The 44407-nt window shown below is 64.9% G+C and carries 41 protein-coding genes (1 of these 41 running past the window's edge); 19 read left to right on the forward strand and 22 right to left on the reverse strand.

Going from position 1 to position 44407, the window contains the following annotated elements; genetic code table 11:
- The 4 genes from F1735_RS06380 to F1735_RS06395 form a co-directional block, all read left to right on the forward strand.
- Positions 1-1278 carry the 3' portion of a bifunctional metallophosphatase/5'-nucleotidase gene (locus F1735_RS06380; protein ID WP_167236151.1) on the forward strand. Its footprint begins 411 nt before the window's first position, so the window shows 1278 of its 1689 coding nt (coding positions 412-1689); its start codon lies off the left edge, out of view; its stop codon occupies positions 1276-1278.
- Complete coding sequence (locus F1735_RS06385; RefSeq protein ID WP_167236152.1) at positions 1275-2501, forward strand: phospholipase D-like domain-containing protein; 1227 nt, start codon at positions 1275-1277, stop codon at positions 2499-2501. Before F1735_RS06380 ends, F1735_RS06385 begins: the two co-directional genes overlap by 4 nt.
- A complete protein-coding gene (locus tag F1735_RS06390; RefSeq protein WP_167236187.1) occupies positions 2501-3553 on the forward strand; it encodes a S1/P1 nuclease in 1053 nt (350 codons plus the stop codon). The genes F1735_RS06385 and F1735_RS06390 overlap by 1 nt, the downstream gene beginning before the upstream one ends.
- A gap of 98 nt (positions 3554-3651) precedes the next feature.
- Complete coding sequence (locus F1735_RS06395) at positions 3652-4482, forward strand: MipA/OmpV family protein (protein ID WP_167236153.1); 831 nt, start codon at positions 3652-3654, stop codon at positions 4480-4482.
- Here F1735_RS06395 and F1735_RS06400 read toward each other — a convergent pair.
- From F1735_RS06400 to tal, 6 genes are all read right to left on the reverse strand, one after another.
- Positions 4459-5340 carry an alpha/beta hydrolase gene (locus tag F1735_RS06400; RefSeq protein WP_167236154.1) on the reverse strand — a complete coding sequence of 294 codons (882 nt, stop codon included), beginning with the start codon at positions 5338-5340 and terminating at the stop codon, positions 4459-4461. The two genes, F1735_RS06395 and F1735_RS06400, sit on opposite strands and share 24 nt — an antisense overlap.
- A 16-nt stretch (positions 5341-5356) precedes the next feature.
- Positions 5357-6325 carry an ABC transporter permease gene (locus F1735_RS06405; protein WP_167236155.1) on the reverse strand — a complete coding sequence of 323 codons (969 nt, stop codon included), beginning with the start codon at positions 6323-6325 and terminating at the stop codon, positions 5357-5359.
- Between the two features lie 3 nt (positions 6326-6328).
- Positions 6329-7411 (reverse strand): ABC transporter permease, encoded by a 1083-nt coding sequence (locus tag F1735_RS06410; protein ID WP_167236156.1) that lies wholly within the window; start codon positions 7409-7411, stop codon positions 6329-6331.
- Positions 7408-8937 (reverse strand): ABC transporter ATP-binding protein, encoded by a 1530-nt coding sequence (locus F1735_RS06415; protein WP_167236157.1) that lies wholly within the window; start codon positions 8935-8937, stop codon positions 7408-7410. The genes F1735_RS06410 and F1735_RS06415 overlap by 4 nt, the downstream gene beginning before the upstream one ends.
- Positions 8938-9034: 97 nt before the next feature.
- A complete protein-coding gene (locus F1735_RS06420) occupies positions 9035-10030 on the reverse strand; it encodes a BMP family lipoprotein (protein ID WP_167229191.1) in 996 nt (331 codons plus the stop codon).
- A 79-nt stretch (positions 10031-10109) separates the two neighbouring features.
- Positions 10110-11189, reverse strand: coding sequence for a transaldolase (tal, locus tag F1735_RS06425; protein ID WP_167236158.1), 1080 nt, complete (start codon positions 11187-11189; stop codon positions 10110-10112).
- 474 nt (positions 11190-11663) lie between these two features.
- Here tal and F1735_RS06430 point away from each other — a divergent pair, with 474 nt between their 5' ends.
- The 5 genes from F1735_RS06430 (at position 11664) to pcp (ending at position 16851) form a co-directional block, all read left to right on the forward strand.
- Positions 11664-13955 carry a TonB-dependent receptor gene (locus F1735_RS06430; RefSeq protein ID WP_229505651.1) on the forward strand — a complete coding sequence of 764 codons (2292 nt, stop codon included), beginning with the start codon at positions 11664-11666 and terminating at the stop codon, positions 13953-13955.
- Positions 13956-14024: 69 nt separating this feature from the next.
- Positions 14025-14501, forward strand: a complete 477-nt coding sequence (locus F1735_RS06435) for a hypothetical protein (RefSeq protein WP_167236159.1) — start codon at positions 14025-14027, stop codon at positions 14499-14501.
- A 60-nt stretch (positions 14502-14561) separates the two neighbouring features.
- Entirely contained in the window at positions 14562-15254 is a 693-nt protein-coding gene (locus F1735_RS06440) for a DUF969 domain-containing protein (RefSeq protein ID WP_167236160.1), read from the forward strand.
- Positions 15251-16210: a DUF979 domain-containing protein gene (locus tag F1735_RS06445; RefSeq protein WP_167236161.1), complete on the forward strand. Its 960-nt coding sequence runs from the start codon at positions 15251-15253 to the stop codon at positions 16208-16210. Before F1735_RS06440 ends, F1735_RS06445 begins: the two co-directional genes overlap by 4 nt.
- Positions 16207-16851 (forward strand): pyroglutamyl-peptidase I, encoded by a 645-nt coding sequence (gene pcp / locus F1735_RS06450; RefSeq protein ID WP_167236162.1) that lies wholly within the window; start codon positions 16207-16209, stop codon positions 16849-16851. Before F1735_RS06445 ends, pcp begins: the two co-directional genes overlap by 4 nt.
- Here the strand turns inward: pcp and F1735_RS06455 are convergent.
- The 3 genes from F1735_RS06455 to F1735_RS06465 are packed head-to-tail and all read right to left on the reverse strand — an operon-like array spanning position 16848 to position 19844.
- On the reverse strand, positions 16848-17747 hold the full coding sequence (locus F1735_RS06455; RefSeq protein WP_167236163.1) for a LysR family transcriptional regulator: 900 nt from the start codon (positions 17745-17747) through the stop codon (positions 16848-16850). The genes pcp and F1735_RS06455 overlap by 4 nt on opposite strands.
- A gap of 19 nt (positions 17748-17766) precedes the next feature.
- Positions 17767-18696 (reverse strand): pseudouridine-5'-phosphate glycosidase, encoded by a 930-nt coding sequence (locus F1735_RS06460; RefSeq protein ID WP_167236164.1) that lies wholly within the window; start codon positions 18694-18696, stop codon positions 17767-17769.
- 2 nt (positions 18697-18698) lie between these two features.
- Positions 18699-19844, reverse strand: coding sequence for a carbohydrate kinase (locus F1735_RS06465; RefSeq protein ID WP_167236165.1), 1146 nt, complete (start codon positions 19842-19844; stop codon positions 18699-18701).
- Positions 19845-20130: 286 nt separating this feature from the next.
- On the opposite strand from F1735_RS06465, the gene xapA reads away from it, so the two are divergent.
- The 7 genes from xapA (at position 20131) to F1735_RS06500 (ending at position 28869) form a co-directional block, all read left to right on the forward strand.
- Positions 20131-20973 (forward strand): xanthosine phosphorylase, encoded by an 843-nt coding sequence (gene xapA, locus F1735_RS06470; protein ID WP_167236166.1) that lies wholly within the window; start codon positions 20131-20133, stop codon positions 20971-20973.
- 172 nt (positions 20974-21145) lie between these two features.
- The gene (locus tag F1735_RS06475) at positions 21146-22339 is read left to right on the forward strand and encodes a phosphopentomutase (protein WP_167236167.1); all 1194 of its coding nucleotides are present in this window, start codon (positions 21146-21148) and stop codon (positions 22337-22339) included.
- Positions 22336-23292, forward strand: coding sequence for a deoxyribose-phosphate aldolase (gene deoC / locus F1735_RS06480; RefSeq protein ID WP_167236168.1), 957 nt, complete (start codon positions 22336-22338; stop codon positions 23290-23292). The genes F1735_RS06475 and deoC overlap by 4 nt, the downstream gene beginning before the upstream one ends.
- A gap of 17 nt (positions 23293-23309) precedes the next feature.
- Complete coding sequence (locus F1735_RS06485) at positions 23310-25688, forward strand: aldehyde dehydrogenase family protein (RefSeq protein ID WP_373888481.1); 2379 nt, start codon at positions 23310-23312, stop codon at positions 25686-25688.
- Between the two features lie 41 nt (positions 25689-25729).
- On the forward strand, positions 25730-27052 hold the full coding sequence (gene deoA / locus F1735_RS06490; RefSeq protein WP_167236170.1) for a thymidine phosphorylase: 1323 nt from the start codon (positions 25730-25732) through the stop codon (positions 27050-27052).
- Between the two features lie 164 nt (positions 27053-27216).
- Positions 27217-27621: a cytidine deaminase gene (locus F1735_RS06495; RefSeq protein WP_166892939.1), complete on the forward strand. Its 405-nt coding sequence runs from the start codon at positions 27217-27219 to the stop codon at positions 27619-27621.
- Between the two features lie 3 nt (positions 27622-27624).
- The gene (locus F1735_RS06500; RefSeq protein ID WP_167236171.1) at positions 27625-28869 is read left to right on the forward strand and encodes a nucleoside deaminase; all 1245 of its coding nucleotides are present in this window, start codon (positions 27625-27627) and stop codon (positions 28867-28869) included.
- Here the strand turns inward: F1735_RS06500 and F1735_RS06505 are convergent.
- The 7 genes from F1735_RS06505 to F1735_RS06535 form a co-directional block, all read right to left on the reverse strand.
- Complete coding sequence (locus tag F1735_RS06505; protein ID WP_167236172.1) at positions 28856-29248, reverse strand: VOC family protein; 393 nt, start codon at positions 29246-29248, stop codon at positions 28856-28858. The two genes, F1735_RS06500 and F1735_RS06505, sit on opposite strands and share 14 nt — an antisense overlap.
- Before the next feature lie 48 nt (positions 29249-29296).
- Positions 29297-29728 carry a VOC family protein gene (locus F1735_RS06510; protein ID WP_167236173.1) on the reverse strand — a complete coding sequence of 144 codons (432 nt, stop codon included), beginning with the start codon at positions 29726-29728 and terminating at the stop codon, positions 29297-29299.
- An 82-nt stretch (positions 29729-29810) separates the two neighbouring features.
- Complete coding sequence (locus F1735_RS06515; protein ID WP_167236174.1) at positions 29811-30569, reverse strand: LytR/AlgR family response regulator transcription factor; 759 nt, start codon at positions 30567-30569, stop codon at positions 29811-29813.
- Between the two features lies 1 nt (position 30570).
- Positions 30571-31461, reverse strand: coding sequence for a sensor histidine kinase (locus F1735_RS06520; protein ID WP_167236175.1), 891 nt, complete (start codon positions 31459-31461; stop codon positions 30571-30573).
- A gap of 4 nt (positions 31462-31465) precedes the next feature.
- A complete protein-coding gene (locus F1735_RS35485; protein WP_187364170.1) occupies positions 31466-31747 on the reverse strand; it encodes a hypothetical protein in 282 nt (93 codons plus the stop codon).
- Between the two features lie 131 nt (positions 31748-31878).
- A complete protein-coding gene (locus F1735_RS06530) occupies positions 31879-32619 on the reverse strand; it encodes a carbon-nitrogen hydrolase family protein (protein WP_187364171.1) in 741 nt (246 codons plus the stop codon).
- Entirely contained in the window at positions 32619-33173 is a 555-nt protein-coding gene (locus tag F1735_RS06535; protein ID WP_167236176.1) for a GNAT family N-acetyltransferase, read from the reverse strand. Before F1735_RS06535 ends, F1735_RS06530 begins: the two co-directional genes overlap by 1 nt.
- Positions 33174-33378: 205 nt before the next feature.
- On the opposite strand from F1735_RS06535, the gene F1735_RS06540 reads away from it, so the two are divergent.
- On the forward strand, positions 33379-33915 hold the full coding sequence (locus F1735_RS06540) for a hypothetical protein (RefSeq protein ID WP_167236177.1): 537 nt from the start codon (positions 33379-33381) through the stop codon (positions 33913-33915).
- Between the two features lie 69 nt (positions 33916-33984).
- Here F1735_RS06540 and F1735_RS06545 read toward each other — a convergent pair whose 3' ends face one another.
- The 6 genes from F1735_RS06545 to F1735_RS06570 form a co-directional block, all read right to left on the reverse strand.
- Positions 33985-34677: a hypothetical protein gene (locus F1735_RS06545; RefSeq protein ID WP_167236178.1), complete on the reverse strand. Its 693-nt coding sequence runs from the start codon at positions 34675-34677 to the stop codon at positions 33985-33987.
- Positions 34674-35372, reverse strand: coding sequence for an SIMPL domain-containing protein (locus F1735_RS06550; RefSeq protein WP_167236179.1), 699 nt, complete (start codon positions 35370-35372; stop codon positions 34674-34676). Before F1735_RS06550 ends, F1735_RS06545 begins: the two co-directional genes overlap by 4 nt.
- Positions 35373-35497: 125 nt before the next feature.
- Complete coding sequence (locus tag F1735_RS06555; protein WP_167236180.1) at positions 35498-36787, reverse strand: hypothetical protein; 1290 nt, start codon at positions 36785-36787, stop codon at positions 35498-35500.
- Complete coding sequence (locus F1735_RS06560; protein ID WP_167236181.1) at positions 36784-38970, reverse strand: zinc dependent phospholipase C family protein; 2187 nt, start codon at positions 38968-38970, stop codon at positions 36784-36786. The genes F1735_RS06555 and F1735_RS06560 overlap by 4 nt, the downstream gene beginning before the upstream one ends.
- Before the next feature lie 212 nt (positions 38971-39182).
- Entirely contained in the window at positions 39183-39836 is a 654-nt protein-coding gene (locus F1735_RS06565; RefSeq protein ID WP_167236182.1) for a TetR/AcrR family transcriptional regulator, read from the reverse strand.
- 8 nt (positions 39837-39844) lie between these two features.
- Complete coding sequence (locus F1735_RS06570) at positions 39845-41311, reverse strand: aminotransferase-like domain-containing protein (protein WP_167236183.1); 1467 nt, start codon at positions 41309-41311, stop codon at positions 39845-39847.
- A gap of 173 nt (positions 41312-41484) precedes the next feature.
- Here F1735_RS06570 and F1735_RS06575 point away from each other — a divergent pair, with 173 nt between their 5' ends.
- Positions 41485-42801, forward strand: coding sequence for an aspartate aminotransferase family protein (locus F1735_RS06575; RefSeq protein ID WP_167236184.1), 1317 nt, complete (start codon positions 41485-41487; stop codon positions 42799-42801).
- Positions 42802-42805: 4 nt separating this feature from the next.
- On the forward strand, positions 42806-44320 hold the full coding sequence (locus F1735_RS06580; RefSeq protein ID WP_167236185.1) for a CoA-acylating methylmalonate-semialdehyde dehydrogenase: 1515 nt from the start codon (positions 42806-42808) through the stop codon (positions 44318-44320).
- The last annotated feature ends 87 nt before the right edge of the window (positions 44321-44407 follow it).

Consider the following 44407-nt stretch of genomic DNA (forward strand, 5'->3'; position numbering starts at 1 on the left):
CGCGGCGGCTGCGAGTCGGTGCGCCCCGAAAAAGCCTGCCAGTTCACCAAGGACTTCCGTGGCGCCGGCTTTAGCTACCTGGCCGCCAACGTGATCGACGACGCCACCGGCAAGCCGTTCCTGCCGGCCTACCGGATCGAAGACGTCAAGGGCGTCAAGGTCGGCCTGATCGGCGCCGTGTTGCGCAACACCGCCTCCGTGGTGCTGGCCTCGGGCATCGTCGGCCTGACATTCGAAGATGAAGCGACTGCGATCAACCGCGTCATCCCCGCCATGCGCGCGCAGGGAGCGCAGGTGTTCGTGGTGCTCATTCACGAAGGCGGGACCACGCCGGAACCGTTCGACAAGCCCGATTGCAGCGGGCTTAAAGGTCCGGTGGTCGACATCGTCAAGAAGCTCGATCCAGCCATTCGCGTGATCGTCAGCGGCCACTCGCACACGGGCTTCCAGTGCAAGGTCGACGGGCGCGTGGTGACCCAGGGCGAGATGGGCGGCCATGTCCTCTCGCGCATCAAGATGATGGTCGATCCGGCCAGCGGCGCGGTGGGCGACATCGCGGTGCGCAACGTGATCATGAAACCGGGCCAGTATCCACCGGATGAACGCGTGTCGGCCTTCCTCAAGCAAGCGAAGGAACGCAGCGAGCAGGCCCTTGGGCGGCCAGTCGCGCGCGTGGCTGTGCGCTCGATCCACCGCAAGGAAAGCGCGGGCGGCGAAACCGTGCTGGGTGGCTTGATCGCCGACGCCGTGCTGTCCGCCACCGAATCGCAGGGCGTGCAGGTCGGCTTCATGAACATGGGCGGCATGCGCCAGGATCTCGACGTCGAAGCCAATCTCACCGCCACTTACGGCGACGTGCAGATCGTGCTCCCGTTCGGGAACACCATCGTGGTCATGGACATGAGCGGCGCTCAACTGCGCGCGCTGCTCGAACAGCAATGGGCGCGCCCGGGCGCGAGCAGCGTCTCGGTGCTGCAGGTGTCGGATGGCTTGAGCTATCGCTGGAACAAGGCCGCGCCGAAAGGACAGCGCGTCGTGCGCGACAGCGTCACCCTGAACGGCAAGCCGATCGACGACGCCGCCATCTATCGCGTGGCCGCGAACAACTTCCTGGCCGAAGGCGGCGACAGCTTCCCCGCCTTTGCCGCCGCCACCAACAAGCGCGATACGCAGATCCGCGATATCGACGCCGTGGTGCAGTTCCTGATCAAGCAAGACAAGGCCGGCAAGCCGGCGGGCAGCGACACGCCGCCGGGTCGCATCGGGACGGTCCAATGACGCCCCTCCGGCGCGGCCTGGCCGCACTGCTTGCGCTGGTCCTGGGACCGCACGCGCAGGCCGGGTTTTCCATCCCCGGCTATGAACTGGTGCAGACCGCGCCGGTCGAAACGACGCTCGTCAACGCCGACCTGCGTAGCAGCGCCGCGGTCTGGACGCAGCTGTTCGACGAGGCGCGCAGCGAGATCGTGATCGGCCAGTTCTACGCCATCAGCAAGACCGGCACGCCGTTCGAGAAGGTGCTCGAACGCCTGGAAGCGGCCGGCGCGCGCGGCGTGAAGATCCGCTTTTTGCTCGACAAGAAGGGCGTCGTGCTGTCCGATCCGGCCACCCTGGAGCGGCTGCGCAAGATCCCCAACCTTGAGATGCGCGTGCTCGACTACGCGCAGCTGACCGGCACCGGCATCATCCATGCCAAGTACCTTGCGGTGGACAAGAAGGCAGCCTTCATCGGCAGCCAGAACTTCGACTGGCGCGCCTTTACCCACATCCACGAAACGGGCCTGTTGATTACCGACGCGGCCATGGTGGCGCAGGTACACGCCGTCTTCGAGCGTGACTGGCAGGCGCAATCGCTGCTGGCGGCCAAGCTGGCGGTGCCGCGCGCCGCAGTTGCGACGACAGCCGTTGCGGTATCGCCGCAAGCTGCGCAACTGGTCGCCAGCCCGGCGGCGTACAACCCGCCCGGCGTGGCCGATTCCGAAGTGGTGCTGCCGGCGCTGCTGGCGGACGCGCGCAGCGAGGTGCGCATCCAGCTGCTCGACTATGTGCCGCTCGGCTACGGACCTGACAACACGCGTCCGTACTATGGCGTGATCGACAATGCGGTGCGCGCGGCCGCTGCGCGCGGCGTGAAAATCAAGCTGATGGTATCGAACTGGAACACCGACCAACCCGGCATCGCCTACCTCAAAAGCCTGGCGCTGCTGCCGAACGTGGAGGTGCGCATCGTCACCTTGCCGGTGGCGTCGAGCGGGCCGATTCCGTTCGCGCGCGTCATCCACAGCAAGACCATGACGATAGACGGCAAGCTGGCCTGGGTCGGCACCAGCAACTGGGCTGGCGGCTACTTCGACAAGTCGCGCAATCTCGAAGTCGTGCTGCGCAACGAGAAAATGGCGCAGCGCCTCGGCGCGCTGCACGAGCAGGCGTGGAGTTCCTCATACGCGGCGCCAATCGAGATTGGCAAAGACTATCCAAAACCGAACAAGGGAAATGAATGATGAAGAAACTGGCTTGTGTACTGGCGCTGTCCGCCGCCTTCGTGTCGGCCGAGGCGCTGGCTTGGGGCGCCGAGGGGCACCGCGCGGTCGGCGCCATCGCCGAAAAACTGATCAAGGGCAGCAACGCCGAGAAGCAGGTAGCGGCCTTGCTGCTGCCGGGCGAGAGCCTCGAATCGATCACGGTATGGGCCGACAGCGCCAAGGGCGGCGTCGGCTACACGCCGCCGACCGCCGAGATGAACGCTTACACGGCGGTCAATCCGCGCCACAGCGAATATCACTACACCGACATCCCGTTCCAGAACGAGCACTATCATGACGGCGAGGTGGGCACGGCCGATGTCGACATCGTGCAAACGCTCAAGCAGGCCATCGCCGTCTTGCAGGGCAAGACCGATCCGGCGCTCAATCCCAACAAGCTGACCCGACGCCAGGCCTTGCTGCTGGTGGCGCACATGACCGGCGACATCCACCAGCCGCTGCATGTGGGCGCGGCGTTTGTCGGCAAGGATGGCAAGTTCGTGGTGCCGAAACAGCACGAGGAGGTCGACAGCCTGAATATCTACGATTCGCGCGGCGGCAACAGCCTGCTGCTCGACGACGACAAGCTCACGTCGCTCAGCGCGAAGCTGATCGAGGGCGAAGCCAAGCCCCTGCCGCCGGGTGCCCAGAAGTGGACCACGCGGCCGTTCCACTCGTACTGGGACAGCACCGTGGTCGATTACGCGATGCGCCGCATCAGCACCAAGACGCCGGAGCAGTTCGCGCAAAAGGTCATCGAAGGCAAACCGGTGGTGGCGATGAACACGGGCGACGCGACCAGTTGGCCGTACCAGTGGGCGGACGACGCGCTGGCCGCGTCCAAGCTGGCGTATTCGGATGTAACGCCGGGTGCGATCGGCAAGCAGACCAACCGCAAGGGCGAGACCTACTATACCTTTGGGCTGGAGATGGGATCGAACTACCCGGTGCCGAGTTCCGCGCTGGCCAGGACGCAGCTGGTCAAAGGCGGCTACCATCTGGCGTCGCTGCTGCAAACCATCTGGCCGTAAATCGTCCCTCCGGTGATTGAGTAATCGCCATTCCGCCGCCTTCGTCGTTCCCGCGAAGGCGGGAACCCAAGTTCGCTGATCCACCCGTGAGCATCCTCATGAAGCCAGCCCCAAAACTCGCCGTCATCATTTTGGCTCTCCCCATCGCCGCCTCCGCCGCACCCGCCAACAGCAAACCGCTACCCCTGTGGGAAGCCGGCGTCCTCGGCGGCGTCGCCTCCACCCCAGCCTACCCCGGTGCGGCCGACCGCTCCACGCGCGGCTTGCTGCTGCCGTTCTTGATCTACCGCGGCAAGGTATTTCGCGCCGACCAATCCGGCATCGGCGCACGCCTGGTCAAGCGCGAAGCGGTGGAACTCGACGTTGGCCTGGCCGCCTCGCTGCCGGCCCGCTCCGACGACGTGGCGGCGCGCTCCGGCATGCCCAACCTGGGCACCTTGCTCGAATTCGGGCCGCGCCTGAAAGTGCGCATCGCCGAGCCGAGCGCGTCGAGCCGGATCCGCCTCGACATCCCGCTGCGCGCCGTGATCGAAGCGCGCGCCGGCGTGCGCACGCAGGGCTTCACGTTCGAACCGAAGGTGGTGTACGAGATGCGCAGCGCCGATGGCCTGTGGACCTTCGATGCCAACGCGGGCGTCGTCATCGGCGACAAAAAAGTGAACCGCTACTTCTACGAAGTGCAGCCCCAATACGCCACGTCCGCGCGGCCGGCTTACCAGTCCGACGCGGGACTGATGCTCACGCGTGTGGGCGCAAGCGCCTCGCGCATGATCAACGAGGACGTGCGCGTGTTCGGCTTTATGCGCCTTGAAAGTTACGCCAGCGCTGCCAACGAAGACAGTCCGCTGATGAAGAAGAAGTCCGGCGCCTCGGCCGGGGTGGCGTTTGCCTGGACCCTGGGACGGTCAACGCGCCTGGCCGGCGACTGATCCGCTGCGTAAATAGACTTCCATGAATTGGCCGATGCGCGCCTCATACTCGTGCTTTGCCAGGCCATGAAAGTCGGTGTGCGCCGCGCCGGGTACGATCCACAACTGCTTCGGTTCCGGCACGGCGGCATAGATGCGGCGTGTCTCCGCTTCGCTGGTATGGCGGTCGAATTCCCCGCCCACCACCAGCGTAGGGCAGGCCAGCGCGCCGACCGCGTCGATCGGCCGCAGCTGCTCCAGGGTCAGGTCCAGCCGCAGCGGCACCTGCCATAGCAACAGTGGCGCCAGCTTGCCGCCCGCGCTGCCCAGATACAGGCGCAGGCGATTGTCGATGGCTTCTTCAATCGTCGGGTACATCGCCTCGATCACCAGCGCATCGATCTCGCGTCCGGGTTTCGACAGCACCAGCGCAGCGGCGCCGAGCGACATGCCGATCACGCCGATCCGTTCGCTGGGTTGTTCTCGCTTGAGGAACGCCAGCGCCGCGCGCACCCCGTCTGCCTCGCGCACGCCGAAACTGATGCGCTCACCGGCGCTTTCGCCGTGCGCCTGCTGGTCGATCAGCAGCACGCCGTAGCCCAGACGAGAGAGAAAGCGCGCCCGGTCCAGCATCTGCAGTCGGTTGCCGCGCACGCCGTGCAGCAGCAGGACCGTGCCGGCGCCGGCCGTACCGCGCATCATCCAGCCGCGCACAGGACCGGCGGCGCTGGGAATGGTAACTGAGGAAGCGGGGAAGTCGGGTGGCGCGGCGCCGATCTGGCGCCGCGCGGGAGAACTGAGGTATTCGCCAGCGCCTAACAGCGCCCCGAATCCCAGTGAGAGCAGACAGGCGAAGGCGACGAGGTTGCGCTTCGCCATGCGCCTTGTCAGCACGTTAACGCGATTTGACGAACGGTTTGCCGATCGCTTTCGGCGCCACCGACTTGGCCATCAGGCCGGCCAGCACGATCACGGTGACCACGTACGGCACCATCTGGATCAGCGAGCCCGGAATGCGGCCGATGCCCGGCAAGTCCACGCCTTCGATCTGGATCTGCACCGCGCTGAAGAAACCGAACATCATGCAGCCGAGCGCCGTGTGCATCGGACGCCAGTTACCGAACACCAGCGCCGTCAGCGCCAGGTAGCCGGCGCCGGCCGACATATCGCGCAGGAAGAAACCACTTTGCACAATCGCCAGGTAGGCACCCGAGAACGAGCACAGGATGCCGGCCACCAGCATCGCCATGTAGCGCGTGGTGGCGACACTGATGCCGGCCGCGTCGGCCGCGTGCGGGTTTTCTCCGCAGGCGCGCAGGCGCAGGCCAAAGCGGCTGTGATAGATCACCCAATGCACCAGCGGAATCAGCGCGAACGCCAGGTACACCAGCGCCGAATGGCCGCCGATCACGTGGCCGTAGAACCAGCCGATGAAAGGAATGCCTTCGAGCGCCTGGGTGCCCGGCAAGACAATGTCGAACAGGCGCGCCTGGCCCAGGTCCGGCGTGCGGCCACCCTGCTGGTAGAAGAACTGCGCCAGCACGAAAGTCAGGCCGCTCATGGCGATGTTGATCGCAATGCCGCCCACCAGCTGGTTGCCCTTCTGGGTAATGCTCACGTAACCCTGCAACAGCGCCAGTGCGGCCGATACGGCCACGCCGGCAGCCACGCCGTACCAGGCGTTCTGCGTGGTGAAGGCGACAGCGGCCGAGACGAACGCACTGGCGAGGATTTTTCCCTCTAACGCGATGTCGACCACGCCGCTGCGTTCGGCGAACAGGCCGGCCATGGCGGCGAAAATCAGGACGGGGGCATTGCGGATCGTGGAGACGACAATGCTGGCTAAATGGAGGTCTTCGAACATGGCTTATCCTTTGCGAATGTTAAGCAGCTTCAGGACAGCGGGCGCATACAGATTTTCCATCGCGCCGCAGAACAGGATGATCAGCCCCTGGATGAAGATGAAGGTCTCCTGCGGGATGTTCGGTTTTTCCAGCGACAGGTCGAAGCCGCCCTGGATCAGTGCACCGAACAAGACGCTCGACAGGAAAATGCCGACCGGGTGCTGGCGTCCCATCAGCGCGATCGCGATGCCGATAAAACCGGCGCCGGCCGGGAAGTTCAGGCTCAGGTAGTGGGTCGAGCCCATGACCGAATTGACTGCGGCCAGGCCGGCCAGCGCGCCCGAAATGAGCATCGCCACGATGATCATGCGGCTGATCGACACGCCCGCATAATGCGCCGCGCTTTGATTCAGACCGGTGGCGCGCAACTGGTAGCCCCACGAGGAGCGCCACACCATCACGCCGTAGATGACCAGGGCGGCAATGGCGATCAGGAAGCTGACGTTGAGCGGCGTGTCGCCCAGGACCGGGAACCATTCGTTCAGGCGCGGCATGGCGCCGGCGTCCGAGAACACGCGGCTGGCCGGGTTTTGCTGGCCTTCCGGGATCAGGTACTTGACGATGATGAAGTTCATCAGGCTGGCCGCAATGAAGTTGAACATGATGGTCGTGACCACCACATGGCTGCCGCGCCTGGCCTGCAGATAGCCGGGCAGCCAGGCCCAGGCCGCGCCGAACACCGCGCTGCCGAGCATGGCGGCGGGAATCAGGAGCCAGGCGGGCAGGGAGTGGTCGAGCGTGAGCATGACCACGGTCAGTCCCAGGCCGCCGACGTACATCTGGCCTTCGCTGCCGATGTTGAACAGGCCCGCCTTCATGGCGATCGATACCGACAGGCCGGTAAAGATGAAGGTACTGGCGTAGAACAGCGTGTAGCTCAGGCCCTCCGGGTTGATGACGGCGCTGTCGATCAGGATGCGCAGCGATTCGGTCGGGCTTTCGCCGAGCAGGTGGATCACCAGCGCGGCCACCAGCAAAGCCGACAGCAGGTTCAGTACAGGCAGGACAAACGCGCTTGCCCAGCGTGGGAGTTCGGTCGTTTTCATGTTTTGTGCATCCCGCCCATCAGCAGCCCGATGCGGGTAGTGTCGAATTCTTCAATCTTGAGTTCACCGGTAATGCGTCCGCCGGACATGACGATGATGCGGTCGGCCAGCGCCCGCACTTCTTCCAGTTCCACCGATACCAGCAGGATCGCCACGCCTTCGTCGCGCATCTTGAGCAACTCGGTGTGGATGCTCTCGATGGTGCCGATGTCGACCCCGCGGGTCGGCTGGCCGACCAGCATCAGCTTCGGCTTGGCCGACACTTCGCGCGCGATCACCACCTTTTGCTGGTTGCCGCCCGAGAGCAGGCCGATACGCAGGTCCGGATTGGCCGGACGCACGTCGAAGGCCTTGAGCAGGCCGGCGCAGCGCGCCGCGATGGCCTTGAAGTCGAACAGGCCCCAGCGGTTGCAGACCCGGTCCTGGTAGCCGAACACGGTGTTCTGCATGACCGAAAAATCCTTGATCACGCCGTCGCGCAGGCGGTCTTCCGGCACATGGCCGATCCCGAGCTTGCGGAACGTGGCCGGCAAGCCGTCGGCGTCGGAGCGCCTGGCGTAGGGCAGTTCGGCGCCGAGGAAGGCGACCTTGCCGCCGCTCGGCAGGCGCATGCCCGACAAAATCTGCATCAATTCGCTCTGGCCGTTGCCCGACACGCCGGCAATGGCCACGATTTCGCCCGCGCGCAGGGTGAAGCCGATATCGGCCAGCAGGCGCACCCCAGCGGCGTCCTGCAACTGCAGGCCGGCCACTTCCAGCACGGTGGCGCCGGGATTATAGGCTGCGCGCGGCAGTTCGCCCTGGATCGGGCGGCCCACCATCATGTTGGCCAGTTCTTCTTTCGAGGTCGTCGCGGTTTGTACCGCGCCCACCACGCGCCCGGCGCGCATCACGGTTACCTGGTCGGTAATGTCCATGATTTCGCCCAGCTTGTGGGTGATCAGCACGATGGTCTTGCCCTGTTCCTTGAACAGGCGCAGGATTTCGAACAGCGACGCGGTCTCCTGCGCGGTCAGCACGGCGGTCGGCTCGTCCAGGATCAGGATATTGGCGCTGCGGTAGATCTGCTTGAGGATCTCGACGCGCTGCTGCGCGCCGACCGACAGGTCTTCGATCTTGGCCAGCGGGTCGACGTCGAGACGGTAGCGGGTGCAGATCTCGCGCAGCTTCGCTTCGACGGCGGCGCGCTGCGAGGCCAGCTTGAAGCCGCCTTCGGCGCCCAGCATGACGTTGTCGAGCACCGTGAAATTCTCGACCAGCATGAAGTGCTGATGCACCATGCCGATACCGAGGGCGATCGCCTGTTGGCTGGTGCGGATATCCTGCGCCTGGCCGTCGATCAGCAGTTCGCCGCTGTCGGCATTGTAGTAGCCGTACAGGATGCTCATGAGGGTCGACTTGCCGGCGCCGTTCTCGCCGATCACGCCATGGATCGAGCCCTTGGCGATGGAGAAGCTGACGTCGGCGTTCGCCTGCACGGCCCCGAAGGCTTTGCAGATATTGCGAAATTCTACAGCTGGCTGCATAGCGGTCAGTGGTAAGAGATAAAGGTAAATGAGTTCAAAAGCGCGCCGGACCAGTCAAGACTGGTGCGGCGCGCTTTTCTGAGAAGCGGGGGAGAATCTAGACCGGGCAGCTGCTGCCAGCGCGGTAGTCGACCACTTTGACCTTGCCGCTGATGATATTGGCCTTGGCTTCGTTGACGCGCTTTTCGATTTCCGGCGTGACGACCGCACGGTTATCCTTGTCCAGCGCCCAATCGACGCCGCCTTCTTTCAGGCCTTTGTAGGTGACGCCGGCTTTCCAGGTATTGTTCTTCATCTGCATGAAAGAATCGTAGATCGCCAGGTCGACCCGCTTGACCATGGAGGTCAGCATGGTACCCGGATGCAGGTAGTTCTGGTTCGAGTCGACGCCGATGGCCAGCTTGCCTTTTTCCTTGGCTGTCTGCAGGGTGCCCATGCCGCTGCCGCCGGCAACGGCGAAGACAACGTCCACGCCGCGGTCGAACTGCGCGCGCGCCAGCTCACCGCCCTTGGCCGGGTCGTTCCAGGCCGCGCTGGTGGTGCCGACCATGTTTTGCATGACTTCGATTTTCGGATTGGTCGCTTTGGCGCCCTGGCTGTAGCCGCAGGCGAAAGTGCGGATCAGCGGAATGTCCATGCCGCCCACGAAACCGATTTTCTTCGACTTCGACGCGATGGCGCCGGCCACGCCGGCCAGGTACGAGCCTTCTTCTTCCTTGAACAGGATCGAGTTGACGTTCGCGCCCTTGGCGACGGCGTCGATCAGCACGAAGCGCACGTTCGGGAATTCCTGCGCGACCTTCTGCACGGCCTGCGTCTGCGAGAAGCCGACGGCGGCGATCAGGTCGAGCTTTTTGCGCGCCAGGCCGCGCAGCACTTGCTCGGCTTGCGTATCGCTGCTTGCCTGCGCCTCGATGTATTTGATGTTGGTCTCTTTCTTGAAGCGCTCGGCGCCTTCGAAAGCGGACTGGTTGAACGACTTGTCGAACTTGCCGCCGGCGTCGTACACGATCCCCAGTTTCGGGTCGGCAGCCGTGGCGCTGGCGGCGACGCACAGCGCCGCGATCGTGATACTAAGTTGCTTTAATTTCATGACTTAACTCCTGGAAAGCGATATTGTACCCGGCACACCGGCTGAGATGGGGCGAAAGGAATGCGTAAGCTTAACGACACTAAGCAAGCAAAGCCAGCAAATTGGCGTGTGCTTGCTCGAATTGTGTCAGGCCGGCGCGCAAGAGGTCGTTACCAATTGTATCGAGTGCGATGCCGTGCCGGCCCAGTTGCGTCAAGACGGCGCGCGCCTGGTCGACGTCCTCGATGAGCGACAGGCGCGCTTCGCCGTGCTCGCGAAAGGCCGCCAGGGTCGCATCGGGTACCGTATTGACGGTGTCCGCGCCGATCAATTCTTCAACGTAGGTCACGTCGCGCATGGCCGGATCCTTGACGCCGGTGCTGGCCCACAGCAGCCATTGCGGCGTGGCGCCGAAGGCGGTGAAGATGGCAAAGCCGGCGTCGTTCCTGAACGCGTGATACGCCACGCGCGCTGCGGCAATGGCCGCCTTGCCGCGCAGGGCCGCCGCGGCTGGCGGCAGCAGCGCGTCGACGGCGGCGTCGACCCGGCTGATAAACATGCTGGCCACGCTGGCGATGCGCTGCACCGACAGTTTGGCTTGCAGGCGGCGCGCCAGTCCGCGCCGGTGCGCCGCGCGCACGGCGGCCAGCTGGGTGGCGCTGAAAATCAGGGTGACGTTGACGTTGATGCCGGCATAGATCACTTCTTCGAGCGCCGCGATGCCCGCCTCGGTGGCGGGAATCTTGATCATCGCATTCGGCCGGCCGATCGCCGCCCACAGGCGCACCGCATCGGCCACGGTGGCGGCGCAATCGTGCGCCAGGCGCGGCGCGACTTCAAAGCTCACAAAACCGGCGCGGCCGCCGCTGGCGGTGTACAGGGGTGCAAACAGGTCGCACGCGGCCTGCACATCGGGCAGCACCAGCGCTTCGAAACGCGCTTCCGGTTCAGGGTAGGCCGCGCGCAGCGCCGGCAGCGCGGCCCGGTAGGCGGGGTCGTTGCGGATCGCGTTGCAAAAAATGGAGGGATTCGAGGTCACGCCCTTGATGCCGTCGTCGGCGATCGAGCGCGCCAGTTGGCCCGATGCGATCACATCGCGACTGAGGTTGTCGAGCCAGATTTGCTGGCCCAGCCCGGCCACGGCCTTCAAGCGGCTGGCGGATGCACTAAGTTGGTTCATGGCAATTTTCCTGGCGAACTATGTCGTATTGTTGCAACAACTCATGTGGCGAAAATCACGCGTCTTTTTGTGCAGAACCTTGCTCGCCAGGCCCCTCTGGCCGGTCCGGCGGTATCGCCATGTTCGCTATGCCCGGGATTGCGTATGGCTAGGGAATATTGCGCTGCGCCAAATGGCACAGGCACAGTTTTAGAACTATGCATCAGCACTAATATGTATGGCAAATACGATTTTGCTTCGTCATTTATATGATCGAAATATAAATGAAAACGCAATTACCATGATTTCGGGTCAATTCTTTTCATGCTACGATGCCCAAGCAGCAACAAAATACGGACGGGAGCGCAGTCGCAGCAGGGTGATCAGGGCCATTTTGTGCGCTGCAAGGCGCTTGAAAGCCAGGGTTGGCCCATGCCGATGCGAACCGGGACGCAGGTTTCATCAAATGGTTCATCGACCTAAGGAATTACCTACATGACAATCAAGAGCAAGCAGTTCGCCACCCGTTCGCTGATCGCCCTGGCCGTCGCCAGCGCCTTTCCGTTGCACGTTGCGATGGCACAGGACAAGCCAGCCGAACAAGCCAGGCCGCAAGCCGGCCAGCTGGAAACCGTCATCGTGACCGCGCAACGCCGTTCCGAGAACATCAAGGATGTGCCGATGGCGATCACCACGCTCAAAGGCGAAAAGCTCGACGTGCTGACCTCGGGCGGGCAGGACATCCGCTTCCTGTCGGGCCGCACGCCAAGCCTGAACATCGAATCCGACTACGGCCGTTCATTCCCGCGTTTTTACATCCGTGGCCAGGGCAATACCGACTTTGACCTGAACGCATCGCAGCCGGTCGGCCTGGTGGTCGACGACATCGTGCAGGAAAGCCCGATGTTGAAGGGCTTCCCGGTGTTCGACGTGGACCAGGTCGAAGTGCTGCGCGGTCCGCAGGGCACCCTGTTCGGCCGTAACTCCCCGGCCGGCGTGATCAAGTTCGACTCGGCCAAGCCGCAGATCGGCAAGTCCGACGGCTACGCCACCATCGGCATCGGCAACTACCGCGCACGCAACCTGGAAGGCGCGGTCAACCTGCCGATCAGCGACACTGTCGCCGCGCGCATCTCGGTGCAGTCGCAGAACCGCGACGACCGCGTTCACAACGGCCGTCCGGGCAACGGCACCAAGAATTTCGAAGGCTACCACGACGACGCGCTGCGCCTGCAAGTGCTGGTCAAGCCGACCAGCGCCTTCAGCGCCCTGTTCAACGTGCATGCGCGCGACATGGATGGCAGCGCCACCCTGTTCCGCTCGAACATCCTCAAAAAAGGCAGCAATGAACTGGTCGACGGCTTCGAATACAGCCGTTACGACACCGACGGCGTAAACGAGCAGCGCTTGAGCACCGAAGGCGCCAGCATGCGCCTGCGCCTGGACCTCTCCGGCGTGACGCTGCACTCGATCACCGGTTACGAGTCGGCCGATTTCTACAGTCGCGCCGACGTCGACGGCGGCTACGGCGCCGTGTACGCGCAGCCAATGGGACCGGGCTACGCCAACCAGGCCGCGTTCATCCCGTTTGTGGTCGAAACCGCGGACGTGCTGCCGAAGCACCGCCAGTTCACCCAGGAGTTCCGCGCGGAGTCGGTTAACAGCGGCCCGCTGCAGTGGATCGCCGGCCTGTTCTACTTCAACGAAGACATCCAGATCGACAGCATCAGCTTCGACTCGCTCGCGCCCGGCAACCCGCAGAACCCGTTCTTCGCGACCCAGACCCAGGACACCAAATCGTGGGCGGCTTTCGGTTCGCTGAACTACACCGTGTCCGACAAGTTCAAGGTGCGCAGCGGCCTGCGTTACACCAACGACAAGAAGAACTTCGCCGCCAAGCGGGTTGAGTTGACCACTGCCGGTCCTTTCGGCATCAGCAACGACTCGAAGAACGTCAGCTGGGATATCTCGGGCACCTACGCCCTCAGCGCCGATTCCAACCTGTTCGCCCGCATCGCCACCGGCTATCGCGCACCGAGCATGCAGGGCCGCCTGAACGGCCTGGCCGATCGTCCATCGTTCGCCGAAGCCGAAAAAGTGCTGTCGTACGAAGCCGGCATCAAGCAGGACCTGTTCAACCGCCGCGCGCGTTTGTCGGCCAGCGTGTTCCAGTACCGCGTCAAGGACAAGCAGCTGACCGCCGGTTCCGGCCAGATCAACATGAACCAGTTGATCAACGCCGACAAGGTGACCGGGCAGGGCGTGGAGCTGGATTTCCAGGCCAACCTGTCGGACGCACTGCGCATGACCCTGGGCGGCAGCTACAACAACACCGAGATCAAGGATTCGGACCTGTTCGTCCAGACCTGCGGCAACGAGCCGAACACCAAGGGTGTGAATGGTTGCACGCCGACCGGCGTGGCAGGCCCGTTTGCGTACACGCAGAAACTGAACGGCAATCCGCTGCCGCGCGCACCGAAGTGGCAAGGCAACTTCACCTTGCGCTACAGCGTGCCGGTGGCCGATGGCGAATTCTTTGCCTACACCGACTGGGCCTACCGCAGCACCTACAATATGTTCCTGTACGAAGCCAAGGAATACAAAGCCAAGTCGCTGGTTGAAGGCGGCCTGCGCATGGGCTACAAGTGGGATAACTACGAAGTGGCGGCCTTTGCGCGCAACATCACCGACAAGGTGCAGTCGGTCGGCGCGATCGACTTCGACAACCTGACCGGTATCGTCAACGAGCCACGCACCCTGGGCGTGCAGCTGAAAGCGACGTTCTAAGCATCGACCTGATGCCGCTACCTGCCCCGCATGTCGCAAGATGTGCGGGGCTGTTTTTTTGGGAAGAACATGAAATCAATTCCTGCCATGCTCGCCGGCGCAGCGCTGTGCGCCATCTGCCCGGTCGCCGTGGCGCAAACAACGCCAGACCCGATGTGCGCGGTGATCGACAGTTTTGCCGAAGGCATCGCAGTCGGCGAAAAGCGCTCGATGGAACTGGAGAAGCAGTATGGCGGCGTCAATACCGTGATGTCGAAGAGCTGCAAGCCCTCCGCCATGGATGCGAAAGGCCGCGCAATCTGCGAGTGGATGATGAAGAACACCTCGATGGAATTCATCGACCATAACATCTCGCGGGTCGTTGCGTGCGTCACCAAGGGCACGGAGTTGATCCGTAAAGACGTACGTGTCAAGTCGATGTCCGGAGAATTCACCGTCTATGGACGGCAGGCCGACATCCAGGTCGAGTACCAGTTCAATTCCCGCTACGACAAGCGCCATTTCGTCGCTATCCGCATCACCGGTGTGGAGCCCGAAGAAGAATAGGGCGCCGCCCCGGTATCGGGTAAGATTCCTCGCCCCCCTGACGGGTCTACCGGAGAAACCATGCAATCAGCAGTCAACCTGTGGCCGCTCATCGGCGTCGCCGTCATCATCGTCGGCTTCGTGCTGCGCGTGCATCCCGTGCTGGTGGTCGTCGCCGCCTGCGCGGCCACCGGACTGGCCGTGTCGATGCCGGTCGAAGCGCTGCTCGCCTCGCTCGGCACCGCCTTCATCAAAACGCGCAACCTGCCGATGATCCTGCTGCTGCCACTGGCGGCCATCGGCCTGCTCGAACGCTTCGGCCTCAAGGAACACGCGCAGGCCAGCATCGCCAAGATCAAGTCAGCCACCACCGGCCGTCTGCTGATCGTCTACCTGGCCGTGCGCGAAGTGTCGGCCGCGTTCGGGCTGACCAGCCTTGGCGGCCACCCGTCGATGGTGCGCCCGCTGGTCGCGCCCATGGCCGAAGCGGCGGCCGAAACGCGCAAGGGCACGATCAGCGACAAGCTGCGCTACCGCATCCGCGCCATGTCGGCCGCCACCGACAACGTTGGCCTGTTTTTCGGCGAAGACGTCTTTGTCGCCTTCGGGGCCATCGTCCTGATGCAAACCATCCTCGCGGCCGAAGGCATCCTGGTCAATCCGCTGCACATGGCGCTGTGGGGCATTCCGACCGCGATCACCGCCTTCATCATTCACGCCTGGCGCTTGCACCGTTTCGACGCCGAGATCGCGCGCGACGGAGGGGCCGCATGATCATCCTGCTCGACTACTTTTACCTCGCGCTCGGCGCCATGCTGGCCGCGTCGGCTGTCATGTCGCTGCGCGACAAGGACAATCCGCGCCGCTATTCGAGCGCCTTGTTCTGGGGCCTGTACGCCGCGGTCTACCTGGTTGGCGAACGGCTGCCGCCGGCGCTGGTGGGCGTGATCATGATCGCGATGGCGCTGATCGCCGGCTGCGGCGGCGTCACCCTCGGCAAATACGGCGTGCGCACGGGCGAAGAAAAGTCGACCAGCGCGCGCCGCCTCGGCCACCTGCTGTTCATTCCCGCGCTGATCATCCCGGTCGTGACCATGATCGGCTCGACCCTGCTCAAGGATGTTCACATCGGCGGACTGCTGCTGCTCGAAACCAGGCACATTACGCTGGTCAGCCTGGGTTGCGCCTCGGTGCTGGCGGTCGGCGCGGCGTGCTGGCTGACCCGTTCCACACCACTGCAGGGCATGCGCGAATGGCGCCGCCTGACCGATGCTGTCGGCTGGGCGGTGGTGCTGCCGCATATGCTGGCCGTGCTCGGGCTGCTGTTCGCCGAAGCGGGCGTGGGCAAGGCGGTCGCGCACATCACCACGTCCTACATCAACATGGATTCGCGGTTTGTCGCGGTGGTGGTGTTCTGCGTCGGCATGGCGCTGTTTACCATCATCATGGGCAATGGCTTCGCGGCCTTTCCGGTGATGGCGGGCGGCGTCGGCATTCCGGTCCTGGTCCAGCAGTACGGCGCCAACCCGGCGGTGATGGCGGCTATCGGCATGTTCAGCGCCTACTGCGGCACCCTGATGACGCCCATGGCCGCCAACTTCAACGTGGTGCCGGTGGTGCTGCTCGAACTGCCCGACAAGCACGCGGTGATCAAGGCGCAGATACCGACCGCGCTGCCGCTCTTGGTGGCGAATATCTTACTGCTGTATTTTTTGATGGGCCAGAAATGACGAGAACAGTGCTGCTGACGGGCTTTGAGCCGTTCAATAAAGAGACCATCAACCCGGCGTGGGAGGCGGTGCGCGCGCTGGCCGGCGCCGAGGGCGATGGCTACCGCGTCGAAGTACGCCAGTTGCCCTGCGTGTTCGGCGCCGCCGGCGAGGTGCTGCGCGCGGCCATCGACGAGGTGCGGCCGGCGGTGGTGATCGCGGTCGGGCAGGCCGGGGGCAGGGTGGACCTGTCGGTCGAACGCATCGCCATCAATATCGACGACGCGCCCATTCCCGACAACGCCCAGTGCCAGCTGGTCGACCAGCCGGTGGTCGACGGCGGACCGGCGGCGTACTTTTCGACCCTGCCGATCAAGGCCATCGTGGCGCGCTTGCGCGATGCCGGCTTGCCGGCCTCGGTGTCGCAGACGGCCGGCACTTTTGTATGCAACCACGTTTTCTATAGCCTGATGCACCAGACGGTGGGCCGCGATATCCGGGCCGGCTTCATTCACATTCCCTATTTGCCGCAGCAGGCCGCCGCCCATCCGGGTGCGCCCAGCATGGCGCTGGCCGAGGTGGTGCGGGGGTTGACGATGGCGCTGGAAGCGGCGCTGCTTGTCGGCGGCGACATCCGCGTCGCGGGCGGGGCAGTCGACTAGGCAGTCGGATTGAGGATGTTCAGGAACGCCCGCACCACCGGCGCATCATCCTGCGTGGTGTAGGTGATGTACAGATTGGCCGAAGGCGCGTTGGTCTTGATCGGCAAGAAGATCACGCCCGGCCAGCCGATGCGGCTGGTCGTCTCCGGCATCAAGGCCACGCCCAGGCCAGCGCCCACCATCGCCAGCAAGGTTTGCGGCTCGGACGCTTCCTGGAAAATCGTCGGCTGGAACCCGGCCTTGACGCAGCACTGGATCAGGTAGCGCGGAAAGGCCGACTTGTCGAGCGCCAGCGTCAGCATCGGCTGGTCCGCAATATCGGTCAGCTCGATCCACGGCTGCGTGGCCAGCGGATGATGCTCGTTGACCGCCACGCACACGTTCTCGCGAAAGCACAGCTCCTGGCGCAGGTTGTCGTGTTTGAGTTCATCTTCATCGAGCTTGGGCTCGCGCCAGAAACCCACGTCGATCTGCTTGGCGCGCAGCGCCTCGTACTGCACGTTCGGTCCCGACTCGTGCAAGGTCCAGGTCACGCGCGGGAACTTGGTCTGGAATTCTTCGAGCAGGCTCGGAATCGGCCCCCACATGGCCGAACCGACGATGCCCACCCGCAGGCGCCCGACTTCACCGCGATCGATCTGGCGGATGGTGTCGATCGTCATGCGCATCTTGGCCAGCAGGTCCGATGCTTCCCCCATCAGCGCCTTGCCCGCCACCGTCAGCTCGAAAGTGCGGGTGGTGCGCGCGAACAGGCGCACGCCCAATTCGCTCTCGAGCTTCATGATCTGCTGGCTCAAAGGCGGCTGCGAAATGTGCAGCCGCTCGGCGGCGCGGCTGAAGCTTTTTTCTTCAGCTACCGCGAGGAAGTACTTGAGCTGTTTCAGGTCGATGGACATGGCGTATGGGGTCGGGGAGTTAAATCGGCTGCAAACCTGGCAGGTCGCGCATGGCCACGGCCAGTTCGGCGCCCACCTGCGCGTTGTGCTTGACCAGCGCGATATTGGTCATCAGGCTGCGTCCTTCGGTCAAGGTCTTGATGCGGGCCAGCAGGAAGGGGGTGACGAGTTTGCCGGCCACGCCGCCATCGCGCGCTTCGCGCAATGCCTGTTCGGTGATGCTGTCGATTTCATCCTTTTGCATCGCAAACGCTTCCGGCACGGGATTGCTGATGACGATGCCGCCATTGAGGCCAAGCTGCCATTTGGTCTGGATGAAGGCGGCTTGCTCCAGCGCCGAATCGAGCTGGAAGTCGGCCTTGAAGCCGCTGTCGCGCGTGAAAAAGGCCGGGAAGGCCGGCTGGCCGACGCTGATCACCGGTACGCCGTGGGTTTCCAGGTATTCGAGCGTGAGGCCGATGTCGAGGATCGATTTCACGCCGGCGCATACCACCGCCACGTTGGTGCGGGCCAGTTCCTGCAGGTCGGACGAGATGTCGAAGCTCGTTTCGGCGCCCCGATGCACGCCGCCGATGCCGCCGGTCACAAAAACATGAATGCCGGCCAGCTGCGCGCAGATCATGGTGGCGGCCACGGTGGTGGCGCCCAAACGGCCTTGCGAGAGCACGTACGGCAGGTCGCGCCGCGAGACCTTCATCGCGTCGGGCGAGGTGGCCAGCAATTCGAGCTGCTCGGCCACCAGGCCGATGCAGATTTTGCCTTCGATGATGGCGATCGTGGCCGGCACCGCGCCGGCGGCGCGGATGACGTGCTCGACTTCCTGCGCCATCGTCACGTTTTGCGGGTACGGCATGCCGTGCGAGATGATGGTCGACTCGAGGGCGACAATCGGTTTGCCGGCCGTGCGGGCGGCGGCGACTTCGGGCGAGAACAAGAGGTATTGGTGCATGGTCAGTCCTGGTAAAGAGCGTTGAACGGTTGCTGGGCGCCGGGCAGGGCGTCGGGATTCGGAATCTCGGCGAGCACTTCCGCCGTCAGGTAAGGGCACACGGTTTCTTCGCAGGCGAGCGTCATGGCCGACAATTGCAGGCCGCGCCGGCAAGCCAAGGTCATGTCGTCGCTGCCCTGGAACAGGGACCAGCATACCGCAGCGGCAAAGGCGTCGCCCGCACCGGTGACGTCGACGATCTGCGCCGGTGGCGCGTCCAGCTGCGCGATGCCGCCGGCGCTGGTGTAGACCACGCCGGTGGCGCCGCGCGTGACGATGACGTCCTGCGCGCCTTGCGCCTGGATGGTGCGGCAGGCGGCCAGGAAGTCGGCGTCGCTCACGAGGCGCGCGCCGATGCGCGTTTCGAGTTCGCCCTGGTTCAGGATCAACAGGCGCAGGCCGCGCAGGTCGTCCGGCAGGTGCGCCATTTTCGGCTGCGATACGGCCACCAGCACCAGCGGCACCGAGCCGCGCGCGGCGTCGTCGAGCAGCGCGCGCAGGGTCTCGCGCGGCAGGTTCAGGTCGGCCACGATCAGGGCGCCGATGGCGCGCTGCGGCTGGCGCGTGTCCAGAAAGGCCGGCGTGAGGGCGTCGTACAAGGCCATGTCGGCCAGCGCCAGCAGCATTTCGCCATGGTCGTCCAGTACGGCGGTATAGGTGCCGCTGCATACGCCGGTCAGGTGCAGGGTGGCGCGGGTGTCGATGCCGGCCGCCTCGGCGTGCGCCAGCAGCGCCTTGCCGGATGAGTCGTCGCCGATGGCGGTGATCAGCGCAACCGGGGCCGACAGGCGCGCCAGGTTTTCCGCGATATTGCGCGCCACGCCGCCGAACGATTCGTCCTGGCGCGCCGGATTCGACGTGCCCATCTTGAGCGTGGCGATGGAGCGCAGCTTGCGATCGAGGTTGGCCGCGCCGAGGCAGACGATGGGCCGCTTATCGGGCAGCACGTAGGCGCGCCCGAGCAGGCGGCGGTCGCGGATCAGGCCCGCGATGTAGCCCGCCACGGCGGAGCGCGACAAGCCCAGCACGCTGGCCAAGTCCTGCTGCGAGATGAAGGGATTGGCACGGATCAGTTCGTACAACTGGTCTTTTTTGGAGAGTTCGGTCACAATAAGCAATCATTAAACAATTGTTTTCGATAGTAGACAAATGTTTTGGTGCTGTCAATCAATGATTGTGTCCTGCTCTCCTATAGTGCGCCCGAACGAATGGTGGGGTTCAACTGATTCTAGCGTGGATTTATATGTTGCGCGTATAAATGAGGAAGAAAAATGGTATTTGCCATACATATCACCGATCATGCATAGTTATAATAGTCAGCGAACTCATTCTCCGCGCCGCTTGCAGCATGCACGCCGCGCGGCAGCGCCCTCCCCGAACAGATAAGGAATCCACATGTCGAACAACACCCCCTTCGAAGCCGCCGATATCATCCGCGCCCGCAAACCTGGTTTTGAGCCGCGCGTGGCGATGATCCTCGGTTCCGGCCTTGGCGTGCTGGCCGAGCAGATGACCGATGCGGTCTCGATCGGTTTCGACGAACTGCCTGGCTTCCCGATCAGCACCGTACACGGTCACGCCGGTGAGCTGGTCCTGGGCACCCTGGCGGGTGTGAATGTGGTGTGCATGAAGGGCCGCGGCCACTTTTATGAAGGCTACGGCATGGGCGTGATGACCAGCGCCGTGCGCACCATGAAGCTGCTCGGTTGCGAGATGCTGTTCGTGACCAACGCCGCCGGTTCGCTGCGCACCGAAGTCGATGCGGGCAGCCTGGTGGCCCTGACCGACCATATCAACTGGCTGCCCGGCACGCCGATGGTCGGCCCGAACGACGACCGTTTCGGTCCGCGCTTTTTCAGCATGGCCAATGCGTACGACAGCGATATCCGCAACGTGGTCAAGGAGACTGCGGCGGCCAAGGGCATCACCTTGCACGAAGGCGTGTTCATCGCGTATCCGGGCCCGAACTTCGAAACCGCCGCCGAAATCCGCATGATGGCCAAGCTGGGTGCGGACGTGGTGGGCATGTCGGTGGTGCCGGAAGTGGTGTCGGCGCGTCATTGCGGTTTGAAGGTGGTTGGCGTGTCGGTCATCACCAACCTGGCCGAAGGGATGTCGCCGTTCCCGCTGTCGCACGAGCAGACCTTGAAGTACGCCGCCATCGGTGCCAAGGACCTGGTTGAGTTGATTCCGGCGTTCCTGGAGCGCGTTGCGCAACAAGCGCGCGCCGCTGCCTGATCGCTGACGTTCTCTCGATGCCACTACCCTCAATTCCGTCTCCCCCGCGAAGGCGGGGGCCCATAGCACCGTTGCTCACAGGTGCTATGGATCCCCGCCTGCGCGGGGACGACGGTGGTGGGCGGGGCCGCACCACTTAATCTACCTGAACCTTTCTGAAGCGAGCGATCCCATGTCACGCGCATTTATCCTCCTGCTTGATTCCTTCGGCCTCGGCGCCACGCCAGACGCCGACAAATTCGGCGACGTCGGCGCCAACACCTTCGGCCACATCGCCGCCTGGGCCGCCGAACAAGGCAAGCCCATGCAGCTGCCGAACCTCGAACGCCTCGGCCTCGCCGCCGCCGCCCACCTGGCCAGCGGCGAATGGGCTGCGGGCTTCAACCAGCGCGACGGCTTCACCGGCGCTTACGGCGCGGCGCGCGAGCGCTCCACCGGCAAGGACACCCAGAGCGGCCACTGGGAAATCGCCGGCGTTCCCGTCGAATTCGACTGGGGCTACTTCCCGCGCACCGTGCCGTCGTTCCCGGCCGAACTGACCGGCAAGCTGCAAGAACTGACCGGCGTGCCCGGCTACCTCGGCAACTGCCACGCATCCGGCACCGACATCATCAACAAGCACGGCGACGAACATGTCGCCACCGGCAAAATCATCGTCTACACCTCGGGCGACTCGGTGATGCAGATCGCCGCGCACGAAGAACACTTCGGCCTGGAGCGCCTGTACGCGGTTTGCGAAGCGGCGTTCGAGCTGGTCAAGCCGTACAACATCGGCCGCGTGATCGCGCGCCCGTTCCTGGGCGAGAACGGCAACTACCGCCGCACCAGCAACCGCCACGACTACGCCGTGCCGCCCCCAAGCGCGACGCTGCTCGATCACGTCAAGAACGAAGGCGGAGAAGTCATCGGCCTGGGCAAGATCAGCGACATTTTCGCTACCCAGGGCATTTCGCGCGTGGTCAAGGGCGTGGACAACATGGCCCTGTTCGATGCGCTGCTCAAGGTAGCCGACGAAGCCGGCGACAAGTCGCTCACGTTCGTGAACTTCGTCGACTTCGACCAGGCCTTCGGCCACCGCCGCGACGTGGCGGGTTACTCGAACGCGCTGCACGAAATGGACGCGCGCCTGCCCGAATTCATGGCCAAGCTCAAAGAGGGCGACCTGGTGGTCATTACCGCCGACCATGGCTGCGACCCAAGCTGGCCGGGCTCGGACCACACGCGCGAGCACATTCCGATGATTTTCTTCGGGCCTGGCGTTGGCGCGCGCGCGCTGCCGGTATCGAACACCTTCTCCGACATCGGCGCCACCCTGGCCAAGCACCTCGGCGTCGAACCACTCTCCAACGGAACCGCTCTGCTATGACTCACAATCCCGCATTCAAACGCAACGAGGTGGTTGGCCTCGATCTCGGCTGGGTCAACCAGATCAAAGTCAATCGCAATGCGTCGGACCGCCGCGCCGCCAGCCTGGCCAATCGGCGCACCGTCAAAAAAGAATACCAGGCCGCGTGGCTGATCAAGGCGCTGCAATGCATCGACCTGACCACCCTTGGCGGCGACGACACGCCGGGCCGGGTCGAGCGCCTGTGCATGAAGGCCATGCGCCCGCTGCGCACGGACCTGATGGAGGCGCTGGGCGTGTCCAACCTGACCACCGGCGCGGTGTGCGTGTACCACGAGATGATCACCCCTGCGGCCAAGATCCTGCAAGGCCGCTTGCCGATCGCCGCCGTCTCGACAGCGTTCCCGGCCGGCCTGGCCAGCATGGAAACCAAGGTGCGCGAGATCGAACTGTCGGTCGCCGCCGGCGCCACCGAAATCGATATCGTCATCACCCGCCAGCATGTCCTGATGGGGAACTGGCAGGCGCTGTACGACGAAATGGTCGCGTACCGCAAAGCCTGCGGCGAGGCACACGTCAAGGCCATTCTCGCCACCGGCGACCTGCTCACCTTGGAAAACGTGGCCAAGGCATCGTGGGTGTGCATGATGGCGGGCTCGGACTTCATCAAGACCTCGACCGGCAAGGAAGGCGTCAACGCCACCATTCCCGTGGCCCTGACGATGGTGCGCACGATCCGCGAATACCATGAGCAGACCGGCTTCCAGGTCGGCTTCAAGCCGGCCGGCGGCGTGTCGAGCGCCAAGAGCGCGCTGCAGTACCTGACCCTGATGAAAGAGGAATTGGGACGCGATTGGCTGGAGCCGCATCTGTTCCGCATCGGCGCATCGAGCCTGCTGACCGACATCGAGCGCCAGCTCGAACATTACGTCACCGGGAACTACTCGGCCAACCATCGTCACGCGCAACCATAAACCTCAACGGATTCGTCATGCCAACAATTAACGAGATTCTTCAAACTATGGACTACGGCCCTGCACCCGAGAGCACCAAAGAAGCGCAAGCATGGCTGGACCAGCATGAGCGCCGTTTTGGGCTGTTCATCGATAACGCCTGGACCGATTCTGCCGACACTTTCGCCACGACCAATCCGGCCGACGGCAAGGAACTGGCCCAAGTAAGCCAGGCCAGCGGCGCCGACGTGGACCGCGCAGTGGAAGCGGCGCGTCGCGCCCAGCCGCTCTGGGTGACGCTGGGCGGCCATGGCCGCGCGCGCGTGTTGTACGCGCTGGCGCGGCTGCTGCAAAAACATGCGCGCCTGTTCGCGGTCCTCGAAACGCTCGACAACGGCAAGACGATCCGCGAAACGCGCGACGCCGACCTGCCTTTGGCCGCGCGTCACTTCTACCATCACGCCGGCTGGGCGCAGCTGCAATCGGAAGAATTTGCCGATTACCGCGCCGTGGGCGTGGTGGGCCAGATCGTCCCCTGGAACTTCCCGCTGCTGATGCTGGCCTGGAAAATCGCACCGGCGCTGGCCGCCGGTAACACGGTGGTCTTCAAGCCGGCTGAATTTACCTCGCTGAGCGCGCTGCTGTTCGCCGAAATCTGCCAGCAGGCCGGCGTGCCGGCCGGCGTGGTCAACATCGTCACCGGCGACGGCCGCGTGGGCGAAGCCATCGTCAACCATGCGGGCATCGACAAGATCGCCTTCACCGGTTCCACCGAAGTTGGCCGCATCATCCGCAAGGCCACCGCCGGCAGCGGCAAGAAGCTCTCGCTCGAACTGGGCGGCAAGTCGCCGTTCATCGTGTTCGAAGATGCCGACCTGGACGCCGCCGTCGAAGGCGTGGTCGATTCGATCTGGTTCAACCAGGGCCAGGTTTGCTGCGCCGGTTCACGCCTGCTGGTGCAGGAATCGATCGAAGATCGCTTCCTCGCCAAGCTGCGCGCACGCATGGACACCCTGCGTCTCGGCTCGCCCATCGAAAAATCGGTCGACATCGGCGCCCTGGTCGATCCGATCCAGCGCCAGCGCATCGAAGGCCTGGTCGAAGCCGCCCGCGCCGAAGGCTGCACCATTTACCAGCCGGCGTGCGACATCCCGGCTACCGGCTCGTGGTTCCCGCCAACGCTGATTACCGGCGCATCCACCTCGGCCGGCATCGCCCAGACCGAAGTCTTCGGACCGGTGCTCGTTGCGATGAGCTTCCGCACGCCGGTCGAAGCGGTCCAGCTGGCGAACAACACTGTCTATGGCCTGGCTGCCAGCTTGTGGTCCGAGTCGATCAGCCTCGCGCTCGACGTGGCGCCGCAGATCAAGGCTGGCGTGGTGTGGATCAATAGCGCCAACCAGTTCGACGCCGCATGCGGCTTCGGCGGCTACCGCGAATCCGGTTTCGGACGCGAAGGCGGCAAGGAAGGCATGTACGAATACATGACGGCGCTGTCGGAAGACGCGCGTCCTGCGCTGCCCGTGGTGGAAGCCAAGGGCAAGGCCAGGCCGGCCGAGGCGCCAGGTCCGTTCGCCATCGACCGCACCGCCAAGATGTACATCGGCGGCAAGCAGGCGCGCCCTGATGGCGCCTACACCCGCGCGATCATTGGTGCCAATGGCGCGTTTGTCGGCGACGTGGGCGAGGGCGGCCGCAAGGACATCCGCAACGCCGTGGAAGCGGCGCACAAGGCGTCCGGCTGGGCCAAGGCCACCTCGCACAACCGCGCGCAGGTCTTGTACTATATCGCCGAGAACCTGGCGATCCGCGCCGACGAATTCGCTGCGCGCCTGGCGGCCATGACGGGCGCCAAAAATCCCGAGAAGGAAGTGCAGGCCTCGATCGAACGCCTGTTCTACTACGCGGCGTGGGCCGACAAGTACGACGGCCTGGCGCACCAGCCGCCGATGCACGGCATCACCGTGGCGCTGAACGAGCCGGTCGGCGTGATCGGCATCATCTGCCCGAACGAGTCGCCGCTGCTCGGCTTCATCTCGCTGGTGGCGCCTGCGCTGGCGCTGGGTAACCGCGTGATCGCGGTGCCGTCGGAAGCGTATCCGCTGGCGGCGACCGACCTGTATCAGGTACTCGACACGTCGGACCTGCCGGGCGGTGCGCTCAACATCATCACCGGCAGCGCCGACGAACTGGCCAAGACGCTGGCGACGCACTCGGACGTGGACGCCGTGTGGCGCCACGACGGTTCGCTTGAGGGTTGCGCCGAAGTCGAACGCCTGTCGGCCGAATCGCTCAAGCGCACCTGGGTGGGCGGCGGCAAAGGGCGCGACTGGTACGACACCAAACAGGCCGGCGGACGCGCAGTGCTGGCGCACGCGAGCCAGGTCAAGAATGTCTGGATTCCGTACGGCGTGTAAGCCTGCGGCTCAGTGACAACAATATTAAGTAAAGGCAGCACATGTTCTTAAATCAGGAAATCATCCGCAAAAAACGCGATGGCGGGGCTCTCTCGGCCGAGGAGATCGAGTTCTTCGTCCGCGGCATCACCGACGGCAGCGTCACCGAAGGCCAGATCGCGGCACTCGCGATGGCTGTCTTCTTCAACGACATGAACATGGATGAACGCGTCGCCTTCACCCTGGCCATGCGCGACTCCGGCCAGGTCATGGAATGGCGTTCGATGAACCTGCCCGGTCCCGTGGTCGACAAGCACTCCACCGGCGGCGTGGGCGACGTGGTCTCGCTGATGCTCGGACCGATGATCGCCGCCTGCGGCGGCTTCGTGCCGATGATCTCCGGCCGTGGCCTTGGCCACACCGGCGGCACGCTCGACAAGTTCGATTCGATTCCCGGCTACTGCACCGTGCCCGATCCGGAACTGTTCCGTAACGTCGTCAAGGACGTCGGCGTGGCCATCATCGGCCAGACCGCGCAACTGGCGCCGTCGGACAAGCGTTTCTACAGCATCCGCGACACCACCGCGACGGTGGAATCGGTGGCGATGATCACCGGTTCGATCCTGTCGAAGAAGCTCTCCGCTGGCCTGGACGCGCTGGTGATGGACGTTAAAGTCGGCACCGGCGCCTTCATGCCGAGTTACGACAAGTCGGTCGAACTGGCCGAGAGTATCGTCGCTGTCGGTAACGGCGCGTGTACGCGCACCTCGGCGCTGCTGACCGAGATGAACGAGTCGCTCGGTCCCGTGGCCGGCAATGCGCTGGAAGTGCGCCTGGCGATGGATTACCTGACCGGCCGTTCGCGTCCGGCGCGCCTGCACGAAGTGACCATGGCGCTGTGCGCCGAGATGCTGGTGCTGGGCAAACTGGCCGCCAACGAAACCGAGGCGCGCGCCAAGCTGCAGGCGGGGCTGGACTCCGGCGAAGCGGCCGAGCGCTTTTCGCGCATGGTCGCGGCGTTGGGCGGCCCGGCCGATCTGGTCGAGCGTCCGGATGCATACCTGGAAAAGGCGCCGATCGTGGTGCCGGTGCCGGCGCTGCAGGCCGGTTTTGCGACGGCGACCGATTGCCGTGGTTTGGGCCTGGCGGTGGTCAGCCTGGGCGGCGGTCGTCGTCGTCCGGAAGACGCAATCGACTTCGCGGTTGGCTTGACCGGCTTGGTGGAACTGGGTGACGCGATTGCGGTCGGCCAGCCGCTGGCGATGGTGCATGCGCGTACGCAGGCTGCGGCCGAACAGGCGGTGCGCGAGGTGCAGGCCGCGTACAAGGTTGGCGATACGAAGCCGGCTGCGAATCCGATCATTTACCGTACCATTCGTCCGTAACAGTCGCATTTCCACCGTCTCCCCCGCGCAGGCGGGGGCCCACGGCACCTATGAGCAACGGTGCTATGGATCCCCGCCTGCGCGGGGACGACGGTCTTGAGGGAGACGGTCCCAATGGGGCCTGAACCCGGCGTGATAGTTAAACAGCTTTGTCAGGACCACCCATGAACTACGAAAAACTTATCACCGAAGCCACCGCAGCCCGCCTGCTGGCTTACACCCCCTACTCGAACTTCCAGGTCGGCGCCGCCCTCGAATGCAAGGACGGTCGCATCTTCCGTGGCTGTAACGTCGAAAACGCCGCCTACGGCTTGTGCAACTGCGCCGAGCGCACCGCTTTTTTCAGCGCCGTCGCGCACGGCTACAAGCCGGGCGACTTTTCCGCGCTCGCTGTCATCGGCCAGACCGACGGCCCGATCGCCCCATGCGGCGCGTGCCGCCAGGTGATTTTGGAACTGGGCGGCAACGACCTGCCGATCGTGCTCACCAACCTCAATGGCGACATTCTCGAAACGACGGCGGCCGGCCAGCTTCCGAACGCGTTCGGAAGCTGGGACCTGAAGAAGTAAGCTTTGAAAAAAACCATCGATGTACAGGCCGCGGTAGCCCTTGCGGCCATTGAAGCCATCGCCGCCAAGACCCAGGGAACGTTCGGGGTCGGCGGCGTGCTGCTCGACCAGCATGGCAACGTGCTCAAATCGCTACAGAACAACGTGGTGCGCGAAGGCCTGATCTTCGACCCGACCGCGCACGGCGAACGCCAGTTGATCGACTGGTACTTCGCCGAGCGCGCCAAGGGCCGCGCCCTGCCGCCGCCCGAAGAAATCACCCTGGTCACCTCGCTCGACCCCTGCGCCATGTGTACCGGCGCGATCCTGTCGGCCGGGTTCAACGCGGTCGTCGCCGCGCGCGACGCCAGCGCCGGCATCAATCATGACGCCAGCTTCACGTTCGACTGCCTGCCCGCCGGCCTGCGCGGCCAGGCCGCCGCCACCTTCTTTTACCCGGCCGTGAAAGGCGCGTCCCCGTTCGCGCGCGCCAGCGCCGGCGCCGCGCCCAAGTCCTTCTTCATCGGGAAAACCATCGCCGAAGCCACCCAGGCGCTTTGCTCGCTGGTGTTCGAAGCGACCTCCGAAAAAGTCCAGGTGCTGCTCAATGGCGACGGTCCGCGCGGGCAGTTGAAAAACCCCGCGCTGCTGGAGCCCGGCCACCCGCTGGTACGCCAGCTCAAAACCCTGTACCCCGACGCGCTGGCCTACCGCTGCGCGCCGCACCAGCCCGACGCGGGCCTGGCGCCTTATCTGCGCGCAGCCGTGGAACGCGACCGCCAGCAGGGCGGAGAGGGCGATGCGGTGGCCTTGCTCGATTCCTTCGGCAACCTGCTGCTGTGTTCACCGGGCCGGCGCGCGCTGTCGGCCATCTGCACCGCGTTCATGGAATGCACGCGCCAGTACGCGCAGCTGCGCTACACCCTGATGCAGGGCCTGGACGCACAGGCGCAGGCCGAGGTGCGCCAGTACCTCGCCCATCCCCGCGAAGGCACCTTCGTCTTCGCGCGCGGGCCAAACGCCAGCGCGCAGAGCTACATGAACCTGGGCGCCTACGGATCGACCATGGAAGGCCCGCTGCCGGCGGATAATCCGGCCCAGTTCCAGTACGTGACGGCGGCGCTGGACGCGCTTGACCTTGCCGCGATCTGCGCGCACATGCCGCCGCTGTACCGCGACATCATCCGCATCCGTCCGCACCAGGTGGCCGACCGGGCGCTGGTGGCGGCGCTGGCGCAGCCGCAGCCGCAGCCCTTCATGCAGCCGTGATATCGGCCTGCATCATCCCGAAGATATTCCCGTCCGGGTCCTTGAGGTAGGCCAGCCAGCCGATCCCCGGCACCGCCGCCTTGGGCACGCACACCACGCCATGCGGCGAGCCGGAGGCGGCTTTCGCGAGCGAGGCGTCGATATCTTCCACATCGACCGTGATGACGAAGGCGTTGACCGCCGCCTGGCTCTCGGGCGGCGGCCCGCGGCGCGGCAGCAGGCCGCCGTTGATGCCCGGCTGGTCTTCCGGCCCGGTATGCACCATCCAGTACTCGCCGCCCGCCCATTTGTTGAAGCTCCAGCCGAACAGGCGCTGATAAAAATCGATGGTGGCCTGCGGGTCGGATGCCTGGATTTCGAAGTGGACTGCACGTGACATGGTGTGCTCCTCGATGGCTGCCTTGGTTGGCTCAATGAGTTGGCTCGATTAGTCGAACGGGTCGTAGGTGCCGAAGGTCCAGACGTGGCCCTCCAGGTCGCGGCAGGTAAAGCTGCGCCCACCGTAGTCTTCATCCTTGAGCTCCATGACGACCTGCGCGCGCGCCGCCAGCACGCGCTCGTAGACGGCGTCGGCGTCGGCGACGACCACGCAGATGGTCTGCGTTTGCGCGCCGCCGATCTGGTCGGGCTGCTTCATCAGTTTGCTGTATTCGGAGTCGATGGCCGAGGTCGAGCCCAGCATCACCATGCCGTTGCCGAAGGTTAATTGCGCGTGGAGGATGGTGTTGTTGTCTCCGGGGACGACGAGTTGCTTTTCGAAACCGAAGTTATTGCAGAGCCATTCGATGGCGGCCGGGGCGTTGCGGTAGCGCAGGCACGGAATGACGTTGGCGCGGGTTTGCTTGGGAGTTGCTGACATATTCCTTCTCCTTGGGTAGGTGATCGGGAAAATCAGGTGTTTTCAAGGTCCCTATGGTACTGGATTATCGGGGCCGTGGCGCTTACATTTGCTGGAACAGATGCGCGTGATTGCGGCTCACTTCCAGCAGCGTCGGGTGCTTGCGCACCCTGAGCATCTGGCGTCCGCGCTCGTCGCGCGTGACCTCGGCAATGGCGTCGACCCGCACCAGGGTGGAGCGGTGGATGCGCCAGAATTCGTCGGGATCGAGTTCGTCGGCCAGCTCCTTGAGGGTTTTCCGGATCAGCAGCTCGGCCTGCGCCGTCCGCACCAGCGTGTATTTGTCGTCGGACTGGAAATACAGGATTTCGCGGGTGCTGACCATGCGCAGGTTGCTGCCTACCTGGGCCTGGATCCAGCGCAGGTAAGCGGGTTTTTTTGCCTCGCCATGCTGCAGGATCTGCGTCAGCTGGCGCAACTGCTCGCCGATGTTGTCGGGCGCCTGGCTCAGGCGCGCGCGCAGGCGCTCGCACGTCACGCGCAGGCGCTCGGCCACCACGGGCTTGAGCAGGTAATCCATCGCGCCCTGTTCGAAGGCGTCCAGCGCGTACTGGTCGTAGGCGGTCACGAACACGATGTGGCAGCGGTTGTACAACTGGCGCGCCGCGTCGATGCCGCCCTGGCCCGGCATGCGGATGTCGAGGAAGACGATGTCGGGCTGGTGCCGCTCGGCCATGATAACGGCATCGAGGCCGTTGCTTGCCTCGCCGGCGATGAGCAGCTCGGGCCAGGCCTCGGCCAGGCGCGCGCGCAGTTGGTCGCGCATGGGCGATTCGTCGTCGACAATGAGGGCGCTTGCCATGTCAGTTGACCTCTTGGGAAGAACAGGGCACGCGCAGCGACGCCAGCGCGCCGCCCTCGGGCGGCATTTCGATCACCAGTTCCGCGCGTGACCCGAACAGCAGGAACAGGCGCTCGCGGATATTCGCCAGGCCCACGCCGTCGCCGGCATGCATGTTGAAGCCGACCCCATTGTCGCGCACATCGACATGCATGGCGTCGTCCACCAGGCGCGCGCCGACCTCGATGCGGCCGCCCTCGATTTTTGGTTCGAGGCCGTGCTTGATGGCGTTTTCGATCAGGATTTGCAGCATCATCGGCGGGAAGGGCGTGTGTTCCAGGTGCGCGGGCACGTCGAAGCTGACCGTCAGCCGCTCCTTCATGCGCGCCTGCATGATCGACAGGTAGGCGCGCGAGAGCTGCACCTGGCGCCCCAGGGTGCCGCCGCCGGCCGCGCGCATCTGCGGCAGGGTCGAGCGCAGGTATTCGATCAGGTGCATGTGGATGCGCGCGGCCTGCGGCGGATCGGTTTCGATCAGTTGGCCGATCAGGGCCAGGGTGTTGAACAGGAAGTGCGGCTCGACCTGCGCCTGCAGGGTCGCCATCTGCGCTTCGAGCAGGCGCCGTTCGAGCACGGCGACATTGGCTTCGGCGGTCGCTTCCCTGGCCACCAGTTCGGCCTTGCGCTTGCCGCCGGCCAGCACTTTCACGCCGTACGAGAGGATGATGTACCAGATCGCAGGTTCGGGCAGGGTCAGGATCAGGCCGAAGGCCATGGCCAGGAACCAGGTGATGAACAGTTGCCGCCATTCCACCAAGGCAAGCCAGTCGAAGAAGTTCCACCATAACACTGTGGCTTGCGCGAGTGAATCGCGCAGGAAATCCATCATCTTGTTCAGCTGGCTTGCTTTCACGCTGTTATTCGCCTTCGGTCTTGACCGGTGTGCAGGGCGTGGCGGGGCCGCGCGTGGCGCGGTCGCTGACGTAGCCGTTCACCAGTTTGATGACCATGAACAACACGAACAAGGTGAGCACCAGCGGCACGATGGTCAGCAGCAAGGCCAGGCCGACGGCGCTGAGCATCAGGGTCGGCCAAGACATGGTGGAAATGGCGCCGACGGCGTATTTGGCTGCATTGACCAGGGTGCGGCCGAGGTCGTCCAGGCTGGCAAAAAAGGACGTAAAGGCAGGGTTGTTCATGTGCTTCTCCAGGGGAGGGTTGTCGATGGAGAGACTGTAGCAAGCGCGCGGGGAATGCTTTACGGTTGTCCGACGAAGTGCATAAAATGGGGGGTGATTGGTGTGCAGGGGCGATAAGCGGGCCGGGAACCTCAGGCCAGCGCCACGACCTTGCCGCCATTGTCGTCCGCCATCACCAGCATCTCGCCCGGACCCGGCGCGGCGACGATCAGCTCTCCACCGGAGGCCCAGATCGCGCTGCGGCCGGCGCTCTGGTACCCGCCCGATGGGTGCGCGTGATTGGCCATCAGCACACCCATCCCGAACAGCTTCGCATAGCCGGCCAGCTGCCCGGTATCCTTGTCGTACCCGCCCGCGGAAATGAGCGAGCCGGCCGCGTACAGCCCGGCCCCGGCCACCGCGGCGGCGTGTGCGTGCTGCTGCTGGCCGGTGTCGGCGCAAATCGCCAGCGCCACCCTGGTGCCGCGCACATCGTGCAGCTGGCTGATGGCGCTGCCGGCCGCGACGTGCTGTTCTTCGCCCGCATGCAGGAAGTGCTTGCGGTAGCTTGATGTGCGCCCGTCCGGATGAAAGGTGATCGCGCCGATGGAAGGCAGCGCACCGGCGTTGGCCAGCGGCGCGCCAACCACGATGGTCATATTGGCGCTGGCGGCGCGCTCGCGCAGCGGCGCAAGGCGGATGTCGTCGGCCTTGAGCGCGCAGGCGCCCATGCCGGCCAGCTCGTAGCCGCACAGGGACAGTTCGGGGAACACCAGCAGTTGCACGCCGGCCGCGCCGGCGGCGTCGATGAAGGCCAGATGGCGCGTGACGTTGGCCGCGATATCGAGCGGCGCGCAGGCATACTGCGCGGCCGCGTAGCGCAGGCCGGCCATCAGATGCCCTCCCAGCCGCGCCGCAGCAGGCCGTAGAACGCGGTGTCGCAGATTTCGCCGTTGACGATCCAGCGTTCCGGCATGGTGCCCTCTTTTTGAAAGCCCATGCGTTCGAGCAGCTTGGCCGAGGCCAGGTTGCGCGGGTCGATATCGGCTTCGATGCGGTTCATGTTCATTTCCTTGAACAGGTAATCGAGCGTGACGCGCATCGCTTCGCTCAGGTAGCCCTGGCCCCAGAAGGCGCTGGCCAGTGCGTAGCCGATTTCGCAGCGGCGGTTCTGCGCATGGAAGGCATGCGGCTTGATGGTGCCGATCAGCTTGCCCGTTTCGCGCAGGACCAGCGCCATTTCCATGCTGCTGCCGTTGCTGTAGCCGTCCAGCGCGCGCGCAATGACGGCGTCGCCCTGGGCCGGGTCGGTCCAGGCGGTGCCGCTGAAGTAGCGCATGACGACCGGGTCGGAGTGGATGGTGTACAGCGCTTGCGTGTCGCTGGCGTGCAGGAAGCGCAGCGTCAGGCGTTCGGTCTGTAGGGTGACGGGAGCAATTTCGGACATGGGACAGCCTGCTGGATGGGGAATTGACAAGAATACAGCAATGTCGCAAATCGGGCATGCCCCTGCGTCGTCTTGCGGCATTGATTGTTTCTGCGTGACAAAAATAGCACGACCTGATCCCACGCGCACCCAAGGCTTGGTCCTACTCGCATGCATCGCTGGCAATGTAAGAATGTCTGTTCGATATCTTTCTCAGGAGACAGGCATGAAAACCAAGATCGCAATGACGCTCGTCGCACTCATGGTCGGCGGCGCCGCACTGGCGCAAACCCAGGGCGGCGCCAGCGCGGGCGCCACCACCGGATCGAGCGCCACCAATACCGGCACGGCCGCGCGCGGCGCTGCGCCGAGGGTCAATCCGGACCGGCAGAATCGCAAGCGCACCAAAGCGCCGCAAAACCGCGACAAGGCGCCGGAAGAGCGCGACGTGCCGAACGATCCGCGCGACAGCACCACCGCCACCGGGACTGGCGCCAACAGCGGCAACACTGCCGCCCGCGATGCGACGCGCGATGCGACGCGCGATGCCGACCGCCCGTCGACCAGCGGCGGCAGCGAGATGCGCGGCTCGTCGGGCACACGTGGCGCCACCGGCACCAATGGCGTCAATAACAACGGCACGACCAGCACCAATGAGCCGGCCCGCAATGGCGATGTGCCTGCGCCGCGCAGCGGCGGCATGTCGGGCGCCGGCCCTGCGACGGGTACAAGCGACAAATCGGCGGTGCCGCCAGTGAGGTAACTTCAACTGGCGAGCACGCCGCCAGGAGCGCCGGCTACGGTGTTCCCGGCGGCGGCACGCACGGTACGGTCAGGTGTCGTGACAGACCGTTTCTTCGATCTTGTAGCCCAGTGCCGGACGCAGCGCATCCATGTGCGCATCGACCAGTGTTTCAGGCACGACGTTGGGGACCCGCACTTTGCGCAGCTTGAGCCGATCGTCGAGATAGCTGATGTCGATGCCGCAGGGGCTGTTATAACTGCTGTATTGAAATGGGCAAACCGAGGTGATCGCATCAAACGACAGCCTCATGATCCTGATCCGATCGGCCGAGCCGGGAAGATGCAGCACGATCCGCTCCCCCTCCAGGTCGATCTGGTAAAACGTCACGTTTCCGAGCGACTGCCCGCAGATCATGCCAAGTCCTATCGTTCCCGCAACCATGAACCACGCCACGGCCGCCCCCGTATTGTTCGCAAACCAGGCCTGGGTTTTGCCGCTGGCCAGTAGCGCCCCGAAAAAAAATACATGGACGAGCACGAAAGTCGTCTTGTAGGGTCGTTCAGTGATAAACGACAAGGCGGGGAACCTTGGCGGCGCGTCCTCCGGCGCGTTTTTGTCGTGATGCTCGGCGCACCATTCCAGTATGACGGGGGCGGCCGGCGGTGCAGGCCTCTTGACGGCCTTGCGCGCCGCCAGCGCCTGCGCTTTCACCTCCTGCGCTTGCGCGCTGCGGACACGCTTGCCCTTCTGGCGCAGCCGGCGCGATCGGGGTACTGTCATGCGCCATCCGCCGGCGCGACAGCGGCAATGCCGAAGCGCACCCGGTAGCGCAGCTTGCTGACCCGCCGCGCGCCTTCGAGTTCGAGGTGCGCCGGTTCGCTGTCGTCGTCGGATGCGCCTCCCATCCTGCGCATGATGCCGGCCCTGGCCCAGCCCTGGTCGCCGAAGGCGCCGGAATGCTCGCTTTGCGTCTCCAAAGCCTCTACCTGCGAGACGAACGTCAAGCGCACACCCGCTTCCGTGGCGACGATGGTGGCCGCGTTGCGCGCGTTGGCGATCGCCGCCGCATGGGCGGCTGCGCGCTCGGCCTCGGGCGCGTCAAATTGCGGCGGGCGCATCGACACGCTCAGGGTGTAGCGCTGGTGTTCGAAAACCGGCTGCAGCGCGTCGAGCGCAACATACAGGCGCTTCGCTTCGGCACAGGCGAGCAAAATCTTGAAGGTGCGTTCCTGCCCCGGCTTGTTCTTTTTCCAGAACCAAGGCTGCCAGATGGCGTTGCCGCCCTCGCTCATCTCGTCCGGCGCGATGCCCGAGCTTTTGAGCACGCGGATGCAGTCGTCGCGCAGCGCGCCCGCTTCGGTGATGGCGTTGTCGGTGGTGCTGGCGCGCACCGAAATCGACAGGTCGGCGCGGTAGGTGGTCACTTGTTCGACCAGCGAAGACTCGCCGCTTACTTCGATATACGATTCCGTCATGGTGTCTTTAATGGTGTCTTTATGGGTGTTGTTTGCAAATGGGCTTGTCCCGATGGGAATCATACGGCATCGGCGCGGGCGGCAGCCGGGAATGGCCGCCGCCGGCAGCATCGCGCCACCCGCGTTCAACGTCCGACCAGCACCACCGTGTATCCGCCGACGACTTCACCGCCGATTTTCTGGCGCACGCGCACGACCTGGGCTTCGCCGCGCTTGATGTCGGCAATGCTGGCATGGAAGGCGATGGCCTGCGCCTCGCATCCGCGCAGCACATCCTCGGCCGGCAGCAGCAGCTTGCCGCGCGCCTCGAACGGAATATCGCTGATCGTCTGCCTGCGCGCCTGGCCCACCGTTACAGGAAGCAGCCCATAGCTTACCGGCTTGGCCGGGCTGCGCAGGCCGGGATCGGCCAGGCCGGTGTAGAGCTTGAGCCAGTCCATGGTGCCGGGCGCGTCGAGCGTGGCTTCGATCCGCGCCGGCCCCGGATTGGCCAGGTAGCCCAGGTTCAGCGCCAGGTCGATCGCCGCCGGCGAGGACGAGGGGACGACGGCGATGTTGCGCTGTCCGATATGGCGGTCGGACGGGGCCGAGAACTGGTCGGGCGCGACGGCGTCGAGAATCGGCTCGTGTACGCGCACCACCAGGCATTCGTGGCCGCCATTGACGAAGGCCGGCACCCAGCTTTGCGGACACTTGACGATGGCGTGGCAGCCGTGGCTCAGGTAGCGGCCATCGGGGCCGTTGACGACGCGCCATTCGGTGCTGTTGTTGAAGCGGTTGCCGAGGTCGACCCAGGTGGCGCCGATGAAGTTGGCGTCGGCGCGCGAGATGCCGAGCGTGGGATCGAACCAGTAGAATTCGACCCGCACGCGCAGCGCCGGCGCCTTGCCCAGGTTCCAGACGTGCGCATACAAGGTGTTGGGCGCGTTGGCGCGCGCAATGCCGCCCACCGTGGCCGGCTGCACCGGTGCGCTGGCCGCTTCCTGGTCGGGCACCACGTAGATGTCGGGCGACTCCCAGAACACCCCGCCCAGCGGGCGCGCGCCATTGTCGCCGCCGTTGGCGCGGATCAGCAGGAACGGCAGGAATTCATCCTTGCGCGGGCCGAAGGTCGGTCCGTTCTGCAGGATGCCCTGCACCTGGCCGCGGAACCAGGGGATTTCTTCGGCACTGCCGCGCGGCGGGCGGTTGACGGTTTCGGGCCGCTGCGGCGCGCTCTTGACCGGGGGCGGCGGCGTATCCTGGGGCAGCTCCACCGTGCCGGGAAACGGGCAGCGCGGCGGCGGCGGGCATACCGGCCTGCGCGGCGCCTGGCATGGGTCGTGGCTGCAGCGGCACTGATGGCAGGGCGCGTGCGGCGCGCCCGGGGCATGGCATGGGCAGGCGCAGGCGCGGTCTTGGTCGGATGGTTTCATGATGTCACCTTGTCGTCGTCGTTGCCGTCGTCTTTGCCGGCCTCGCGCGCGGCCCCGCGCGCCAGTGCCGCCAGAATGCCGGCGCCCACATCCACGCCGCAGCCAGGATTGCTCACGCCAGCGTCGAGAAAGTAGATATTCAGGGGCAGCGATGGATTGTGCAGTGTCGCCGGTTCAGCCTGCGAGGGCCAGGTGCATGGCGGCTGGAACTTGAAGCCTTCGGGATCCTCCACGCCTTCGGCGGTGCGGCTGCGCGCGAAATCCCAGGCGTGGTAGCCGTAGCCGCGGTCGGCGTCCAGGTTCCAGTCGACCAGCGGCACCACGGCGCCGCCGCCCGGCTGCGGAGACTGGCGCGAATTGAGCCAGATCAGGTAACTCGAAAAGCCGACGGCGTCGCCCAGGTGGCGGTTCGCGCGCAGGGCCGGGCCGACCGCATCGGCCGCCTGCGGCGTGGTCGCGCTTTCGAGGGCGTCGCGGATCTGCGGGTCCGCTCCCACGTTCTGGAACAGCACATCCGGATTGGCGCGGCGCGGGTGCGGTCCGGCGAAGGTGGGCGCCAGCTCCACGCCCTGGCCGGCCGGGTACTGCCACGGATGCTTGAATTCGTCGTCTGGATGACGGCGCGGGTAGGCGCGGTCGCGGAAAGGCGCCAGGTCGGGCACCGGCGTGTCGAAGCCGGGCAGCACGTTGCCGAGGTCGCCCAACACCCCGGCAAAGGCCTGGGCATCGGGCAGGCCGACCGTGATCAGGCCGACCGTGATTTCGTCGTCCATCGGCAGCAGATAGCCGGACATGACCAGCACCGCGCGGAACGATTTGAGCAGATGGAACAGCGGCAGTTCGAGCGCGTAGTACAAACCCAGGCGCAGCGGATAGGTGACGATGTCGGCCAGGATTGCCCACGGCAGGGTGGCCAGGTACACCGCCACCTGCACGATGTACAGCAGCACCTTGACGATCGAGAGGATGAAGTCGAGCAGGTCGTCCCACCAGTTGCCGTCGTCGTCGCCGGCGCCGGGCGCGCTGGCCTGCGGATCGTTGAAGGTCGGGAACTGCAGGTTGGGGAAGAGCTCGGGCGGTGGCGGCGGTTCGTGCGCGAAGCCGTCCACGGTGCTCATCTTGAGGTAGGCGAACAGCAGGCGGTAACAGGAGGCGATCAGGTCTTCGCCCGGCTTGCCGTCTTCCTCGCGCAAAATGCGCGGATGCGCGCCGTCCTTGTAGTACACGGCGGTGATGGTTTCGTGCAGCAGCCTGGCGATGGGGTCGGCCAGCTCCGAATCGACGTCGAGCAGGCGGCGCCGGGTCCAGTTCTCGCGCAGCGTATTGCCGCTCGGGTAAGCGGGGCGGGTCACGCCGGCGCCATCGTTTTCGCGGAAGGCGATGTCGAAGTACAGCGCCGACTCGGTCAGTTGCGGATACTGGCCGCCGCGCGCCGGCCCGGCGCCGTCGCGCAGGTAGCGGAAGGCGTCCATGTGGTTTTCCACCAGGTGGTGGCGCTGCCAGTGCAGGCGGAACGGCCCGCCCGAAATCGCGTTCACCAGCGCGTGGCCGGTGACGTCGGTGCCGATGTGGGTCATGTAGCCGAGCGCATAGGCGCGTGCCTTGTCCTGCTCATCCTGCGACTCGAACCTGGCGGCCTGGTTCCACAGTTCGCGCGCGAACTGGCCGGTGCGGCGGTAGTGCAGCATGTCCGACCAGAGGAAGGCCTGTTCGTCGAAGCCCTTGTTCAGGCCCAGCGAAAAGAACTCGAACAGGTCGAGGCGCGTCACGACAAAGTTCTCCAGCGCCGTGATCAGGATGGCGGACAGTTCGCCGGCGATATTGCCGACGCTTTCGGACAGGCCGCCGGTCAGGCGACTGAGTTCCTCGGCGGTGTTTTCCGATATCGGCCCCAGATAGCGTTCGTATTTTTCGATGTACGGGTCGAGCGCGTCGTACAGCCCTTCGAGCACGCGCAGCACCCCGATCAGGGCGCTCGAGAGTGGAAACGGCCCCTGGTCGCGAAAATCGGGCAGGAAGAAAAACAGGTCCGGGCCGATGGCGCCCAGGCTGGCGAAGTTGGGATGGCGCTGCATGATGCGCGCCAGTTCGGCGGTGTCGGCGCCGCTCCATGCGGGGTCGATGCGCGCGCTGGCGGCGGGTCGGAAACTGCCGTTCCCGAGCGCGCGGGCGGTCGCGCGCATGGCGCTGATGTGTATATACGGTCCGGGCATGATGCCCTCCACAAATGCGGTCGTCGGTCGGAACCAGGTATCTGGCTGGTCGTCTGCATTTGTAACGGTAGACCTGCGCTCGCACGCCGCCCTGTGGCATCGCAAACGGGGCGCGATTGACGGGATTGCCTTAATCGCGGACTTGCCAGTCGCTTCGGAAACAATTCCGAAGCGCACGCGAGCTACGGCTGCGTGCCGCCAATCGCCACCGCAGAGAGCACCATGTGCGTGATCACGTCCTCGGCGTCGTCGAAGTCCTTGCGCGTTAGCTGCTTGCGGTTCAGCACCAGCGCCATCTGCGCCGAAAAATCGGCGTACGACTGCGTCATGGCCCAGATGGCGAACAGCAGGTGGGTGGCGTTGATCGGGCCGATGCGGCCTTCGCCGATCCAGCGTTCGAACACCTCGATATCCTTGCGCAGCAGCGGCACCACGCGGCTCTGGATCTGCTGGCCGTACAGCTGCGCCCCGCTGATCACCTCCATCGCATACACGCGCGACGCCCACGGCTGGTCGCGCGAAAAGCGCAGCTTGGCCTGGATGTAAGCGCGCAGCACGTCGCGCGGCTCCTGGGCCGGATCGGCCAGGGTCGCCATGCGCGCCAGCCAGTCATCGAGCACGCCATCGAGCACGCGTTCGTACAGCGCCTGCTTGGTCGGAAAATAGTACATCAGGTTTTGCTTCGACAGGCCGGCCTGCTCGGCGATGGTGGCGATCGAGGTGCCTTCGTAGCCGCATTCGGCGAACACGCGCACGGCCACGCCGGCGATGTCGGCTTCGAGCTTGTCGCGATTGAGGATGCGGCGCTTGACGGCGGGAGTCTTGGTGGCGGCCATGGTCACTTTCAGCGTAGCGATTGCAAAAAGCCGATCAACGCGGGCGCATCGGCGGCGTACGCCACGTTGAAGCGGAACCAGATGCTCGGGGAAGGGCGCAGCATGAAAAATTCGTACGGCGAGAGCAGGATGCCGGCGCGCAGCGCGCGGTCGGCGATGACCTTGCCGTTGAACTCGGGCGTGGGCGCGAGCGGCCAGCCGGCGCTGACGAACATGCCGCCGCGCGGCCGGGCCAGCGGCTCCATGCCCGCCTCCCGCAAGCGTTCGATGGTGCGCTCGCGCCCCGAGCGCAATTGATCGGTCAGGCGTTCGACCATGCGCTTGTAAGGCCGCGCCGAAATGGCGTGGTACACCGCGCGCTCGTTGATTTCGGAGGTGGTCAGCCCGGTCAGCATCTTCACGCGCAGCAGTTCGGGAATCAGCGAATTCGATGCGCAGATCGAACCGACCCGCAGCACCGGCGAGAGGGTCTTGGAACAGCTGCCGACCCGGATCACGCGCCGCAGTCCATCCATGGCGGCCAGCGAGGCGTCGCCGCCGGATGCCAGTTCGCGGTAGATGTCGTCTTCCACCAGCCAGAAGTCGAACTGCTCGGCCGCCAGCAGCAGGCGGTGCGCCTGCGCTTGCGTGAGCGACGTACCGAGCGGATTTTGCAGCACGGTGTTGACGAACATGAGCTTGGGCTGGGTGCTGGCCGCCTGCGCCATCAGGGCGTCCATATCCAGCCCGTCCGGCCCGCGTGCAATGCCGACCGCAATGCAGCCGTGATGGCGGATCAGCGAGAGCAGGTTGCTGTAGCCCGGGTCCTCGACAAAGACCGTGTCGCCCGGCTTGGTGAGCGTGCGCAGGATCAGGTCGAACGCGTGGGTGGCGCCGTTGGTGAGCAAGATCTGGTCCGGGCCGGCCGCGAACAGCTCATCGGCCAAGGTGCCGGCCAAATGCTGGCGCAGCGTGGGAAAACCGAGCGGATGGCCGTAGCCGCGCAGGCGGCTGGCCGGAATTTTCATCGCGTGGCGCACCGCGTCGAGCACCGTGTCGTCGCCATACCACTCGGGCGGCAGCCAGCCCGCGCCGACCGGCAGCGCATCCGACACGCCTGAATACAGGTCCGGGGTCAGGGCGTCGATGGCGGCCGGCGTGGGTTGCAGCGCCAACTGCTGCGGCGCGCTGGCCGCCTCGCTGCGCGCCACAAAGAAGCCGGACCCGCGGCGCGAACTCAACAGCCCCAAGGTGAGCAGGCGGTCGTACGATTCCACCACCGTGAAGGTGCTCACGCCATTACATTTTGCGAAACGTCGAACCGAGGGCATCTTTGTCCCCACGCGCAGTTCGCGCCGGCTTACCATCAGCGTGATGGCCGCCACGATCTGGTCGACCAGGCCGCCGCGCTTGCTGCGCTCGATCGCCAACACCGGCCAGCCATCCCCGCAATTGCCAGGAGGCACTTCCTCACCCAGAACGTCGCTCTCATCCATCCACAGGTCCTTTGCTGCGGCGCCGCAAACTGTATTGTTTGCGCTACCGATACGGTTGGCGGGTTTTGCGATTTGTGTATATGTGCCATAGTTGATCTGCTGACTATTATTGCATCATCATTTTGCCAACTGGTAAATTATTTTTTTAGTTGTAAAAACTATCGGAGAGTCGCATGAACGAGTCCAGACCCGCATCGATGTCGTCGTTTTGGATGCCATTTACCAATAATCGCGACTTCAAAGCCAACCCGCGCCTGCTTGTATCGGCCGCGGGGATGTACTACAAGGATGTCGACGGCAACACCGTGCTCGACGGCACCGCCGGCCTGTGGTGCGTGCCTTGCGGGCATGCGCAGCCGAAGATCGTGGCCGCCGTGCGCGAGATGGTCGGCCAGCTCGACTTCGCCCCCACCTTCCAGATGGGCCACCCGGCCGCCTTCGACCTGGCCGAAAAGCTGATGGACTACACCGGGCGCCGTTTCGGCCACGTCTTCTACACCAACTCCGGTTCGGAAGCGGTCGATACGGCGCTGAAGATGGCGCTGGCCTACCACCGCGCGCGCGGCGAAGCGGGGCGCACGCGCCTGATCGGGCGCGAACGCGGCTATCACGGTGTCGGTTTTGGCGGCATTTCGGTTGGCGGCATCGGCGGCAACCGGCGCACCTTCGGGCCGCTGCTGCCGGGTGTCGACCACCTGCCGCACACGCACAACCTTGAGAAGAACGCGTATTCGCGCGGCGAGCCGGAACACGGCGCCAACCTGGCCGATGAACTCGAACGCATCGTCGCGCTGCACGATGCATCGACCATCGCCGCCGTCATCGTGGAACCGGTGGCCGGGTCCACCGGCGTGCTGATTCCGCCGAAAGGGTATCTGAAACGCCTGCGCGAACTGTGCTCCAAGCACGGCATCCTGCTCATTTTCGATGAAGTCATTACCGGCTTCGGACGCCTGGCCACGCCGTTCGCGTTCGATTACTTCGGCGTCGTGCCGGACATGGTTACTTGTGCCAAGGGCCTGACCAACGGCATGGTGCCGATGGGCGCGGTGTTCACCCAACAGCATATCCACGACGCCTTCATGGACGGCCCGGCCGGCATCGAGCTGTTTCATGGCTATACCTATTCGGGTCACCCGCTCGCCTGCGCCGCCGCGCTGGCCACGCTGGAAGTGTTCGAAGAGCAGAACATCCTCGATAACGCCAAGGCCGTGCAGCAATACTGGACCGACGCCGTGCATTCGCTCAAGGGCCTGCCGCACGTGATCGATATCCGCACCATCGGACTGGTGGCCGGGATCGAGCTGGCGCCGATCGACGGCAAACCGGGAGCGCGCGCGTTCAGCGCCTTCAAAAAAGCGTTTGCCGATGGCGTGTTGATTCGCACCACCGGCGACATCATCGCCCTGTCGCCACCGCTGGTACTCGAGAAGAAGCACATCGACGAGTTGTTCGGCAAGCTGGCAACCATCCTCAACAACCTGGACTGACGCCATGAGCAATCCCGATACCCAGTTGGACACCATCACCCACTTCATCAACGGCGCCAAGGTCGATACGGCCAGCGGCCGCTACGCCGACGTCTTCAATCCCGCCGTGGGCGAGCCATGCGCGCGCGTGGCGCTGGGCACGGCGGACGATGTGAATGCCGCCGTCGTCGCCGCCGCCGCAGCCTTTCCATCATGGTCGGCCACGCCGCCGCTGACGCGCGCGCGGGTCCTGTTCAAGTACCTGCAACTGTGCCAGACGCACACCGACGAATTTGCGGCCATGCTCACGCGCGAACATGGCAAGACGTTCTCCGACGCGCAGGGTGAAGTGGCGCGTGGTATCGAGATGGTGGAATTCGCGGTCGGGATTCCGCAACTGCTCAAGGGCGAATTCACCGACCAGATCTCGCGCGGCATCGACGCCTGGTCGATGCGCCAGGCGCTCGGCGTGGTGGCGGGCATCACGCCGTTTAACTTCCCGGTGATGGTGCCGATGTGGATGTTCCCGGTGGCGATCGCCTGCGGCAACACCTTTGTGCTCAAGCCGTCCGAACGCGATCCGTCGGCCTCCTTGCTGCATGCGAAGCTGCTCAAGGAAGCCGGCCTGCCGGACGGCGTGTTCAATGTGGTCCAGGGCGACAAGGTCACCGTCGACGCGCTGCTCGATCACCCGGACGTGCAGGCGGTCAGTTTCGTGGGCTCGACCCCGATCGCCGAGTATATCTACGCGCGCGGCAGCGCTCGCGGCAAGCGGGTGCAGGCGCTGGGCGGGGCCAAGAACCACATGGTGGTCATGCCCGACGCCGACATGGACATGGCCACCGACGCCCTGATCGGCGCGGCCTTCGGGTCGGCCGGTGAGCGCTGCATGGCCATTTCGGTGGTGGTGGCGGTGGGCGACGCCGGCGACAAGTTGATTGGCGCGCTGGGCCAGCGCACCGCCGCGCTCAAGATCCGCGACGGCATGGCGCATGACGCCGAAATGGGGCCGGTGGTCAGCGCGGCGGCCAAGGAACGCATCGAGCGCTTGATCGGCGAGGGCGTGGAGCAGGGCGCGACCCTGGTGGTCGATGGGCGCAACTGCAAGGTCTTGGGCCGCGAAAACGGCTTTTTTGTCGGGGGCACCTTGTTCGATCACGTCACGCCCGATATGACGATCTACAAGGAAGAGATTTTCGGGCCGGTGCTGTGCGTGCTGCGCGCGCCGGATGTGGCCACGGCGGTCAAGCTGATCAACGCCAACGAGTACGGCAACGGCGTGGCGATCTACACGCGCGACGGCGGCACCGCGCGCGAGTTCGTGCGCCAGATCCAGGTCGGCATGGTGGGGGTGAACGTGCCGCTGCCGGTGCCGATGGCGTTCAACAGCTTCGGCGGCTGGAAGCGCAGCATGTTCGGCGACCACCACGCGTATGGTCCCGAAGGCGTGCGCTTTTACACGCGGCACAAGGCGGTGATGCAGCGCTGGCCGAACACGGCCAGTGCTGGCGTGGAATTTGCTTTTCCACAGATGAAGTAGAAGACCCTGTAAGCGGGTGATGCGTACGGTTAGCCGATAAACCGTCGCCCCCGCGCAGGCGGGGGCCCAAGTTAGCTCCGTAGCCAG

Source organism: Massilia genomosp. 1 (assembly GCF_011682185.1).
Lineage (GTDB): Bacteria > Pseudomonadota > Gammaproteobacteria > Burkholderiales > Burkholderiaceae_D > Telluria_A > Telluria_A rubra.

Coding starts and splice junctions, on each gene's coding strand:
- F1735_RS06385 (WP_167236152.1), top strand. CDS start 1,275: ATGACGCCCCTCCGGCGCGGCCTGGCCGCACTGCTTGCGCTGGTCCTG.
- F1735_RS06390 (WP_167236187.1), top strand. CDS start 2,501: ATGAAGAAACTGGCTTGTGTACTGGCGCTGTCCGCCGCCTTCGTGTCG.
- F1735_RS06395 (WP_167236153.1), top strand. CDS start 3,652: ATGAAGCCAGCCCCAAAACTCGCCGTCATCATTTTGGCTCTCCCCATC.
- F1735_RS06400 (WP_167236154.1), bottom strand. CDS start 5,340: ATGGCGAAGCGCAACCTCGTCGCCTTCGCCTGTCTGCTCTCACTGGGA.
- F1735_RS06405 (WP_167236155.1), bottom strand. CDS start 6,325: ATGTTCGAAGACCTCCATTTAGCCAGCATTGTCGTCTCCACGATCCGC.
- F1735_RS06410 (WP_167236156.1), bottom strand. CDS start 7,411: ATGAAAACGACCGAACTCCCACGCTGGGCAAGCGCGTTTGTCCTGCCT.
- F1735_RS06415 (WP_167236157.1), bottom strand. CDS start 8,937: ATGCAGCCAGCTGTAGAATTTCGCAATATCTGCAAAGCCTTCGGGGCC.
- F1735_RS06420 (WP_167229191.1), bottom strand. CDS start 10,030: ATGAAATTAAAGCAACTTAGTATCACGATCGCGGCGCTGTGCGTCGCC.
- tal (WP_167236158.1), bottom strand. CDS start 11,189: ATGAACCAACTTAGTGCATCCGCCAGCCGCTTGAAGGCCGTGGCCGGG.
- F1735_RS06430 (WP_229505651.1), top strand. CDS start 11,664: ATGACAATCAAGAGCAAGCAGTTCGCCACCCGTTCGCTGATCGCCCTG.
- F1735_RS06435 (WP_167236159.1), top strand. CDS start 14,025: ATGAAATCAATTCCTGCCATGCTCGCCGGCGCAGCGCTGTGCGCCATC.
- F1735_RS06440 (WP_167236160.1), top strand. CDS start 14,562: ATGCAATCAGCAGTCAACCTGTGGCCGCTCATCGGCGTCGCCGTCATC.
- F1735_RS06445 (WP_167236161.1), top strand. CDS start 15,251: ATGATCATCCTGCTCGACTACTTTTACCTCGCGCTCGGCGCCATGCTG.
- pcp (WP_167236162.1), top strand. CDS start 16,207: ATGACGAGAACAGTGCTGCTGACGGGCTTTGAGCCGTTCAATAAAGAG.
- F1735_RS06455 (WP_167236163.1), bottom strand. CDS start 17,747: ATGTCCATCGACCTGAAACAGCTCAAGTACTTCCTCGCGGTAGCTGAA.
- F1735_RS06460 (WP_167236164.1), bottom strand. CDS start 18,696: ATGCACCAATACCTCTTGTTCTCGCCCGAAGTCGCCGCCGCCCGCACG.
- xapA (WP_167236166.1), top strand. CDS start 20,131: ATGTCGAACAACACCCCCTTCGAAGCCGCCGATATCATCCGCGCCCGC.
- F1735_RS06475 (WP_167236167.1), top strand. CDS start 21,146: ATGTCACGCGCATTTATCCTCCTGCTTGATTCCTTCGGCCTCGGCGCC.
- deoC (WP_167236168.1), top strand. CDS start 22,336: ATGACTCACAATCCCGCATTCAAACGCAACGAGGTGGTTGGCCTCGAT.
- F1735_RS06485 (WP_373888481.1), top strand. CDS start 23,310: ATGCCAACAATTAACGAGATTCTTCAAACTATGGACTACGGCCCTGCA.
- deoA (WP_167236170.1), top strand. CDS start 25,730: ATGTTCTTAAATCAGGAAATCATCCGCAAAAAACGCGATGGCGGGGCT.
- F1735_RS06495 (WP_166892939.1), top strand. CDS start 27,217: ATGAACTACGAAAAACTTATCACCGAAGCCACCGCAGCCCGCCTGCTG.
- F1735_RS06505 (WP_167236172.1), bottom strand. CDS start 29,248: ATGTCACGTGCAGTCCACTTCGAAATCCAGGCATCCGACCCGCAGGCC.
- F1735_RS06510 (WP_167236173.1), bottom strand. CDS start 29,728: ATGTCAGCAACTCCCAAGCAAACCCGCGCCAACGTCATTCCGTGCCTG.
- F1735_RS06515 (WP_167236174.1), bottom strand. CDS start 30,569: ATGGCAAGCGCCCTCATTGTCGACGACGAATCGCCCATGCGCGACCAA.
- F1735_RS35485 (WP_187364170.1), bottom strand. CDS start 31,747: ATGAACAACCCTGCCTTTACGTCCTTTTTTGCCAGCCTGGACGACCTC.
- F1735_RS06530 (WP_187364171.1), bottom strand. CDS start 32,619: ATGGCCGGCCTGCGCTACGCGGCCGCGCAGTATGCCTGCGCGCCGCTC.
- F1735_RS06535 (WP_167236176.1), bottom strand. CDS start 33,173: ATGTCCGAAATTGCTCCCGTCACCCTACAGACCGAACGCCTGACGCTG.
- F1735_RS06540 (WP_167236177.1), top strand. CDS start 33,379: ATGAAAACCAAGATCGCAATGACGCTCGTCGCACTCATGGTCGGCGGC.
- F1735_RS06545 (WP_167236178.1), bottom strand. CDS start 34,677: ATGACAGTACCCCGATCGCGCCGGCTGCGCCAGAAGGGCAAGCGTGTC.
- F1735_RS06550 (WP_167236179.1), bottom strand. CDS start 35,372: ATGACGGAATCGTATATCGAAGTAAGCGGCGAGTCTTCGCTGGTCGAA.
- F1735_RS06555 (WP_167236180.1), bottom strand. CDS start 36,787: ATGAAACCATCCGACCAAGACCGCGCCTGCGCCTGCCCATGCCATGCC.
- F1735_RS06560 (WP_167236181.1), bottom strand. CDS start 38,970: ATGCGCGCGACCGCCCGCGCGCTCGGGAACGGCAGTTTCCGACCCGCC.
- F1735_RS06565 (WP_167236182.1), bottom strand. CDS start 39,836: ATGGCCGCCACCAAGACTCCCGCCGTCAAGCGCCGCATCCTCAATCGC.
- F1735_RS06570 (WP_167236183.1), bottom strand. CDS start 41,311: ATGGATGAGAGCGACGTTCTGGGTGAGGAAGTGCCTCCTGGCAATTGC.
- F1735_RS06575 (WP_167236184.1), top strand. CDS start 41,485: ATGAACGAGTCCAGACCCGCATCGATGTCGTCGTTTTGGATGCCATTT.
- F1735_RS06580 (WP_167236185.1), top strand. CDS start 42,806: ATGAGCAATCCCGATACCCAGTTGGACACCATCACCCACTTCATCAAC.